This is a genomic window from Myxococcota bacterium (assembly GCA_041389495.1).
Lineage (GTDB): Bacteria > Myxococcota_A > UBA9160 > UBA9160 > UBA4427 > JAWKRT01.
In genome coordinates, this window is record JAWKRT010000005.1 from 235,001 (window position 1) to 292,671 (window position 57,671).

Consider the following 57,671-nt stretch of genomic DNA (forward strand, 5'->3'; position numbering starts at 1 on the left):
GCGAGACGGCCGAGGCGTCGCGCGGACGCGCGGCTCGGAAGCTGACCGCTCGCTACCGAGCCCACTTCGAGAAGGAACTGGGGCGTTCGGCATGACGCAGGCGAGCCCGATGACGGCGGAGCACATCCTCGACCTGATCCGGAAGATCATGGCTCGGGAGTTCGACCTCGACGCGCAGCGGGTGCTGCCCACCTCCACGCTCGAGGACCTCGACCTCGACAGCATCGATGCCGTCGACCTCGCGATCGCGGTGGAGGAGGAGCTCGGCTACCGATTCACCACCGACGACATGGAGCGCTTCGAGACGCTCGCCGACGTCGTCGACGTCATCGCGCGCTCGCGGGCGGGTGGGGCCGCCGGGTAGAGCGATGGGCGACGGCCGTCCGGGCCGCGACTGGACGCGGATTCGCGAACGCGGCTCGATGTGGGGCCTGAGGCTGACGGTGGCGTGCTACCGGGCTCTCGGGCCCGTGCTCACGCTCCCGCTCGTGTATGCCGTCGTCGCGTACTTCTTCGCGACCGATCCCACCGGCCGAGCTGCCTCGCGCCGGTTCCTCGCCCGCATCGCCGCGCGTTCCGATACCGGCGTCGGGGAATCCCCCTCCGAAGCTCGCGAGCCCGGGCTCTGGCAGAGCTTCCTCCACTATCGCGAGTTCGCGCTGTCGATCGCCGACCGGATCGGGCTCTGGGGCGGCCGCGAGGAGGATTTCGAGTTCGCCTTCAGCGGGCGCGAGCACTTCGACCGGCTCCACGCCGAAGGGCGCGGCGCCATCCTCTACGGGGCTCATCTCGGCAGCTTCGACGCGCTTCGCGTGCTCTCGGTCGCGGACGGCGTCCCCGTCAACGTGCTGATGTACACGCGGCACGCCGCGAAGATCAACGCGATCTTCCGTGAGCTCGGGCCCGGCGCCGAGCTTCGCGTGATCGCCGCCGACGACGACGCGGCGACGACGGCGCTGCGCATCAAGGCGTGCCTCGATCGCGCGGAGCACGTCGCAATCCTGGCGGATCGGGTCGAGCCGAACGACCGCCATCGCGCGCGATGGATCGAGTTCCTCGGCGCTCCTGCGCCGTTCCCCATCGCGCCGTTCGAGCTGCCGCTTCTCTTCGGCGCGCCCGCGCTCCTCGTCCTCGCGTTGCGCGACGGTCGGCGGCGCTACGCCGTCCACGTCGAGATGCTCGCGGACCCGTACTCTCCCGTGCCGCGCGCGCGCCGGCCCGAGCTCGTCGAGAAGCTCGCGCGCGGCTACGTGAGCCGGCTCGAGCACTACTGCGTGCGGGCGCCGCGCCAGTGGTTCAACTTCTACGACGTGTGGGAAGCGCGGGCGGAGGCCTCGTGAAGCGCGTCGTCGTCACGGGAACGGGTGCGATCTGCTCGCTCGGGCAGGACTGGTCGGGCGTGCGCGCAGCGTTGCGGTCCGGTCGGTCGGGGGTGTCGGCGAACGCCGCCTACGGCGCGCTCGACGGACTCCAGACGCGGCTCTCCGCACCCGTCGTCGGCTTCGAGCTTCCCGCGAGCTGGTCGCGCAAGAAGACGCGCACCATGGGGCGCGACTCCGCGATGGCGGTCCGCGCGACCGAGTGCGCGCTGCTCGACGCGGGGCTGCTCGGGAGCCCGCTCGTCAGCGATGGCTCGACGGGCATCGCATTCGGTTCCACGGCCGGGAGCCCGGCCGCGCTCGCGGCCTGGGCGGAGCGCTTCCACGCGCGTCACACGCTGAGCGGAATCGGCGCGAACGAATACATCCGCTTCATGAGCCACACGTGCGCGGCGAACATCGCGCAGTTCTTCGAGGTGCGCGGGCGCGTCCTGCCGACGTGCTCGGCCTGCACGTCCGCGAGCCAGGGCATCGGCTACGGCTACGAGGCGATCAAGCACGGCCAGCAGACGGTGATGCTCGCCGGGGGCGCCGAGGAGCTCGGCCTCATCGACGTCGCGATCTTCGACATCCTCTTCGCCGCGTCGACGCGCAACGACGAGCCGGACCGTACGCCTCGGCCGTTCGACGTCGATCGCGACGGCCTCGTGTGCTCCGAGGGCGCCTGCACGTTCGTGCTCGAGGAGCGCGAGCACGCGCTCGCGCGCGGGGCGCGCATCCACGCCGAGATCCTCGGCTTCGCGACGAACTGCGATGGCCGCCACATGACGAACCCCGACGCGGCGGGCATGGAGCGCGTGATGCGGCTCGCGCTCGACGACGCGCGGCTCGCGCCCTCCGACGTCGGGTACGTGAACGCGCACGCGACCGGGACGGACGTCGGCGACATCGCCGAGAGTCGGGCGACGGCTGCCGTCTTCGGCAACACGGTTCCCGTGAGCTCGCTCAAGGGTCACCTCGGCCACGCGCTCGGCGCCTGTGGCTCGATCGAGGCCTGGATCACGATCGAGATGCTCCGCGAGGGCTGGGTCGCGCCGACGCGCGGCCTCGAGCGGGTCGACCCGCGCTGCGGTGACCTCGACTACGTGCGCGGCGCCCCGCGCGACCTGGCCGTCTCGGTCGCCATGACGAACAACTTCGCGTTCGGTGGCGTGAACACCTCGATCCTGCTGGCGTTGCCGGACGCGTCCTGAGCGCGGCGGGCGACCCCGCCCCGGCCGGCCGAGGTGCGGCGAGGCATCGGCCGCTCCGCTCGGTGCGAGCGGCCCGAGGCCTCGAGGGGGCTCGCGGCACGCGGAGCTCCGTCCCCGAGGCGCCTGTCCGGGCCGCCGATCCAATTGCGCGTGATTCCAGTCACTTGACCACCTGCCTGCGCCTCAAGCCGGCGAGGAGAGGGGCCGATCCGGCCCGCAGATCCGATCGGTCGCGCGGCGGTCGTGCCGCGCGAGGAGGACTCGCCATCTCCCGCTCCACCACGCCTCTCGCGGTCTCGGCGCGCACGTTCTTCGCGCTCGCCTCGCTCGCGCTCCTCGCCGGCGGCTGCGCGGCCGGCCGCGCCTGGAAGGCTGCGCTCGCCGAAGATTCGGCGGCTGGCTACCACCGCTTCCTGCGCGAGTACCCGGATTCCGACTACACCGACGCCGCCCGTGAGCACCTCGACTTCCTCGCACTGCGGCGCGCTCCCACGCTCGCGACCTTCCGGGAGTTCCAGACCCGGTACCCGCAGAGCGGACTCGCAAGCGCGCTGCAGGAGCAGCTCGAACAGGTGACGTTCGAGGCGGCGCGCGCGACCGGAAGTGCGCAGGCGTATCAGGAGTTCGCTTCGGAGTTCCCGTCGAGCGCCCTCGCCCCGCGCGCGGAGGGCAATGCCATCTACCTCGGCCGGATCGCTTCCGCGCCGAGCGCATCGGCGCTGAGCGAGTTTGCCGATCGACATCCCGAGAGCGACTTCGCGGCCGAGGCGCGCCGGACCGTGGCCGCGGTGGAGGCTCGCGCGCGCGTCGCGCCGATCCGACGGGTCGGCCTCCTCGTCGAGCTCCCGGCGGACGCGCCCGAGGCGGCGCGGGTCGTCGAAGCCTTCCGCGACGCGGCCAAGGAGGCGTACTCCGTCGCACCGGCGCAGCTCGTCCTGCTCGCTTCTGCCGCGCAGGCGAAGTCCGCGGGTGTCGATGCGCTGCTGACCGTTCGCCACCGCGAGCAGAACGTCGCGACGACGGTCACGGGCTCCGTCATCGAGAAGCCCGGTGTGCAGGTCACGACGACCGTCTCGTTGGGCGTCGGAGACGAGGTCGCCTGGACGCGCGACTTCGCGATGCGCGTCGAGTCTCGCGAGCACCTGGCGGGAACGTCGGTGCTGTTCGGGAGTGCGGGGCCGCGCTTCTGGGACGAGTTCTTCCTGCCTCTCGCGACCTGGTCGTCGCGCGCCGCGGTGCGCGCGCCGATCGACATGGGTGCGCGCGCGGCGGCCGTCGACGCCCGCGGCGATCGCGCGGTCGCACTCTTCGAGGACGGCTCGTTCGAGGTGGTGCTGCTCGCGGATCCCGCCGAGCCCGTGTCGCTCGCGCGCTATGACCGCAAGGCGAGCTTCGAGCACTTCGAAGGTGTCGCGCTGCTCGGAGATCGCGTCGCCATCTTCGGCGAGGACGGGCTCGAGGTGGTCGCGCTCGCCGGCGCGGAGCCCCGGGCGACGACGCGCTGGTCGCGCGGCGACATCGGGTCGCTGACGTCGCTCGAGCCGATGGGCGAGCAGGTCTGGCTCGGCGGGGCGAAGGGACTGCTCGTCGCGCCCGCGAGCTTCGCGTCTCCGCCGCGACGCGTGCTCCGTCAGGCGATCCTCGCGATCGCACACACGGGTGATCTCCTGCTCGCCGCCGACGAGGACATGCTGCTCGTGTCGACGCCCGAGCTGCTCGCGCAGGGTCGGGTGCTGAGTCAGCTCCGCCTCGGACGCGACTTCGCGACCGAGCGCATCCGCGCCTTCGGGCACACGGTCTTCGTCGCCGGCAAGGGAGGCGTACTGGTGCTCGATGCGAGCGACGCGCGCGCTCCTCGCGCGATCGCGCGTCTGCTGCCCAAGCGCGTGGGCAGCGTGACCGACGTCGCGCGCGTCGGATCGCGCGTCTTCCTCGCGGGTGATCGCGGGGTCCAGGTGCTGGCTCCGACGCTCGATCGCGTGGTCGACGTGCTCGACACGCAGGCGGTCGAACGCGTCGCGATGCTCGGCCGCCACGTCGTCGGCGTCGGAGGTTCGCGCCTCCAGGTGGTCGACGGGCTGCCCTTCGCGGTGGCGCCGTCCGCGGCCGCGCGCGCGGCCGACTGAGCGCGGACGCCGAAGGCTCAGTCGCCCGATCGCGGGGCGAGCGAGGCGGGCGAGAGGTCGGAGCGGATCACGAGCACCTCCGGTCCCTCGGTGTACAGCGGGATGCGGTGCGCGAGGTAGTTGCCGTCCGCGTCGAGCCAGAAGTGCAGCTCGGGCAGCACGGCGTCGGGAAGCCAGCGGAGCAGCGGGCCGAGATCGGGACGGTATTCGATGTCGACCACGCGGTGGTCGCCACCGGCGTCGACACGCGGCGCCATCGACGCCGCGAAGTCGATGATGCGCGGCCCGCCGCGGCACAGGAAGAGCTGGAACTCGAGCCGCTCGAGGCCGTCGCGCGCGATCGGCGCGAACAGCAGATTGAGCACGGCGTTCGCGACGCGATCGCTCTCGGGGAGGGCGATGGTCGCGCTGTCCCCCGTGCGATTCCGCTCGCAGCGCCCCGTTCCGCGCTCGTGATCGATGACGATCGCACCGCGCGATGCGCCCTCCTCGTCGAACGACTCGATGTGCTGCGCGATCAGCCGCAACGTCCGCCCGTCGCCCCCGACGGTGAACTCCGCGTTCGCCTCGTTGCGCGCACCTCCGTCGATCGCGGTGCGCGACTTCATGCGGACGCGGCCATCCGGGTCCTTCGAGATCGACAGATGGGCGTGGCCGATCGGTCGGCCGTCCTCTGCGTACGTGATCGCGTCGAACTCCCCGAACCGCAGCGGCGCCGAGACCGCGAGCCGTGAGCGCGCGGCCGCGGGAGCGGTCGCGAACAGCGCGCCGAGCGCGCTCGCGACGAGCAGCGTGCTGAGACCGGCGCGCCCTGCGCGGGCGCGCGTCCTGGACGCGGAGGAGCCGGGCACGCGCGCGATTGTACCCATCGGGGGGAGGGAGCGAGCCGCGTACCCGTCCCGCGCTCGCGGCCGTCGCATCGTGCCGCGGCGGTCGCATCGTGCCGCGGCCCCCGCTGCCCGGACGCCGGCGGCCTCGCTATCGTGCCGCCATGGCGGTCCGGACTCCTCGAGCCGGAACCACGTTCGGCCTCGAGCGGGCACCGGTTCCTTCGCTCCCGTCGCTCCATCGCATCGTCCTGCCGACTCCCTGGGAGGTCGGCCCCGTCCAGATCTACGTCGTCGACGGCGACCCTCTCACGCTCATCGATACGGGTGTGCGCAGCGCGCCCTCGCGCGCGGCCCTGGAGAGTGCGTTCGACGCGCTCGGGCGCGGCCTCGACGAGGTGCGGCGCGTCGTCCTCACGCACTACCACGCCGACCACCTGGGCCAGGCGCAGCTCCTGCGCGAGCTCGGAGGCGACGTCGAGGTCGGCGCGCACGAGGACGAGGTCGCGATGATCGAGGGCTTCAGCGAGGAGCGCGACGAGCGTATCCACGAGAACGAGGAGCTCTTCCGCGTCTACGGCGTCGACGACGACACGCGACGGCTCCAGGAGAGCTGGGTGCGGAGCGTGATCGCCGAGTCGCCCGCGCTGTGCGCGCCGACGCGCGTCGACCGCGTGCTGCGCGACGGCGACGCGGTCGCGTTCAAGGGGTTCGAGCTGCGCGTGCACCACGCGCCCGGCCACACCATCGGGCACGTCGTGCTCGAGGAGCCGGAGTCCGGCACTCTGCTCACCGGCGATACCGTGATGGGCAACGCCGTCCCGTCGACGACGACGTACTTCACGAGCGCGCACCCCGATGCGAGCGATCCGCTGCGCCGACGCCAGCGCTTCCGCGGCCTGCCGGCCTATCTCTCGTCGCTGCGGCGCCTCCGCGCGCTCGACCCGCGCACGATCCTCCCCGCGCACGGCGGTACGCTGCGACGCCCATCGCGCGCGATCGACGACGCGCTGCTGTTCTACGACGTGCGCATCCAGCGCATCGAGCGCGGCCTGCGCAATCTCGATGCGCTCGGGCAGGACGCGACGGCCTGGGAGATCTGGCGCGCGCTGTTCCCGAAGGCCGATCCGGTGCGCGAGATGCGCAACCGCATGCTGATGGTGATCGGCGCGCTCGACGTGCTCGAGGCGAAGGGGCTCTGCGTGACCTCGTGGCGCGACGACGGCGTGCTCGTGCACCGGCACGCACACGCGTGAGCGCGCGAGGCGTCACCGTCTCCGGCACGACCTAACGAGCATCCCCCGGGCGGCCCGGCTCCGCGGTCTCCCGCGAGAGCAGGTACACGGCGAGCGCGCGTCGCTCGCTCGCATCGAGGTCGAAGACGGGCATCGGCGGCGTGGGGCTCTCGAACGAGGCCGCGAGCGCGTCGATGTCGTAGCGCGTCGAGAGGTCGTGCAGCGGCACGGACACGACGCCCGGAGCGGCGCGTTCCGCCTCGTGACAGCTCGCGCACGCGTGGCGCTCGTAGAGCGCGGCGCCGCGCGCCGAGAGCTCGGCCCGTTCCGCGGTGCCGAGCGCCGCGAGCGCGCGGGTCGCCGTCCCGGCCGCCGACGCGTCGAGCGCCCGAGGCGCGTCGCCCGCCGGCGCGGCGCGCGCGGCGCGGTCGTCGGGCGCGACGCGCCAGACGGCGCCGGCGTAGTCGTCACTCACGTAGACGGCGCCGTCGGGGCCCGGCTCGGCATCGACGGGCCGGCCGATCACTTCGCCGCCCGCCTCGAAGCCGTCGAGGAACGGGCGCTCCTCGATCGTCCCGTCGTCGCGCCAGTGGAGCGAGACGACGCGGTACCCGTCCTTGCGCGTGCGATTCCAGGAGCCGTGGAGCGCGACGAACGCCGCGCCCGCGTAGCCCGGCGGCGTCGACGCGCCGTGGGCGAAGCCGATCCCGAGCGGGGCGTTGTGCGCGCGGAACGCGTGGGCCGGCGGAATGGCGCGGGCCGCGAGGTCGGGGCGGGCGCCGCCGAAGTCGGGGTCCGCGACGCCGTCGCCGTTGACGTAGGGCCAGCCGTAGAAGCCGCCGCGCACGATGCGGTCGAGCTCGCAGGGTGGGAAGTCGTCGCCGAGGAGGTCGCGGCCGTTGTCGGTGGCGTAGAGCGCGCCCGTCGCCGGATGCCAGCCGAAGTCGACGGCGTTGCGCAGGCCCGTCGCGTAGAGCTCGTACCCGCTGCCGTCGAGCTCGTAGCGGAGCATCGCGGCGCGGCGCTCGTCCTCTTCTTCGCACACGTTGCAGCTCGAGCCGACGGTGACGTACAGGCCGCGGTCGGGCCCGATGCCGAGCGTGCGCGTCCAGTGATTGCCGCCGTCGGGCAGCCCGTCGACGAGGGTCGTCATCGCGCCCGTCGCGACGCCGCGGTCGACGTCGAAGTCGACGTGCCGAATGCGCGTGCCCTCGGCGACGTAGAGCGCGCCCTCGAAGACAGCGAGACCGTGCGGCCGGTCGAGCTCGAGGTCGAGTGCGCGCACGGCGTCGGGCCGTCCGTCGCCGTCGCGGTCGCGCTCGAGCAGCCAGACCTGGTTCGTGCGCGGCGCCGAGACGAGCAGGTCGCCCGCCGGCGTGAAGTGGAGCAGGCGCGCGCGCGGGACCGCCGCGTACAGCGAGACCTGGAAGCCGGCCGGCGCGCGGAACCGCTCGTCGACCACCGCGGCGGGGGGTACGCCGCCGCCGATCCCGAAGAGCGTGTTGAGCATCGGCGCGTTGACCGCGAAGCGCTCGGGCAGGACCCACTGGCACGCCGCGAAGGACGCGACACCGAGACACACCGCGCCGAGCGCGACGCGAGCGGCAACCCTCATTCCCACCTCCGGCGGCCTTCCGTCCGGCTGCCTTCCCCGAGGCTTCCGCTCCGCGGGCGCGGGGTGCGCCGTGCGAGCACGCGTGCCGGTGGCCCGCGCGGCGGGCGAGGGTATCGAAGCTCGCGGCGGCTTCGGGAGCGCCGCGAGCGTGCCGGCCGCGCGCGCGGAAGTCGGCGGCAGCGCGCGAAAAAAGCGCCCCGATCCCCCCGGGAGGTATTGAATTGGCCGCCGCGCTCTTGCATACATTGCGCCTCCTCGGAGGCAGATGGAATGCAGCGCATCAGGAAGGGCGACCTGGTCCAGGTCATCACGGGCGGCGACTGGGAGAAGGGCGACCCGCCGCGGCGGAAGCAGGGTCGCGTTCTCGCCGTCGACGCCCTCCGCGGGCGGGTTCGCGTCGAGGGGGTGCGCATGCAGAAGCGCCACCTCAAGCCCGGGCGCAAGGGCGCGCGACAGGGCGGCGTGCTCGAGCAGGAAGGCTTCGTCGACATCTCGAACGTGATGCTCGTCGATCCGAAGGACGGCAAGCCGTCGCGCGTGCGCATCGAGGAGCGCGACGGCGCCCGCGTGCGGGTGTTCGTTCGAAGCGGCAACGTCGTCCCCACGCCCAGCCACGGGTAACACGCGCGGCCGCGGCGCGAGCGACGGGCGAGACGCCCTCCGCCGCCTCGGTCGGTCGCGCGCAGCGAAGAAGAGAGAGAGCCGGTCATGGCGAAGAAGGGCAAGCGCGAGAAGATCAAGCTCGAGTCGAGCGAGGGCACCGGCCACTTCTACACGACGAGCAAGAACAAGACGAACACGCCTCACAAGCTCGAGTTCAAGAAGTACGATCCGGTCGCGCGCAAGCACGTGGTCTACAAGGAAGCCAAGCTCAAGTAGCCGCGCCGATCGGGCGAAGGCGCGCCGCCGCCGCCGCCGCGGGGCCGGGCCGCACGGCCTCGCACGACTCCACACCAACCGCTTCTCGCGCAGTGCGTCCCGGGAGCGCGCTGCGAACCACCTGCAGGGTTACTAGGAGGCTTCGATGACCTGGGTGATCACCCGCCTGTGCCGCGACTGCATCGACATGGCATGCGTCGAGGTCTGCCCCGTCGACTGCATCGTCCAGCACAAGAACAAGGGCGACGCCGACGGCTTCGAGAACCAGCTCTACATCGATCCCGAGGAGTGCATCAACTGCGGCGTGTGCGAGCCGGAGTGCCCCTGGGAGGCGATCTTCGAGGACGAGCAGGTGCCGGACGTCTTTGCCGAGGACGTCGCGGAGAACGCGCGCATCGTCGAGTTCCGCAACGACTTCGTGGTCCCCGAGCGCGAGGACGCCGACCCGCCGTCTCCCGAGCAGATCTCCGCGAACAAGGAGAAGTGGGGCTACGAGGCCTAGCCTCGCCTCCGATCGCTCACCCGGTCCCGGCCCGGTCGAACGCCTCGGCCATCGCGTCGAGCGGCGCATCGCGGCCCGTCCACAGGCGGATCTGCTCGGCCGCCTGCAGCACGAGCATCCACTTGCCCCCGACGGCGATCGCGCCGGCCGCCTCCGCGTCGGCGAGGAGCCGCGTGCGCGCGGGCTGGTAGACGGCGTCCATCACGACGGAGCCACGCCGGTGCGCCCCGGCCGGAACGGGCGATGCGTCGCTCCCGAGACCCACGCTCGTCGTGTTCACGAGCACGCCGAACTCGCGTCCCGCGAGCGAGGCGAGCGGGCCGGCGTCGTGCGCGCCGAGATCGCGTGCGAGCGCCTCCGCCTTCGCGGGCGTCCGGTTCAGCACCGTGACGCGCGCTCCGCGCTCGAGCAGGCCGAACGTCGCGGCGCGCGCGGTGCCGCCCGCGCCGAGCACCACGGCCTCGGCCCCGGCGAGTGAGGTCGCGCGTTCGAGCGCGCGCACGGCGCCGAGCCAGTCGGTGTTCGACCCGACGAGGCGCCCGTCGACGCGCGTCACCGTGTTGACCGCGCCGATCGCGCGCGCGGTCTCGTCGACGTCGTCGAGCAGCGGCAGCACCGCTTCCTTGTGGGGCAGCGAGACGGCGAGCTGGCGGATCCCGAGCGCGCGCGCGCCCGCGATCGCGCCGTCGAGCGCCGCCGGCGGCACGTCGAAGGCGACGTAGACGGCGTCGATCCCCATCGCCGCGAAGGCGGTGTTGTGCATCGCCGGCGAGCGCGTGTGTCCGGCCGGGTGGAGCACGATCGCGCACACGGAGGTGGCTGCGGAGATGGCCATGGGCGGCGCAGTCTAGCCGCTCGCGCGAGGCTTCCGCGGCCGCCTCGATCGCGCTATCCCCCGACGCTCCGCGCCCGACACACGCGCGGGGGTGCGCTCGCCGGCGTCGGCGAGCGGGACGCCCGCGAATCGACGGGAGGCATTCGGTGACGGCATCCGACGACGCGCGCGCGCGCGTGGCGATCCTGATGGGCAGCGCCAACGACTGGGACAAGATGAAGCCGGCGGCCGACGCGCTGGCGACGCTCGGCGTCGCGTGCGACGTGCGCGTGATCTCGGCGCATCGCACGCCGCAGCGTCACCACGATTTCGTGACGACGGCGGAGGAGCGCGGGATCGAGGTCTTCATCTGCGGGGCGGGCATGGCCGCGCACCTCGCGGGCGTGACTGCCGCGCTGACCCATCTCCCCGTGCTCGGGGTGCCGCTCGACGGCTCTGCCCTGAACGGGATGGATGCGCTCCTCTCCACGGTCCAGATGCCGGGCGGCATCCCGGTGGCCACGTTCGCAGTCGGGAAGGCGGGCGCGAAGAACGCGGGAATCTTCGCCGGGCAGATCCTCGCGGGCCGGGATGCCGACGTGCGGCGCAAGCTCGATGCGTTCCGCGCGAAGCAGACCGCCGAGGTGCCCGAGCGGCCCTGAGCGACTAACGACCCTGCGCGCGGTCGAGCGCCGCGCGCAGGTCGTTCCAGACGTGGCGCCGGTTCTCCGGCGTGTACTGCCGCAGGACGAAGGCCGGGTGGAACGTCGGCATCACGGGAATGCCGCGGTACTCCTGCCACGTCCCCCGCACGCGCGTGATCGAGACGTCGCGCCCGAGCAGCAGGCTCGTCGCCGGCTTGCCGAGCGCGACGATCACGCGCGGGGCGACGGCGTCGATCTGTCCGTCGAGGAACGGCTTGCACGCTGCGACCTCGTTCGGCAGCGGCGTGCGATTGTTCGGCGGCCGACACTTCACGATGTTGCAGATGTAGACCGAGGTGCGCGGCACGCCGAGCCCCTTCTCGATCATCTGGGTCAGCAGCTCGCCCGCGCGGCCGACGAACGGGAGGCCGCGCTCGTCCTCCGTCTGTCCGGGCCCCTCGCCCACGAACAGGATCGACGCGTCGGGCGCGCCGTCGCCGAAGACGATGTGCGTGCGGCCCTCGCAGAGCGCGCAGCGCCTGCAGTCGCCGAGCGCGGCGCGAACGGCCTCGAGGCTCGATGCGTCGACCGCGCGCGCGGGGCTCGCGGCCGTCGCACTCGGCCGCGCTCGCGTCGGATCGGCGGGCGGCGGAGGCGCGGCCGCGCGGCGCGCGGGGGGCGTCGTCGCGGGTCCGAGGCTCGCGGCGCGCCCGCTCGCGGCCGACGGGGCTGCACCGGAAGCGGCGAGCGCCGCGCGCGCCGCCTCGACGAGTGTGGCGTCGAGCTCCTCGACGCCCTCCTCCTGCCACTCCTCGGCCCAGGCGCGACCCGCGGCCACCAGCGCGAGCGCCTCTGCGCGCAGGTCGGGCTCCACGCGCGGCCCCGCTAGCGCAGCGCGGCGAGCGCGCGCGCCGCGCCGCCCTGCAGGTGTCCGTCGAGCGCCGACGTCGAGAGCGGCTTGCCCGTGCCCGCCTCGATCGTCCCGTGGCGCTGGCGCTCGATGTGCTCCTCGACGCTGAACTCGAACTTCGGATCGTTCGCGGCGTCGTGACAGCTGCCGCAGATCTGGAGGATCACGCAGGAGTCGCACTTGTCGCCGAGGCTGACGATCGTTCCGCGCTTCGGCGCCTCTGGCGCGACGTGGTTGCCGCCGCCTCCGTGGCAGGACTCGCAGCCGACGCGCGCGAGGTCCGGATGGCCGGACGGCGCCTCGCCGAGCGGGAAGCCGCCGTCGCGACCGGCGCCCGTGACGTGGCACTTCTGGCAGGCGGAATCCTCGCCGCGGCCCTGCGCGGCGAGCGAGTCGATCGCGCGCGCGTGCGGGCTCGCCGACCAGGTCGCGAACTCCGCTTCGTGACATCCCTTGCACGCGTCGGAGCCGACGATCGCCGCCGCCTTCGGGAGCACGTCGCGCGGCCCGCCGGTGTCGCGCGCGAGGCGCGCACGCTCCTCCGGCGCGAGCGCGGCGATGGCCGTGTGCGAGATCCTCGGTCGGAACGTCGCGAAGTCGAAGCCGAGCGAGTGGGTCGGGTTGTGGCAGGTCGTGCAGACGGCCTCGTAGCCGCCGCTCGCGACGTGATCGGGCGAGAGGTGGGGGCCGCCGCGCCCGTGGCACGTCTCGCAGCCGACGTCTTCGAGATGCGCGACCGGCGCCTGCATGTCGAAGCCGCCCGGAGCGCCGAAGCCGACGACGTGGCAGCTCACGCACTCGGCGTCGTGGTCGGCGCCGTGCGTGACGAGCGTGTCGAACGCGCGGGCGTGCTTCGTCAGCTCCCACGTGCGCGCCTCGAGCTCGTGGCACACGCCGCACACGTCGTTGCCCGTGTACCCGGTGCGCGAGAGCAGCATGGGCACCTTCGTGCCGGCGATCTTCGCGAGCTGCATGCGCATCATCGGCTCGTCGCGATCCGTCCAGCCCTGCGTGCGGTGTGCGATGCGGCCGTCGCGGTCGATCAGCACGATGTCGGGAACGCCGGAGAACGTTCCGTAGGCGGTGCGGACGGCGTCGTCCGGGTCGCGCAGCACCGGGAAGAAGTCGAGCTTCGCCTCGCGGAGTGCGGCGCGCACGGGGCCGGGCGCATCCACCACGGACACTCCGTAGAGCACGGGGCGCTTCGACTCCTCGATCTTCGGGAGCTCGGCCTTCAGGAACTCGAGAGCGTGGTGGCAGTGCGGGCACGTGTGCAGGAAGAACACGAGCACGATCGGCGTGCCGCGGTGCTCGGCGAGGCGGAACTCGCCCCCGTCGAGGAGCGGCGCGGTGAACACGGGCGCCTCGGGGCGCGCGAGCAGGTTCGCTGCGGCCGGCTCGCGCGCTTCGGGTAGGCGCAGTCGCTCGCGCAGCATCTTCTCGATGTGGTGGGGCGCGTCGGGCGCATCGGTCGGGAACGACGTCATGCCGAAGCCCATGTAGCCGTCGGCATCCACCGAGAGCACGAGCACCGGCGAGCGGAGCCCGAGGCGCTGCGTGATGTCGGCGTTCGAGTCGTCGAGGATCGGGAATCGCAGGCCGATCTCGTCGGCGAACGCGCGCGCCTTCTCGCGCGAGCTGCCCACGGCGACCCCGACCAGCTCGAAGTTGTGGCGCGTCTGGTCCCCCGCGATCGCGGCGATCGCGCTCGCGACCGGGCGGACGGCCTCGACCTCCGGATTGAAGAAGAACAGCACGATCCGGCCGCGGCCGAGGAGCGATCGCACCGTGAGCGGCCGGCCGTCGAGCGTCGTGCCGCCGAAGTCGGGCAGGGGGCGCTCGGCGCGCTCCGCCGCCGCGGGTGTCGCGGCGGGGCTCGCGGGCGCGGCCGTCGCGCTCGCCGCGGGCGCGTCGTCGCCGGAGCCGGCAGACGCCGCGCTCGGCGGAGACGGCTCGCAGGCCGCGATCGCGCACGCGGCGAGCGAGGCGAGGAGGAGGGGGAGGGCGGTGCGTGTCGAGGGCGAGCGGCGTCGATGCGGCACGGGCGGCAGCATACCCGCCTGCGCTCGCTTCGCCGAGCGACGCGTGCGCGGGCGAGGCCGCGCACGGTGCGTCACGCCCGGGCGCGGATCTCCTCGAGCTGCGCCTTGAAGCCCGCGTTCTGCGGCTCGAAGGTCAGCGCCATCTGGAGATTGCGCACGGCCGACTTGGCGTCGCCGCGCGCGAGGTCCTGCTGCGCCTTCTGGAAGTACTGGCGGCCCTGCGGCGTCCGGCCCTTGCGCTCCTCGGTGTGTGCGCGCTTGTGCTCGGCCTCCGCGTGCGCGAGCTGCATGCGCATCGACTCCGCGTCGCGGTCGTCGTAGGCCTTGCGTCGTCGCGGGTCGCGCAGCACGCAGTAGGCCTCGGTCACGCGCTTGCTGATGCGCTCGCACTCCTGGCGGAGGTCGTCGTCGAGCGTGCGGTTGCTGTCGGGATGGAAGACGCGCGAGCTGCGGTAGTAGGCCTTCTTGATGTCGCCCGACGACGCGCCGCGCTCGAGCTCGAGGATCTGGTAGTAGTCGAGCTCGTCGAGGATCTTCGCGAGCGCGCGGATCTCGAGGGGCGCGAGGGCCACGGCCTAGCGCTCCCCGTCGTCGCCTGCGGACAGGTCGACGTTGCCCGTGTCGAAGAGGTCTTCCTTCGACACCGGTGCGGTGTCGATCTCGATCGCGGCGTCGCCGCCGAGCGCGATCTCGGTCGCGGGCTCTTCCGGGAGACGCGGCTGCGTCGGCGCCTCGTCGACCACGACGTCGGCGAGCTCGAGGAGCTCCTCCTCGTCGATGTCGAGGTCGGCGTCGTCGCCGGCGTCGAGCCCGAGCTCGTCGTCGGCGGGCGGCGTGGCGAGATCGGCGACCGGGGCGGCGGGAGCGGTCGCGGCGGGAGGGGCCGCGGCCCTCGCGAGCGGCTCGTCGTCGACCTCGAGCTCGACCGGTCCGTCGTCGACCTCGAGGTCGCCCTCCGCACCGAAGTCGATCTGGTTGTCGCGCGAGACGACGTCCTCGAGTGCGGCCTCGGCGGTCGTCGGGCCGCGGAGCGCCGCGGCCGGCGGAACGACGACCTCGGGCTCGCCCGCGACAGCGGACTCGCGCGCGAGTGCCGGCGGCGGCTCGACGGGCGGCGCCGGCTCGAGCGCGGGTGCGCGCGACGCGTCTTCGATCTCGAGGATGTCGCTCGCGGCGTCGAGCGTCGCGAGGTCCGCATCCTCGGCCGCGGGCAGGGCGGCGGCGGCCGCGCCCGGAGCCGCGGCCGTCTGCACGCGCGCGGTCTTGTCGTTCTCGATGATCGCGTCGAGCTCGGCGTCCGAGAGGCCCGACGAAAGCGTGATGCGGGTCGACGCGCGCTGCTCGGTGTCGGGGTCGAACGCGGTGACGTTCACGATGCCGTCCGCGTTGATCTCGAAGGTGACGTCGATCGCGACGTCGCCGCGGCGCGCCTTCTTGAAGCCCGAGAACTCGAACTGGCCGAGCATCTCGTTCGCGTCGGCCTGGCGCTCGCCGCCCTGGTAGACCTTGATCTGCACCGACTCCTGGAAGTCGCGCGTCGTCGTGAAGCGCCGCGTCTGCTCGATGGGGACCGGCGTGTTGCGCTCGATCACGGGCTCGGCGAGCCCGCCCGCGACGCCGATGCGCAGGTCGAGCGGCGTGACGTCGAGCAGGAACGCGTCGTCGTTCGTCGCGGTCGCGGTGGTGCCGGTCAACGACGCCGCGTGGATGGCGGCGCCGCAGGCGACGACCTCGTCCGGGTCCACGTCGTCCTTCGGCACCTGCTGGAAGTAGTCCGCGACCGCCTGGCGGATGATCGGGAGCCGCGTCGGGCCGCCGACCAGGATCACGCCGTCGAGGTCGCGCGTCGTCAGGTCGGCCTGCTGCATGGCCTCGTCGCAGACCTTGAAGGTCCGCATCACGAGGTCCTGCACGAGCGCGGCGTACTCGGCCTGCGTCATCGTGCGCTCGAGCGAGCGCGGGACGCCGTCCTCGCCCACGGCGATGTCGGGGATGCGGATCTCGACGTGATCGTCGCGCGAGAAGGCCTTCTTCGCGTTCTCGGCCGCGACCTTGATCTTCTCGAACGCGAACGGGTCCTGGCGGAGGTTGATGCCCTCCTTGGCGACGAACTCGTCGGCGAGCAGGTCGATCAGCCGGTCGTCGAAGTCGTCGCCGCCGAGGAAGGTGTCGCCGCAGGTCGACAGGACCTCGAAGATGTCCTTGCCGATCTCGAGCACCGACACGTCGAAGGTGCCGCCGCCGAGGTCGTAGACCGCGACGCGCTGGTTGAGCCCCTTGCCGAAGCCGTAGGCGAGCGCGGCCGCGGTGGGCTCGTTCAGGATGCGGAGCACCTCGAGCCCGGCGATCTTGCCGGCGTCCTTCGTCGCCTGGCGCTGGTTGTCGTTGAAGTAGGCCGGCACCGTGATGACGGCCTTCGTGACCTCGTGACCGAGCCGCTGCTCGGCGATCTGCTTCATCTCGCGCAGCACCATCGCCGAGACTTCGGGGAGCGAGAACTCCTCCTCGCGCGCCATCACGCGCACGGTGTGCGACGGGCCCTCGACGATCTCGTACGAGCAGACCGCCTGCGCCTTCTTCACTTCCTCGGAGAAGAAGTACCGCCCGATCAGGCGCTTCGCGGAGTAGATCGTGTTCTCGGGGTCGTGGATGATGTTGGCCTTGGCGCGGTTGCCGACCTCGATCATGCCGTCGTCGTGGAAGGCGACGACGCTCGCGGTCGTGCGCTCGCCGTAGGCGTTGGCGAGCACCTCGACCTCGCCGCCGCGCGCGACCGCGACGCACGAATTGCTCGTGCCGAGGTCGATTCCGACAGCCAGCTCCGACATCACTCCTCCCCCGTGTCGCGCGCGCGTCGCGTGGCGAGGTCGGGCGCGCCGTCGATGCCGAGCGCAGGCGCGACCCTCCGGGGTGCGACCCCGGCGCCGACGGGGCTATCGGCACTTCGTGCGCAGGCCTGAACGCCGCGGCCCGCTTGCGGCGCATTCGGCGACGCGTCAGGTTCCCGCCCCGCTCGCGCCGGGCCGCACCGCGTCCGGTGCTCCCGACGGCGCGGCGCGTGCGAGGGGCGTGCGATGTCCGGGCATTCCAAGTGGTCGACGATCAAGCGCAAGAAGGGCGCAGCGGATGCGAAGCGCGGGAAGATCTTCACCAAGCTGATCCGCGAGATCGCGACCGCGGCCCGCATCGGGGGCGGCGAGATCGATTCCAACCCCCGGCTGCGCCTCATCGTCGACAAGGCGAAGGCCGCCAACATGCCCAAGGACAACATCGCGCGCGCGATCGCGAAGGGCGTCGGCGGCGGCGACGACGGCGAGACCTACGAGGAGTGCGTCTACGAGGGCTACGGGCCCGGCGGAGTCGCCATCCTGATCGAGGCGCTCACCGACAACCGCAACCGCACGGCCGGCGAGATCCGCCACGCGCTCTCGAAGCACGGGGGCAACCTCGGGAGCTCGGGATGCGTGGCCTACCTGTTCGAGCGCCGGGGGCTCATCAGCGTCGCCCGCGAGGGGGCGGACGGCGACCGGCTGATGGAGGTCGCCCTCGAAGCGGGCGCCGACGACGTCGAGGAAGGCGACGACGCGATCGACGTCAGCACGAGCCCGACCGGGTTCGGCGCCGTGCGCGACGCCATCGCCGAGGCGGGGTTCGAGGTCGTCGCCGCCGAGCTCGCGCTCGAGCCGAGCACCACCGTCTCGGTGACGGGCAAGGACGCCGAGCAGATGCTGAAGCTCTCGGACGCGCTCGAGGATCTCGACGACGTCCAGCAGGTCTACGCGAATGCGGACATCGCCGACGAGGAGCTCGGCGAGCTCGCGAGCTGAGGCGCGCGGCCGAGGCCGGCCACCCCGAGCGGACGGACGCGAGCGAACGGAAGGCGAAGACGCTGCTACAGTGCGGCGCGCCGCTCCTCCCCGCGGCGTTCGAGCCCGACCCCCGCAACGCTTCCTCCGCGGGAGACGCATGCGCATCCTGGGAATCGACCCCGGCTCGGTGGCGACGGGATACGGCCTCGTCGATCGCGACGGGTCGCGCCTCGTACACGTCGCGCACGGGACGCTGCGCCCGCCGCGCGCGGCGGCCCTCGCGCATCGCCTCGGCGTCCTCCACGACGAGGTGCGCCGGGTCATCGATGCCCACGCACCGGACGCGGCGGTCGTCGAGCGCGTCTTCGTGGCGGCGAGCGCGGGCTCCGCGCTCGTGCTCGGCCAGGCGCGCGGCGCCGTCCTCGCCGCGCTCGGCGCCGCTGGCATCCCCGTGCACGAGCTCGCGCCGCGCGAGATCAAGAAATCGGTCGTCGGCACCGGTGCGGCGTCGAAGGTGCAGGTCCAGGCGATGGTCGGGCGGCTGCTCGCGCTCGACGCGCGCCCTCAGTCCGACGCCGCCGACGCGCTCGCGGCGGCCATCGCGCACGCGCAGGCGGGCGATCTCGCGCGCCTCGGTGTCGTCGGCGGGCGGCGGCGCCGCGCGTCGCGCGCGACGAGCGAGTCGCAGTGGCGCGCGAGGCGCGCGCCGTGATCGCGCGCGTCGAGGGAGTCCTGCGCGACAAGGAGCCGACGCGCATCGTCGTCGACGTCGCCGGCGTCGGCTACGAGCTCCACGTGTCGCTGCACTCGTACGCCGCGCTGCCCGACGAGGGCAAGACGGTCGCCATGCACGTGCACACGCACGTGCGCGAGGAGGCGATCCAGCTCTTCGGCTTCGCGTCGCGCGCGGAGCGCGACGTCTTCGAGCTGCTGCTGCGCGCGAGCCGCGTCGGGCCGCGGCTCGCGCAGACGGTGCTCTCCGGCATGCCGCCCGAACGCCTCCTCGCGAGCCTTCGCGCGAGCGACGTGACGGCCCTCTGCCGCATCCCCGGCGTCGGACGCAAGCTCGCCGAGCGCATGGTCGTCGAGCTGCGCGATCGCGCGGCCGAGCTCGCGCTCGGCGGTGCGGAGGCCGCCGCGTCCGCTGGCGCCGCCGCCGCTCCCGCCGCGAGCGCGGAGGACGAGGCGTTGTCGGCGCTCACGAATCTCGGTTACCCGCGCGCGCAGGCGGAGAAGGTCGTCGCGGCCGCGCGCGCCGAGGCGGGAGACGGGGCGTCGACGGAGGCGCTGATCCGCGCCGCGTTGCGCGGGCTCGCGGGCTAGGTGCCACTCGGCCCGCGCACGCGGGCCGAGCGCGCGGCGGGAGGCGCCGAGGGAGACGCGAGGGAGACGGGATGGGCGAACGAAGCGAGGGACTGCGCGGCGACGCGAGCGTCGATCCGCGCGCCGACGAGCGTCACTTCGAGGAGTCGCTGCGCCCGCGCGCGCTCGCCGACATGGTCGGCCAGCGGCGGCTGCGCGAGAACCTCGCCGTCTTCGTGAAGGCGGCGCGCGCGCGCGGCGAAGCCCTCGACCACGTGCTCTTCCACGGACCGCCCGGGCTCGGCAAGACGTCGCTCGCCCGCATCGTCGCGAACGAGCTCGGTGCGCAGTTCCGCGCGACGAGCGGCCCGGTCGTCGAGCGACCGGGCGACCTCGCCGCGCTGCTCTCGAACCTCGAGCCCGGCGACGTGCTGTTCATCGACGAGATCCACCGCCTCTCGGCCGCGGTCGAGGAGATCCTCTACCCCGCGATGGAGGACTTCCAGCTCGACCTCATGATCGGCGAGGGGCCCGCTGCGCGATCCTTCCGCCTCGATCTCCCCCGCTTCACGCTCGTCGGTGCGACGACGCGCGCCGGTCTGCTCACGTCGCCGCTGCGCGACCGCTTCGGATGGAGCGCGCGGCTCGAGTACTACCCGGTCGACGATCTCGCCGAGATCGTGCGCCGCTCGGGTCGCATCCTCGGCGTCGACGTCGACGCCGACGCCGCGGGTGAGATCGCGTCGCGCTGCCGCGGCACGCCGCGGATCGCGAACCGCCTGCTGCGCCGCGTGCGCGACTTCGCGTCCGTCGACGGCGCGGCCGACGGCCGCGTCTCGCTCGCGACCGCGCGCCACGCGCTCGAGCGTCTCGACGTGGACGAGGCGGGGCTCGACGCCCTCGACCGCAGCTTCATGCTGACGCTGCTCGAGAAGTTCGACGGCGGGCCGGTCGGGCTCGACACGCTCGCCGCCGCCGTCGGCGAGGACCGCGGAACGATCGAGGACGTCGTCGAGCCCTACCTCATCCACCAGGGCTTCCTCGATCGCACGCCCCGCGGCCGCGTCGCGACGCGCCGCGCGCGTGAGCACTTCGGCGTCGCGGCGCCCGAGACGCCGGGCGCGCAGCGGCGCCTCCTCTGAGACCGCGTGCGCGTCGACGGCGCGCCCTCGACTAACGAGGCTCGTCGGGCTCGGCCGCGCGCAGGACGGGCGCGGTCGGCGTTCCGGGAAGGACTCCGCGGTTGCGGAGCACGAAGACGCGCCCGTCGGGGCTGCGCGGATCGAACGCGACGAGGTCGTCGAGCGCGTCGCCGTCGAGGTCCGCGGCCTCGATCGACGCGGCATCGAGGGGGAACGGCTGGACGGCCGCCGTGCCGCCGAACGCGGCCCCGTGCTCGCCGTCCTCGCCGAGCCGGATCGCGATGCGGCGTGCGCCGTCGGGCAGCACGAGGTCGGCGCGCCCGTCGCCGTTCCAGTCGCCGCGCAGGTCGGGGAAGACACCCGCGATGCGCCCCGTCGTCCAATCGAGCTCGAGCGAGACACTGTCCCGCCACGTCTCGCGCAAGCCGTCGTCCGCGCCGGCGTCGAGTGCGAGCACCGAGAAGTCCACGCGCGCGCGGCCCGTCGCCACGAAGCGCAGCAGCTGGCGCGCGTTGAAGGCGAGCAGCGTGCGGAAGATCTCGCTGCGAGCGTCCCCGTCGAGGTCGAGCACGTCGACGCCGGCGATCGCGCCCTGGGTCTCGAGGCGCGCGACGTGCGCGTCGCCCGTCTCGGCGCCGGCGCCGCCGTTGCGGTGCACCTCGGTCGACGCCCAGCTCTTCAGCATCCCGCCCATCGTGCGGTCGACGACGAGATCGGCGCGCCCGTCGCGGTCGAGGTCGCGCGCGAAGATCTGCACGTCGGAGGCCGCGTGCCGGATCTCCTCTTCGTCGCTGAAGGGCTTGAACTCGGCGCGGCGCGTCGGCCCGAGGACGCCGCCCGGCGCGGGCGCGAACCCGGTCGGGCCGTCGCCGGTCGTGCGGAAGACCCACGCGCCGAACCGCCACAGCGCGAACAGGTCGTCGCGTCCGTCGCCGTCGTCGTCCGCCATCGCGAGCGCGGGCCACGCGAGCGTCGCCGTCGTGAGCTCGGGGGCGTCGGCGGGCGGCTCCGCGGTCGCGTTGCGGTAGTCGCTCTCGATCGGGAGGGCGAGCTCGACCCGCGCGCCGTCCCGCAGGCGCAGCCAGCGCACGCCGCCCGCGGTCGGGAGCAGGACGGAGAGCTCGTCGCGCCCGTTCCAGCGGCCGGCGACCGGCATGCGAGACACCGCGCGCGTGCGCGCGGGGAGCGGCAGCGGGCCGCTCCCCGCGATGCGCTGCACGGCCCCCGAGCCGTCGGTGGCGAGCACGCGGAGGCCGTCGCCCGCGACGAGGAGCAGCTCGTCGCCGGGCCAGTCCGGTCGGGCGTCGGCGCTGTCGACGCCGACGATGTCGCGCGGGATGGGCAGCGTGAAGGAGGGCACGATCGGCGCCCGTTCCGCCGTCTCGGCGCCGCCCTCCGACGCGGGCGAGCCGCCGTTCGCCGCCGGCAGGCAGGCGAAGCCGTTCGCGCGGCGGCGCTCGCGCGGCGGGACGCCGTCCACGGACAGGACGAGCAGCGTGCGCGCGAGCGGCGACGGGCACGAGACGGACGGTGCCAGGCTCCACGCCTGGACGGCGCGGCCGGGCACGCGGAGCTCGAGGAGGTCGAAGGGAGCGGAATCCGGCACGTCGGGCGCCGCATCGGCCTCGTGCGCGAGTGCGGCGGCGGCCGTCGCGAGCGCGAGGGCCGCGCGAGCGGCCGCACCCGCGGCACCCCGCATCGCGGGGCTCCGGCGCCGGACGCCGCGGGCGCCGCGCGCGAGGGGCCACTCCAGCTGCACGGCGGCCGATTCTACGCGAGAGCCGCGTTCGACCGACGGCGACCGACGCGGCTCGCGCGACTCAACGCGGCCGGCGGGCCGACCGATGGAGGCCGGGAACCCGGGCGCGAGGTGGAACGAATCCGTGGGGTTGGTGGCTCGCATTGCCGCGTTCGCGCTCGCGGTCTCCCTCGGCGTCACGGCTGCGGCGGGCCTCGCCGTCCTCCACGCGCCGGACGCGGGAGCGACGCGCTCCGTTCGCGACGCGATCGCGAAGGTGAGCGGCGATCGCGCGCTCGCGTCCCGCACCCTCGACACGCTCGGCTCCGCCCCCGTCGCGTACGGCGCCGGCGGACTCGCGCTCGCGCTGTTCGCGGTCGCCCTGCGCCGGCGCAGGGAGCGCGGCGACCCCGACGCGTCGGAGCAGGGCTCGACGGGCGGGGCGTCGAAGCTCGACCGCCGGCTCGTCAAGAAGTCGCTGAAGCAGGCACACGCGCTCGCGCGCAAGGGCCAGTACCACGACGCCGCCGAGATCCTCTTCTCGTGCGACGACTTCGACAAGGCGGCCGAGCTCTTCCTGAAGGCGGGCGAGCCGACGCGCGCCGCCGAGATCCGCCACGACCAGAACCGCTTCCTCGAGGCGGCCGAGCTCTACGTCGAGGCCGAGGATTTCGCCTCGGCCGCGACGATCTTCGCGCAGCAGGGCGAGTTCGCGCGCGCCGCCGACTGCTATCTCGAGGTGGACGGCAAGAGCACGGCCGCCGAGATGTTCGAGAAGGCGGGCGACTTCCGGCGGGCCGCGGAGCTCTACCGCGAGGTCGAGTTCCTCCGGCACGCCGCGCAATGTTATGTGAAGTGCCAGCTCTGGCTCGAGGCCGCGGAGTGCCTCGACCAGGTCTTCACCGACGAGACGCTCAAGGGAGGCGCGCAGGATCCGGCGAAGCAGGCCGAGCTGCTCAAGCTCGTCCGTCAGGCCGGCAAGCTCTTCCTGCGCGCGCAGGCGCCCGAGCGCGCGCTCGCGGTGCTCGAACGAGGCCGCTGCGAGGCCGAGGCCGCCGCGATCGCCATGCAGCTCGGCGAGTACGGACGCGCCTCCGAGCTCTTCAAGGACGCGGGCGACCTCGAGAAGGCCGCCGGTGCGCTGCAGGCACTCGGCGAGACCGCGGAGGCCGAGCGGCTGCTCGGCGAGCACTTCCGGAGCCAGGGCGATCTGCGCACCGCCGCCGAACACCTCGCCTCCGCGCACGACCACATGGCGGCCGGCGACCTCTACCGACAGCTCGAGGCGTTCGCCGAGGCGGGCGAGTGCTATGCGCGGCAGCAGGAGCACGCCCAGGCCGCCGAGATGTTCCACCTCGCCGGCGACCGCGTGCGCGCCGCGGACGAGTACGAGCGCGCGGGAAGCTATGCGCAGGCCGCGGAGTGCTGTGCGCTCTCGGGACAGGGCGAGCGCGAGGCCGCGCTGCTCGAGAAGGCCGGGCGCCTGCTCGAGGCGGGCCAGGCCTACCACCGCGAGGGCATGGACGACGAGGCCATCACCGTCCTCCAGCAGGTGACCGGCGAGGGCTTCGCGACCGCGTCCGCGCTCCTCGCCGACATCTTCCGCGCGCGCGGGCAGCTCTCGCTCGCGATCAAGCAGCTCCGTCAGGCGATCGGCGACGCCGAGCTCGATCGCGACACGCTCCCGATGTTCTACACGCTCGCGACGCTCTTCGAGGCGAACCACGCACCGGTCGAGGCGCTCGAGATCTACGAGAAGATCATGGGCATCGACTACCACCATCGCGACGTCGAGCAGCGCGTGGTGCGGCTGCGCCCGGCCGTGCAGGACCACGAGCCCGCGCTCACGTCGCAGGGCACGACCAGCGCGCCGACCGTCGCCGTGAGCTCGCAGTCCGGCCGCTACGAGATCGTCGGCGAGCTCGGCCGCGGCGGGATGGGCATCGTCTACAAGGCGCGCGACACGGCGCTCGATCGCCTCGTCGCGTTCAAGGTGCTCCCCGACTCGCTGCGCGAGAACCCGCAGGCGCTCCGGAACTTCTTCCGCGAGGCGAAGGCCGCCGCGAAGCTCAACCACCCGAACATCGTGACCATCTACGACACGGGCGAGCAGGACGGCCGCTACTACATCGCGATGGAGTACGTGGACGGCACGACGCTCAAGGAGATCCTGCGGCGACGCGGGGCGATCTCGCCCGCCGGCGTCCTCCACGTCCTGGTCCAGATCTGCGAGGCGCTCGCATACGCGCACGAGAAGAAGGTCGTGCACCGCGACATCAAGACGGCGAACGCGATGTGGACGCGCGACAAGAAGGCCAAGATCATGGACTTCGGCCTCGCGAAGGTCGTCGAGGAGGTGCGCAACCACACGACCGTCGTCTCGGGAACGCCGTACTACATGAGTCCCGAGCAGACGCTCGGGAAGAACGTCGACCACCGCACCGACATCTACTCGCTCGGTGTCACGGCGTTCGAGCTCGTCACGGGGAGCGTGCCGTTCAAGGAGGGCAACATCCCCTACCACCACGTCCACACGCCCGCGCCCGACGTCCGGTCGATCCGGCCCGAGGTGCCGGAGGCGCTCGCGCGGATCATCGATCGCTGCCTCGCCAAGGACGCCGATGCGCGCTTCCAGAGCGCGACCGAGATCCTCGACGCCGTGAAGGCGTCGCTCGCGTCCTGAATCCCCGCCTCGGACTCCCCGCGGAGTAGGATCCCGCGCGCGAGCGCGCTCGTCGCGCGCTCCGCAGCGGGGGCCGCCATGCAGCGACAGCACACGCTCGCCGGAGAGGCGCGCTTCGTCGGCGTCGGTCTCCACGGCGGCCGCGTCGTCGCGATGCGCGTGGCCCCGGCGCCCGCGGACGCGGGCGTCGTGTTCGTCCGGACCGACCTCGACTCGGCCGAGATCCCCGCGCGCTCGAGCGCGCTCGGCTCGGTGCGCCGCGCGACGACGCTGCGCTGCGGCGAGGCGAGTGTCGCCACGGTCGAGCACCTGCTCGCCGCGCTCTTCGCGCTCGGCATCGACAACGCGCGCGTCGAGCTCGACGGGCCCGAGGTGCCGGCCGCCGACGGGAGCGCAGCGCCCTTCGTCGCGCTCCTCGAACGCGCCGGTCGCGTCGCGCAGGACGCGGAGCGCGTGCGGCTGCGTCTCGCGCGGCCGATCGAGATCGAGGACGGCACGCGCCGCATTCGCGCGCTCCCCGCCGACGGACTCCACGTGCGCTACGCGATCGACTTCCCGCATCCCGCGATCGGACGCCAGGAGCTCGCGCTCGGGCCGATCGACGCCGAGCTCTTCGCGCGGGCGCTCGCGCCCGCGCGCACGTTCGGATTCGTCGAGGAGGTCGAGGCCCTGCGCAGCGCGGGTCTCGCGCTCGGTGGCGATCTCGCGAACGCGGTCGTCTTCGACGCGAAGGGCGTGATCACGCCGGGCGGGCTGCGCGTCCCCGACGAGCCCGTGCGCCACAAGGCCCTCGACCTCGTCGGCGATCTCGCCCTGCTCGGGCGGCCGCTCGACGCCGCGATCGAGGTCGAGCGCGGCGGTCACGCGCTCCACCAGCGCCTCGTCGCGGCGATCGGCGCGCAGACGGACGCGAGTGGCTGAGGAACGCGCGCGGGGGCGGAGCTCGCGGTCGACTAGAGGTCGAGGTCCTCGAGCTCGCGCGCGAGCGCGCTGCAGCCGACGCTGTCCGTGAACTGGACGCCCATGCCGGGTGCGTGCGGGCGGCCGCCTTCGTCGGTGCGCCGCACCCACACGACGCGCCCCTCGATCTCGTGCAGCTCGTGCTGGTCCGACAGGCGGAAGCGGAGCTTGAGCAGCGAGTCCGCGCGCACCGGCTCCTCGGTCTCGATGAACAGTCCGCCCGCGCCGAGCGTGGTCGCGTACTCGCAGCGCACGCCGTCGGGCGCCATGTAGTCGACGAGCAGTCGCACCGTGCGGCGTCGGAAGCGCCGGCTCGAGTCGATCGAATTGCGTGCCATCGGCCCTCTCCTCAGATCTCCCGGGTCATTCGTTCGCACCAGGCACCGGTCACGCGCGCGAGCAGCCGCGATGCGGCGGCGTCCGCGTCGACGAGGTGGGTCAGGTCGTCGCCGTCCGCGGGCCGTGCCTCGGGACGCGTGCGCTGCACGAGCGCGACGAGCGCCGCGCGGAGATCGCCGCCGTTGCGGTCGACCGCGATCGCGCCGGCGAGCGCGACGAGATCGGCGCGGAACGCGGCCGCGTCGATGGCGGCGATCGCCTCGAGCGATGCGCCCTCGAGCTGCTTGCGCACGCGCCGCAGGGCGCGGCGTCCGAGCTCGGCGTCGAGCGCCGTCGCCATGTCGCCGTCGGCGTGCGGGCTCGCGGGGTCGAGAGCGAGTGCGGCGAGTGCCGTCAGCGCGGCCGCGAGGGCGGCGTCGTCGAGCCGGTCGACGGCGGGGGAGGCGATCTCGCCGAGCGCGGTCGCGATCGCGCGCGCGAGCGGGCTCGTCCCGTCGGTCTCCGGGGCCGCGGCGCGCGCGTCCGCGCGCCGCGCGGCGACCGCCGCCAGCGCATCGCTCGCCTCGTGGACGGCCCGGCGCAGCGACTCGCGCAGCGGGTCGTCGAGTCGCGCGTCGCGCGCGAGCGCGGTGCGCAGCCCGACCGAGGCGCGCTCGCGCTCCTCGGGCGTCGCGATGCCGAGCGCGCGCGCGATCGCGAGCCCGGAGAGCGCGCACGCCTCCGCGTTCGCATGCTCGGCCATGCGGCGCAGCGAGCGGAGCGAGCCGGCGTGTGTCGGCGCGCGCCGCAGGATCTCGCGGTGCGCGGCGACCGCGTCGCGCCGCCGCGACGGGATCAGCGCGAGCAGCGACGCGAGCTTGGCGCGCGCCTCGCTGCGCTCCGGGTCGAGTGCGAGTGCGGCCTCGTAGGCGGAGATCGCCTCGTCGACGTCCTCGAGCGGCCCCGCGAGCAGGCGCGCCCGCTCCTCGTGGACCCGCGCGAGCTCGAGATCGTCGGGATGGGGATGCGCGACCGCGAAGCGCGCGAGCGCGTCGGCGGCGTCGCGCCAGCGGCCGGCCGCGCGCTCGAGCCGGGCGTGCGCGAGTGCGGCCGCGACGTCCCGCGGCTCGAGCCGCGCGCGCTCGGCCCAGGCCTCCGCCGCATCGCCGCGTCGACCGCGCGCTTCGAGCAGCTCCGCGCGGAGCCGCGCGATGCGCGCGAGCATCGGCACGTCGCCGTCCGCCGCCGCGCGCGCCTCGTCGGCGAGCGCGAGCGCGGCGTCCGTGTCGCCGGCCTCCGCGCGCAGCTCGGCGAGCGCGGCGCGGGCCTCGGCCGCGCCGGGGTCGAGCTCGCACGCGAGCTCGAGGTGCGCGCGCGCCGCGTCGCGGTCGCCCGTCGCGTCGAGGAGCACAGAGGCGGCGCGCGCGTGTGCGCGCGCGGCCTCCGCGGGCTCGCGCGCCGCATCCGCGAGCGCCTCGATCTCGGCGACGCAGGCCGACGCGTCGCCGGCGCGCAGCAGGGCGCGGATGCGCCCCTCGCGCGCGGTGGCGAGCGCCGGGTCGATCGCGAGCGCCTCGCGGTAGCGCTCGACGGCGTCGCCGTCGCGCCCCGCGAGCTCGAGCGCTTCGCCGACGATCGCGAGATGGAGCGCGCGCTGCGGGTCGGGCGCGTCGAGCGCGAGTCGCCGCTCGAGCAGCTCGCGCGCTCCGGGCACGTCGCCCGTCGACCAGAGGACGGAGGCGGCGCCGTCGAGCGCGTCCGCCGAGTCCGGGTCGATCTCGAGTGCCGCTCCGAAGAAGACCGCGGCCGATTCCCAGCTCTCGCGCGCCGCCGCGGCGCGGCCGCCGACGAGCGCGGCTTCGAGCCGGAGCGCGTCGTCGAGGTGTCCCGCGTCGTCGTCGCCGCGCGCGCCCGCGCCCTCGAGCGCGCGTCCCGCTGCGGCAAGGGCTTCGTCGAGGTCGCCGACGCTCTCGGCGGTGCGCGCGAGATGCGCGTGGGCCCACGGCGCGCCCGGGTCGGCCGCGACGGCCGAACGCAGCAGCGCGCGCGCGCGCGCCGCGTCCTCCGGCTCGATCTCGAGCGCGGCGGCCACCCAGCGCGAGCAGGCCTCGCTGCCCTGCGAGAGCGCGGCCGCGCGCTCGAGCGCTTCGGTCGCCGCTGCGCGCCGCTGCGCGCCGTCCTCGCGCCGGGCGAGCGCATCCCATGCGTCGCGCGAGCCGGGCTCGCACGCGGTCGCGCGCCGCGTGCGCTCGAGCGCGTCGTCGGTGCGCGAGAGCTCGGTGAGCTGGTCGGCGAGGCGCAGGTGGTCGACGGCGCGTGCGCCGCCGTCCGGACGGTCGCACCACGAAGCGAACGTCTCGCAGTAGCGCGCGAGGTCGCCCGAGACGCGGACGAGCGCGGCCCACGCGAGGTGGTCGCCGGGCGCGAGCGCAGAGATCGAGGCAGCGGCGTCGTAGGCGGCGAGGGCGCGCGCAGGGTCGTTGGCGAAGTCGCGCGCGATCGCTCCCGCGCGCAGCCACGCCTCGCAGCGGCGTGCGGGCTCGCGCTCGCCGAGCGCGGCGCACTCGCGCTCGTAGAGGTCGAGCGCCTCGTCGAACTCCTCGCGCGCCTCGCAGATCCGCTCGAGCGCGCGCAGCGACGCGAGGTCGGCCGCGTCGAGCGCGATGGCGGCGCGGTACGCCTTGGCGGCGCGCTCGGCGTCGCCGAGCCGCTCCGCACACACGTCGCCGAGCCGTCGGAACAGGCCGCCGCGCTCCGCGGGCGGTGCGTCGGGGCGCAGTGCGAGCTCGCGGTCGAGCGTCGCGGCGACCTCGTCGGCGCGGCCGAGCCGCTCGGCGCAGTCGCGGAGCCCGCGCAGGGCCTCGAGCGACTCGGGATCGGCGGCGAGCGCGCGCCGGTGCGCCTCGGCCGCCGCGCCGGGGGCGTGGAAGACCTCGCTGCGGATGCGCGCCAGCGCGAGCGCGCGCGCCGCGTCGTCCTCGTGGCGGTCGAGCCAGCGCGCGAGGCGTCGCTCGAGACCGACCGGGTCGTGGAGCCGCTCGGCGAGGCGCAGGCCGGCCTCCTCGGCCTCGTCGAGTGCGTCCGCATGCGCTTCCGCGGCGGCGCCGGACGCGCCGGCGAGCCGCTCGATCACGGCGTCCCAGTGCGCGAGTGCGCGCTCGCTCGCACCGAGCTCGTGCTCGTAGGCGCGCGCGAGCTGCTGGTGCACGGCGAGGCTGCGCGCGGCGTCGTCGGCGACGAGCTCGAGCTCGCGCTCGCTCGCGCGAGCCCATGCGCCGACGCGCCCTTCGCTGCGCCGCGCGTCGGCGAGCGCGCGCAGCAGTGCGGCGCGCCGATCCGCGGGCGCGTCGCCTTCGAGCTGCGCGAGCGCGCGCTCGAGGTGGAGCGCGGCGCGCGCCGGGTCGGCGAGCTCTCCGGCGCACAGCGCGGCCGCTTCGTCGTGGAGGGCCGCCCGCTCGCTCGCGGGTGCGACCTCGCAGAGGGCCTCGAGTGCCTCGACCTGCGCGCGCGGGCGTCCGAGTGCACCGCGGAGCCGAGCGAGCTCGCGCAGCACGGCGGCGTCGCTCGGGTCGGACGCGTGCGCGGCCTCGAGCGCGCCGAGTGCGCGGCCGGGTGCGCCGAGGTCGCGCTCGAGCACGCGCGCGCGCTCGGCGTGCAGCCGCGCGCGCGCCGGGGCCGACGCGGCGATCGCGATCTGCTGCTCGACGACGCGCAGCAGCGCCTCCGGGCGTCCCGCGTGCCGGTGCACGTCTGCGATGCGTTCGAGCGTGTGGGCATCGCGGGGGTCGTCGGCGCGCAGTCGTTCGAGCCACGGCAGCGTGGCGTCGATCGACACGCGTTCGCGCGCGAGCTCCGCTCCCTGCTCGAGCAGCCCGCGCCGCTCGTCGGCCGGCGCGATGCGCGCCTCGACGAACAGCGAGTCGAGCGCCGCGCGCCAGCGGCCGGCCGCGACGTGCAGGTCGCGCAGCGCGCGCCGCGCGCGGAGGTGGTGCGGCGCCTCGGCCAGCGCGTCGCGCAGCGCGGCGGCCGCGTCGTCGGGGCGCGCGAGCGCGTCGCGAAGGAGCTCGGCGCGCTGGACGAGCACGTCCGCGCGCTCGTCGGGCGAGGCGCACTGGCCGAGTGCGATCTCGAGCAGCGCGTCGACGTCCTCGCTGCGACCGAGTGCGGCGGCCGTCGCGACCGCCTGGCGGCTCGCCGCGCGGTCGGTCGGATCCAGGGAGAGGAGCGCGCGCAGGTGTGCGAGCGCATCGGAAGGGCGCGCGAGCGCATCGGCATGGAGCGCGGCGAGCTCGCGATGCAGTGCGATCTGCTCGTCGCGGCCGGCGCGTCCCTCGGCGAGCCGCGTCTCGAGCAGCGCGGCGAGCGGCGCCGGTCGGCCGGTATCGCGGTAGAGCGGGCAGAGTGCGGCGCGCGCGGCGCGCGCCTCGGCGCTCGCCCCGTCGACGCCCTCGTACGCGCCGATCGCTCCGTCCGCGTCGCCCTGGGCGCGCAGCGTGTCGCCGAGGCGGAGCTGCCACGCGGCGCGCTCGGTCCCCGCGACGCCACCGTCGACGACCGCGCGGCACAGCGCGGCGAGCGCCGCGCCGTCGTCCGCGCGCTGGAGCACGTCGGCGAGGGGCGACGCCACGATCGGGTCGGGGCCGAGCTCGTCGACGGCGGCGCGCAGCACGTCGATCGCCGCGGGAAGATCGCCGAGTGCGTCGGCATGCAATGCGGCGAGTCGCAGGCGCAGCGACGTGCGCTGCGAGCGCGCGGCTTCGCCCCGCGCGTGCGCGGAGTCGAGCGTCCGCGCGATGCGCGCCTCGAGCAGCGCGACGAGGCGGTCGTGATCGCCGCGGTCCGCATAGCATTCGATCAGGAACTCGCTGGCCTCGGCGTGTCCGGGCTCGACGGCGAGCAGTCGCTCGTAGTGCGCGCGCGCGGCCTCGGCGTCGCCCGCTTCGCGCGCGAGCGCGCCGGCGCGTCCGGCGAGTGCGGCGATGCGATCCGGGGCGAGGTCGCACGCGAGCTCGCATTCGATCGCGCGCCGCAGGTCTTCCGCGTGCTCGCGGTCGTCGTAGAGCAGGCCGAGCGTGCGCCAGATGGAGGCGCGCGCGGGCTCGATCGCGCCCGCCGCCTCGAGGTGCGCGATCGCGCCCGGGACGTCGGAGAGACGATCGCGGCACACGGCGGCGAGGCGCTCGTGCAGGACGCGCCGCGCCGCGTCGTCGTCGGCGCGCTCGAGCGCGCGCTCGAGCAGCGCGCGCAGCGCGCCGTAGTCGCCGGCGCGCTCGAGCAGCGCTTCGAGGCGCGCGCGGGCGTCCGTGGCGATCGCCGCGTCGTCGTCCTGGTCCGCGAGCTGCGCGTAGGCCTCGCGCGCCCGCTCGCTCGCGTCGTCGGCGTCCTCGAACAATGCGGCCCGCTCGAACTCGAGGCGCACGGCGCGCGCGGTGTCGCCCGCTGCGCGCGCGCGCGCGGCGCGCTCGAGCAGCAGCGCACCGAGCCCGGCGACGTCGCGATCGGCGCGCAGGGCGGCCTCGAGGCCCTGTGCGGCGGCCTCGCTGTCGGGATCGCTCTCGAGCACGCTGCGGAACGCGCTCGCCGCCTCCTCGTGGCGGCCGAGCGACTGCGTGAGCAGGCGCGCGCGCTCGAGCTCGAGGTCGAGCGCGGCCGCGAGCGCCTGCGGCTCTCCGCTCGCGAGCAGCGCGCGGCGGCGCTCGAAGAGCAGCTGCGCGAGCTCCTCGTGGCGCCCCGCGCGCTCGAGCAGGCTCGCGAGCCGCTCGCGCGTCGCGTCGTCGGCATCGCTCGCGCCCGCGACCTGCCAGAGGATCACGGCCGCGCCGTCGACGTCGTCGAGCTGCGTCTCGAGCAGGTCGGCGAGGTCGAGCAGGCACGCGCGCTGCGCGTCGCCCGGGCCGAGCAGGTCGGCGAGCCGGCGCTGGAGGCGTGCGCGCCGGTCGTGCCGGCCGCGCGCGCGGTAGTGCTCGACCAGCCGTTGCGTCGGCTCGAGCTGGCGCGGGTCGGTCTCGAGGCTGCGCTCGAGCCACTGCGCGGCGTCGTCGTCGCGGCCGAGCGCGGCGAGCCGCTCCGCGAGCCGGTTGCACGCGCTCGCGCGCGCGTCGCCCGACGACACGGCGATCAGCGCCTCGAGCGCCTCGACCTCGGCCGCCGTCGGCGCGCCGTCGGCCTGCACCGCGTGCAGGCGCACGATCGCCTCGAGGCACGCGCGATCGTCGGGGCACGCCTCGCGCAGCCGCGCGAGCCACGCGAGCGCATCGCCCGGCCGGTCGTGGGCCTCGTGGATGCGCGCGATCTCCCAGACGAGCGTCGCGAGGCGGCGCCGATCGGTCGTGACGTCCGCTTCGCGCGCGTACGCGCGCAGGATGGACTCGTCGTCGCCGCTCGTCTCCGCGATGGTCGCGAGGCCTTCGAGCGCGCGCGGCGAGATCGGGTCGTCGGCGAGCGCGAGCTCGAACGCGCGCGCGGCGCCCTCCGCGTCGTCGAAGCGCACGAGCGCGAGCTCGCCGAGCGCGTTCAGGTGGTCGACGCGCGCGCGTCCGTCGGTCGCCTCGCAGGCGCGTTCGAGCGCGTCGCGCACGTCGTCCCAGCGCTCGGCCTTCCGCAGGCGCGCCATCCACTGCGCGGCGGCCTCGCCGTGCGAGGGGTCGGCGTCGAACGCGCGGCCCCAGACGGCGGTCGCGGCGTCGGCGTCCTCGAGCACGTCCTCGGAGAGCTGCGCCGCCTCGGCCAGCAGCTCGGCGCGCTCGCGCGGCGTCGCGGCGAGCGACGCGCGCTGCTCGAGGACGTCGACGCGGTCGGCGTCGCGGCACAGGCGCGCGAGACAGCGGTCGAGCTCGCGCGCGACGTCGGGGTCGCTGGCGTCGCGCGCGGAGGCCGCGCGCAGGTACTCGATCGCGCGTTCGTCGTCGTCGTTCGCGGCGTGCAGACGCGCGGCCTCGACGAGCGCGTCGAGCGGCGGCCCGGCTTCGTCGTCCGCGCTCGCGGCGATCGCGGCCTCGAGCGCGCGCAGCAGCGCGGTGGCGTTTCCGGCGCGCCGCTCGACCGCGGCCGCCGTGAGGTGGACGCGCGCGTCGTCGGGCGAGAGCTCGCGCGCGCGCGCGAGCCCCAGCCGCGCGTGCGCGGGGTTGTCGAGGCGCTCGAGCTGGATGCGCGCCGCCGACAGCGCGATGTCGGTGCGGCGGCGCGCGCCGGCGGTGAGGTCGAAGCGACGCTCGAGCAGGTCGACGAGCAGCGGCCACTGCTCGCTGCGCTCCGCGTGCTCGACGAGGGCCTCGACCGCTTCGCGCGAGCGGGGGTCGTCGGTGAGCGCGCGGCGGTAGCACTCGCTCGCGCGGTCCGCGTCGCCGAGGGCGCCGCCGAGCAGACGACCGAGGCGCACGAGCGCGACGGCGCGGTCGGGCCCGCGCTGGTGGTCGACCACGCGCTGCCAGGCGCGCGCCGCCTCGGCGTTGCGGCCCTGGTCCTCGCGCGCGCGCGCGAGCCCCGTGAGCGCGTCGATCTGCGAAGCGTCGATCGCGATCGCGCGCTCGAAGCAGGCCGCGGCGTTCTCCGCGTCGGCGAGCGCGACGCGCCACATCTCGCCGACCTCGGCGAGCGCAGCGGCGCGATCGTAGGCGGGAATCTCGGCCGCCTCCTCGATCTGCGCGATCTCGAGCGCGGTCTTCCAGTCTTCGGAGCGAGCGTGGATGCGGCGCAGCTGGCGCAGGGCGCGGTGGTGCGCGGGCTCGATCTGCAGCACGGCCCAGTACGTCTCGATCGCGGACGGGATGTCGTGGAGCCGCTCTTCGAGCAGCTGGGCGAGCCGGAAGTGGAGGGCGGAAGCGGCCTGCGCGTCCTTGCGGGTGGACGGCGCGCGCAGGCGTGCGCGATACAGGCCCGCGAGGGCGGCCCAGTCGGCGTCGTGGAAGTACTGCTCTTCGAGCGCGGCGAAGGCGCGGTCGTCGTCGGGGTTCGCGGTGAACGCCTCGAGCCATCGCTGCTTCCCGTCGGCCACGCATGTCTCCCGGATCGCAGTCGGGCGTCGGCCGCCGCCGCCCCGGCTCCGGGCGCGGGGCCGGGGAGCGAAGGCGGGCGAGGAGGACGCGCGCGAGGTCCGGGTGCGCATCGGCGGGAGAGCCGCTCGCCTTGACGCAACCGAGCGGCAGGCGCGCGGCCGTCGGGCGCGCGATTGCGAGCGGTTGGCGAAGGCCGCCGGACGCGTGCGCCCGGGCGGGCGCGGGCGCGGCGAGCGCGCGTCGCAGGAGGGCGGAGCGGATGGGAGAGCAGCGGAATCCGGCGCTTCCGGCGCGCGCGACGGCGACGGACGCGCGCGCGCTCGCGGCGCTCGCGGCGCGCGCGCAGCCCGGCGGCTGGCCGGGCTGGAGCGAGCCGTCGTTCCGGGAGGAGCTCGCGGACGGCGGGGCGCTCGCGTGGATCGCGCGCGAGTCCGACCCGGCCGCCGCCGCGCGCGCGGGCCTCGTCGCGCGCGTGCTGGCCGCGGCCGCCGCGGGCGCGACGGCGGCCGGCCGCGCGGGCGAGATCGAGCTGCGCTGGCTGGCGGTGCGCCCGGACGCGCGCCGCCGCGGCCTCGCCGCGGCGCTCGTCGACGCGCTCCTCGCCGAGGCCGCGCGCCGGCGCTCGCACGTGCTGCTCGAGGTGCGCGCGTCGAACGCGCCGGCGACGGCGCTCTACGCGTCGCGCGGCTTCGTGGTCGCGGGTCGGCGGGCACGCTATTACCGCGACGGCGAGGATGCGCTCGTGCTCCGCCGGGATGCAGAGTCGCCCTGACCGCCGCACGCGCGGAGCCCGAGTTGTCGCATCCCCCGTCCTCGCCGTTCCCGAGTCGCACCGACGCCGCGGCGCTGCCGCTGCGCGCGCTCGCGCGCGTGCTCGCGAACGAGCGCGAAGGCGCGGGAGCGGGGGCGGCGAGCCATCGGCTGCGCGTGCAGTGGCCGGGCTTCGCGGGCTTCGCCCCGGGTCAGTTCGCGATGGTCTCGCCGGGGGCGATCGGGAGCGCCGAGCGCTGCGACCCGCTGCTGCCGCGCCCCATGGCGATCTACCGCGCGGAGCCCGGGGCCGGCGGCGGCGAGGTCGAGATCCTCTACAAGGTCCACGGGCGTGGGACGGCGCTGCTCGCCGACGCGCGTCCGGGCGAGCGCGTGCGGGTCGTCGGGCCGCTCGGGCGGCCGTTCCCGCTTCCGGAGGCCGGGCAGGCCGCGCTGCTCGTCGGCGGCGGAACGGGCATCGCGTCGCTGTACGAGCTCGCGTCGCGCGCGCGCGCCGCGAGCGGCGCGCGCGTCGCCGTGCTGCTCGGCGCGCGCAGCGCGGGCGACCTGATGGCCGTCGCCGACTTCGAGGCGCTCGGCGTCGACGTGCGCATAGCGACCGAGGACGGGAGCGCGGGCGCGCGCGGCCTCGTCACGGCGCTTCTCGACGCGGCGCTCGCCGAGGACACTGCGCGCGGCGCGCTCGTCTACGCGTGCGGCCCGACCCCGATGATGCGCGCCGCCGCGGACGTCGCGGCCGCGCACGGATGCGGCTGCATCGTGTCGCTCGAGAACCGCATGGCGTGCGGCGTCGGCGTGTGCCTCGGCTGCGCGGCGCCGGTGCGCGCGGGCGGCTACGCGCTCGTGTGCCGGCGCGGGCCCGTATTCGATGCGGACGACGTCGCCTGGGACGGCCTGCCGTGAGCGCGCGCGGGAGCGCGTCGGAGCGCGTCGACCTGACCGCGCGGCTCGGCCGCGTGGTGCTGCGCAACCCGGTGCTCACGGCCTCCGGCACGTTCGGCTACGGCAGCGAGCTCGCGCCCTTCCTCGACCCGCGCCGCCTCGGCGCCGTCGTCGCGAAGAGCCTGACGATCGCGCCGCGCGTCGGGAACCCGCCGCCGCGGATCGCGGAGGCCCGGGCCGGCATGCTGAACGCGATCAGCCTCGAGAACGTGGGCGTCGACGCGTTCCTCGCCGAGAAGCTGCCCGCGCTGCCGGACGGCACGGCCGTCGTGGCGAGCGCGTTCGGCACCGCGATCGACGACTACGCCGAGGTGTGCCGGCGGCTGCGCGGGGCGGACAAGGTGGTCGCGGTCGAGATCAACGCCTCCTGTCCGCACGTGAAGGAGGGCGGGATCGAGTTCGGGCAGAGCCCGCGGGTGCTCGGCGAGCTCGTGCGCGCCGCGCGGGCGGCCACGGACGCGCCGTTGTGGGTCAAGCTCTCGCCGAACGTCACGAGCATCGCCGAGATGGCGCGCGTCGCCGAGGGCGAGGGCGCCGACGCGGTGTCGCTCATCAACTCCGTCCAGGCGCTCGACGTCGACGTCGAGACGCGGCGCCCCGTGCTCGCGAACGGGCTCGGCGGGCTCTCGGGCCCCGCCATCCTCCCGATCGCGCTGCGAATGACGTGGCAGGCGGCGCAGGCGGTCTCGATCCCGGTCTGCGGGATCGGCGGCATCCGCAGCGCCGAGGACGCGATCAAGTTCCTGATGTGCGGAGCGAGCGCCGTCCAGGTCGGCACCGCGACCTACCTGGACCCGGGCGTCGCGGGCGAGATCGTCGACGGCGTCGAGGCCTGGTGCGCGGAGCGCGGGGTCGCGCGCTCGGCCGACCTGGTGGGCACGCTCGAGCTGCGCCGGCGCTGAGCGGGCGGGCTCGCCGACCCGGGCCGGGCCGACGCCGCCCGCGGCTCGCGCACCGCGTTTGCCACGCGAGCTCCTTTTCTATAAGTTGCGCGCCCTTAGCGGGTGGATGGCGCATCCGCGCACGCGCGGCTCCGGCCGGCGGGCGAGGGGGCGTCTCCCGGCTCCGGCCGCGCGGAACGGCATCGCGCGCACCGGAGTCCGAGCCGGTTCGGAAAGTGGGCGCCCTCGTCCGCTTTTTTTGTTTTCGGGGGACGCTCCCGAGCAGAGACGGAAGACGGGTCGCCGGCGCGCGCGCGCCGCGCGACAGGGTGCAGCGGTCGGGAGCGCGCACGCGCGCGGAGCGCACGGAGCGCACGGAGCGCACGGAGAAGAGGAGGTGTACCGCGACATCCCCGCCGAGCTGAAGGCGTTGATCGAGCCCGTGGTCGTCGATCACCGCTGCGAGCTCGTCGACGTCGACGTGCAGCGCGGCCACCCGGGCCTGCTGCGCATCGTCGTCGACAGCGAGAGCGGCGACGGGCGGGTTCCGATCGGTGCACTCGCCGAGCTCTCGCGCGAGATCGGCACGGTGCTCGACGCGGCGGACTGGATGAGCGGCTCGTACCGGCTCGAGCTCACGTCGCCCGGGCTCGATCGGGTGCTCGGTCGCGAGAAGGATTTCGAGGCGGCGGCCGCGGCGCGCAGCGTCGTCAAGCTGCAGACGCGACGCCCGCTCGACGGGCGCCGCCGGTATCGAGGGGTGCTGATCGGGTTCGCGGACGCGACGGCGCAGGTCGAGGTGGACGGCACGGTGTTCGCCGTCCCGTTCGACGAGATCGAGAAGGCGAACACCGTCTACGAGTTCACGAGCGCGGATTTCAAGGACCGCGCGAAAACCGAGTGAGAAGTCCCGAGTCGTCGCCCGGCGACCGACTCCGAGGGGAAGTGAGATGCAGGTCTCCACGCTGCGCCGCGAGATCGACCAGATCGCGAAGGACAAGGGCATCGAGGCCGAGGAGATCGTCTCGGCGCTCGAAGAAGCGATGAAGCAGGCGGCCCGCCGGCGCTACGGCCAGGACAAGGAGATCGACGCGCGCTTCAACGAGGAGACCGCGGAGATCGAGCTCTACGAGTTCCGCACCGTCGTCGAGGACGTGACCGACCCCGAGACCCAGATCTCGCTGCGCGCCGCGCACGAGCTCGACCCCGAGGCCGAGGAGGGCGACGAGATCGGCGTGCGCATGGATACGTCGGACTTCGGTCGCATCCTCGCGCAGACCGCGAAGCAGGTGATCATCCAGCGCATCCGCGACGCGGAGCGCGAGAACGTCTACGGCGAGTACATCGATCGCAAGGGCGAGGTCGTGAACGGCATCGTCCGCCGCTTCGAGAAGGGCTCGCTGATCGTCGACCTCGGCCGGGCCGAGGCGATCCTGCCGCCGAAGGAGCAGGTGCCGCGCGAGACGTACCGGCCGGGCGACCGCATCCGCGCCTACGTCGTCGACGTCAACAAGGCGACGAAGGGCCCGCAGATCGTGCTGTCGCGCGCCTGCATCGAGATGCTGACGAAGCTGTTCGAGCAGGAAGTGCCCGAGATGTACGAGAAGATCGTGACGATCGAGTCGGCCGCGCGCGAGCCCGGCGGTCGCTCGAAGATCGCGGTCGCGTCGCGCGACCACGACGTCGACCCGGTCGGCGCGTGCGTCGGCATGAAGGGCAGCCGCGTGCAGGCCGTCGTGCAGGAGCTGCGCGGCGAGCGCATCGACATCGTGCCGTGGAGCCCCGACCCGGCTCGTTATGTCTGCAGCGCGCTCTCGCCCGCGCAGGTGTCGAAGGTCATCATCGACGAGGCGAACGGCTCGATGGACGTGATCGTGCCGGACGACCAGCTCTCGCTGGCGATCGGCCGCCGCGGCCAGAACGTGCGGCTCGCCGTGCAGCTCACCGGCTGGCGCATCGACATCAAGAGCGAGTCGAAGATGCGCGAGATCGCGGGCTGGCTCGCCGAGGCCGTGTCGGTCGTCGACGGCTGGGGCGAGCCCGAGGCCGAGCTGCTGCTGCAGCAGGGCGTGACGTCGCTCGAGGACCTCGCGGAGTGCCCGTCGGAGCTCCTGCTCTCGCTGCCCGGCATCGACCCGGCCGGTGTCGCGCGCGTGAAGGCGCGCGCCGCCGAGCTCGCGGTGCAGAAGCGCGAGGAAGAGGAGCGCGCGCGGCTCGAGGCGGAGGCGGCGGAGAAGGCCGCGTTCGCCGCCGCGGCGGCCGCAGTCGCGAGCGAGGTCGCGAACGAGGCTGCGGCCGCGCCGGCCGCCGAGGGGGCGGGCGGCGAGAGCGGAGACGGGGCGACCGAGTCGCGCTGAGTCCGGGAACCGAACCGAGGGCGCCGCGAGCGCCGGGCGGACACGCAAGAAGGCGTATGGCGAAGATCAGAGCCTACAAGCTCGCGGAAGAGCTCGGAATCGACCGCAACGACATCGTCGAGAAGGCGGCCGCGGTCGGCGTCGAGCTCAAGAACGCGATGGCCGCGCTCGAGCCGGACCAGGAAGCCGAGCTGCGCGAGAAGCTCGGCGGCGCCTCGAAGTCCGACTTCAAGGAGACGCGCGTCGTCGCCGGGTCGGGTGGCGCGATCATCCGGCGCCGCAAGAAGGTGGTCGAGGAGGAGGCGCCGGCGCCCGAGCCGGAGCCCGTCGCCGAGGTCGCGCCGGCCGCGACCGCGGAGCCGCTCGTCGCCGAGCCCGAACCGGAGCCGGAGCTCGAGGAGGCGGCCGCGGCCGCCGAGCCCGAGGTGCAGCCCGCTGCCGCCGAGCCGGAGTCCGCGCCCGATGCGCCCCGCGTGGCGCCGCGCGACGACGACGGCCCCGTCGGTCCGCGCCCCGCGCCCGCCACGTCCGCGCCGGACGACGCGAAGCGCGGCAAGCAGCGCAAGCGCGTGCGCGAGGTCGTGAACCTGCGCGAGCAGGAGCAGATCGCGCGGCAGGTGACGAGCCGCGGCACCGTGCGGCGCCCGCCGCCGCCGGTCGACACCCGCACGCTGCAGAGCCCGCGGCGCAAGCGCCGCGACGCGCCCGCCGCGCGCGCGGCCGCGAAGCCCGCCGCCGAGCAGAAGCGCATCGTGCGCGTGCCCGGCGAGATCTCGGTCGCCGAGCTCGCCAAGCAGCTGGGCGCGAAGGCCGCGCAGCTCCAGGGCAAGCTGATGGCCGCGGGCAAGATGGTGTCGGTCAACCAGACGATCGACGTCGGCACCGTCGAGCTGCTCGCGGTCGACCTCGACTTCGAGGTCCAGGACACGGGCTTCAAGGAAGAGGAGTTCATCGACGTCGCACCGGTCGCGAGCGACGAGGACGCGGGCGAGCGCGTGCCGCGTCCGCCGGTGATCACGGTGATGGGCCACGTCGACCACGGCAAGACGTCGCTGCTCGACGCGATCCGCAAGACGTCCGTCGTCTCCGGCGAGGCCGGTGGGATCACGCAGCACATCGGCGCCTACCAGGCGCAGGCGGGCGACAAGGTCCTCACGTTCATCGACACGCCCGGCCACGCGGCGTTCACCGAGATGCGCGCGCGCGGCGCGCAGGTCACGGACATCGTGATCCTCGTCGTCGCCGCGAGCGAGGGCGTGATGCCGCAGACGGTCGAGGCCATCCAGCACGCGAAGGCCGCCGGCTGCCCGATCGTCGTGGCGGTGAACAAGTGCGACCTCCCGGGTGCCGACCCGCAGCTCACGCGCCGCAAGCTGATGGAGCACGACCTCATCCCCGAGGAGTTCGGCGGCGACGTCATCTGCGTGAACGTCTCGGCGCTGAAGGGCGAGGGGCTCGACCAGCTGCTCGAGATGATCGCGATCCAGTCCGAGGTGCTCGAGCTCACGTCCGACCCGACGCGGCGCGCGCGCGGCGTCGTGCTCGAGGCCGAGCTCGACAAGGGGCGCGGTCCGGTGGCGACCGTGCTCGTGCAGGACGGCACGCTCTCGCGTGGCGACATCGTCGTCGTCGGCACGGAGTGGGGCCGCGTCCGCATGATGGAGAACGATCGCGGCGACCGCGTGAACGAGGCCGGCCCGTCGGTGCCGGTGCAGCTCCAGGGCCTCTCGGGTGTGCCCGAGGCCGGCGCGCGGCTCGACGTCGTCGAGAACGAGCGCGCCGCGAAGCAGGTGATCGAGCACCGCCTCGACCAGGCGCGCGGCGCCGCGGCCGGCACGCAGACGCGCCCCATCGTGAGCCTCGAGGACTTCTTCGCGCAGCAGGGCGACGACGAGACGAAGGAGCTCGCCGTCGTGCTGAAGGCCGACGTCCACGGCACCTGCGAGGCCGTGCGCGACGCGCTCGAGAAGCTCTCGACGGAGCGCGTGAAGCTCAAGGTGATCGCGTCCGGCGTCGGTGCGCCGGGCGAGAGCGACGTGAACCTCGCGAAGGCGAGCGGCGCGATCATCGTCGGCTTCAACGTGCGGCCCGACACCGCCGCGCGCCGCGCGGCCGAGTCGCAGGGCGTCGACGTGCGCGTCTACCAGATCATCTACGAGCTCCTCGACGAGGTGCGGGCCGCGATGGCCGGCCTGCTCCCGCCGACGATCAAGGAGGTGATGCTCGGTCGCGCCGAGGTCCGGCAGCCGTTCACCATTCCGAAGATCGGCACGATCGCCGGCTCGTACGTCACCGAGGGCCTCATGCGCCGCAACGCGAAGGCGCGGCTCGTGCGCGACGGCGTGCAGATCTACGACGGGAAGATCGGCTCGCTGCGCCGCTTCAAGGACGACGCGCGCGAGGTGCAGACGGGCTTCGAGTGCGGCATCGGCATCGAGGGCTACAACGACATCAAGGTCGGCGACGTGATCGAGGCCTACGAGCTCGAGGAGCACGCCCCCGAGCTGTGAGCGCGCGATGATCCTCGGCGCCGCGCTCGTCGAGCTGCACGTCCACGACTCGCAGTCGCTCAAGAGCAAGCGCGGCGTCGTGCAGTCCGTGAAGCGCCGCGTGCGCAACCGGTTCAACGCATCGGTCGCGGAGGTCGGGGGCCAGGACACCTGGCAGCGCGCGGTGATCGCGCTCGCGATCGCCGGCTCGGCCGAGCGCATCGTGCGCAGCGAGCTCGAGAAGGCGGTCTCGTTCATCGAGGATCTCCACCTCGCCGAGGTCGTCGCGGCGGAGGTGCAGATCGTCGAGCTGCCCGAGGAGCCGTCGGGCGGCGGCCGCGGCGGGCACGACGACTGGGACGAGGACGACGACGCGGCCGTCCGCGCGATGTTCGGCGTCGCCGTCGGCGGCGGCCGCGACGACGAAGACGACGACGGCGACGGCGGCGGAGCAGGAGGACGCGAGTGACGCGGCGCACCGAGCGCATCGGCGAGCAGCTGCGCGCCGTGCTCGCGCAGCTGCTGCGCGAGGAGCTCGCCGACCCGCGGCTCGCGCCGCTCACCATCACGCTCACGCGCGTCGACGTCGCGCCCGACCTCTCGCAGGCGCTCGTGTACTGGAGCGCGTTCGATCGCAAGGCGGAGGGGCCCGACGACGCCGCCTCGGCCGAGCGCATCGACGGCGCGGGCGAGGCGCTGGCGCACGCCGCCGCCTTCCTGCGCCGCCGGCTCTCGCAGGAGGTCGACCTGCGACGCGTGCCGGCGCTCGAGTTCCGGCGCGACGCGTCGCTCGAGCTCGGCGCGCGCACGCTCGACCTGATCCGCAGGGTGAACGATGGCGAATAGGCGACGACGCAACGAGCGACCGGGGCCCGCGGGCTTCCTCGTGGTCGACAAGCCGGCGGGCGTGACGTCGCACGACGTCGTCGACCAGGCGCGCCGCTGGCTCGGCACGCGGCGCGTCGGGCATCTCGGCACGCTCGACCCGCAGGCGACCGGCGTGCTCCCGCTCGCGGTGCGCGCCGCGACGAAGCTCGTGCCGTACGTCGCGGACACGGACAAGGGCTACGTCGGCGTCGTCGCGCTCGGCGTCGAGACGGACACGCTCGACGCCGACGGCGAGGTGGTGCGCCGCCACGACGGTCCGTTCCCGGACGAGGCCGCGGTGCGCGCGGCGCTCGCGCGCTTCGTCGGGCCGATCGACCAGATTCCGCCGATGTTCAGCGCGGTGAAGAAGGGCGGCGTGCCGCTGCACAAGCTCGCGCGCAAGGGCGAGGAGGTCGAGCGCGAGCCGAAGCGCGTGACCATCCACCGGCTCGAGCTCGTGCGCTTCGACGGCGATGCGCACGAGTTCGAGCTGCTCGTCGAGTGCTCGGCCGGCACGTACGTGCGCACGCTCGCGGCCGACGTCGGGCGCGTGCTCGGGTGCGGCGCGCACCTGCGGAGCCTGCGCCGCACGCGGAGCGGCCCCTTCACGGTGGCCGACGCCGTCACGACGGAGCAGCTCGCGGCCGCGGCCGACGCGGGCGAGCTGGACACCCTCCTGGTGTCGCCCGAGAAGGCGCTGTCGCTGCCGACCCTGCGCGTCTCGGCCGAGGGCGAGCGGCGCCTCCTCCACGGGGCGGACATCGCGCCCGGGACCGTGCTCCGCATCGCGCCCGGCGACCGCGTCGTGGCCTTCGACACGCGGGGCGAGCTGCTGGCCATCCTCGAGCTGCGACCCGACCGGCGGCTGTGGCCGCTGCGAGTCCTGGCGGGCGAGGGCTGAGGGCGGGCCGGGCGGAGCGCGCCCGGCCGTTGCGGCGCCCGGGGCGCTCTGCAAGAATCCGCCGCTCTTCGGGGGCCGGATCGTCGCGGCGCATCGGCGCGCGGCCGTCCCGCCCCTCCAATCCATCCTCCGATTCCGATCCCGATCCTTCGGGCATGGCGATCCGGGCAGGGGCGAGCGTTGATCAGCGGCGAAGCGAAGGCCACGACGATCGAGAAGCACCGCAAGCACGAGACGGACACGGGCTCGCCCGAGGTCCAGGTCGCGCTCCTCACGCAGCGGATCACCGAGCTCCAGGAGCACTTCCGGACGCACGCGAAGGATCACCACTCGCGCCGCGGGCTGCTCAAGCTCGTGAGCCGCCGCCGCCGCCTGCTCGACTACCTCGCGGGCAAGGACGCCGGCCGCTACCGCCAGCTGATCGACGAGCTCGGCCTCCGTCGCTAGGCGCCGCGCCTCCCGCGGCCCCCCGGATCTCCCGCCCTTCGCCGCGCACGCTGCGCGCGCGCGCGGGCTCGGGTACAGTCCGGCCGCCAGAAACGAAAACAGGAACCCGAAGCCAGAAGCTTGCACGCAGGTGCGTGCGACCGATCCGCTCGGCGAAGCGGCGCCGGGGCTCGCCCCGGCGACGGAGAGCGGTCGGGGATTCGCGACGATCGAACGGGCCCGCAGGAGGTGTGGGCCCGCGCCGGAGAGTCCGGCGCACCCTTCCTCCTCCGCCGCGCGCTCGCGCCGGCGGTGGACTTCGCCGCTGGAATGCGGGAGTGGTCATGCGCCGAGCGCGCGACCCTCCGACGACGCTCCGCTCATGAGCAGTCCCGCATTCCTCCCATCCCCCACGCAGCTCCGGGTGTCCCAACGAGCTCCCTCCGTCGCGACGCGAACGGGGAGGAGAGGAATCACGTACATGCCTTATTGGTTCGAACCCACGTCGGTGTCGCTGGAAGTCGGCGGCACCACCATGACGATCTCCACCGGGAAGATCGCCAAGCAGGCCCAGGGAAGCGCGCTCGTCACGTACGGCGACACGGTCGTGCTCGTCACGGCGACGCACGCCGCGCCGCGCCCGGGCATCGACTTCTTCCCGCTGACGGTCGACTTCATCGAGAAGTACGCCGCGTCGGGCAAGATCCCCGGCTCGTTCTTCCGCCGCGAGGCGCGGCTCTCGGATCGCGAGGTGCTCGTCTCGCGCTTCATCGACCGCTCCATCCGCCCGCTCTTCCCGAGCGGCTATCGCAACGACACGCAGATCACGTGCACCGTGCTGTCGGCGAGCGAGGACGCGAGCCCGGACGTCGCGGCCTTCGTCGGCGCGTCGGCGGCGCTGCACATCTCGGAGATCCCGTTCGAGGGGCCGATCGCCGCGCTGCGCGTCGGTCGCGTCGGCGGCGAGTTCGTCGCGAACCCGACGCCCGAGCAGCTCGAGGAGAGCGACCTCGAGATCATCGTCGCGGGCAACCGCGGCGCGCTCGTGATGGTCGAGGGCGAGGCGCAGATCGTGCCGGAGGCCGAGATGCTCGCGGCGCTCGAGTGGGGCCACCGCGGCATCCAGCCCATCATCGAGGCGATCGACGAGCTCCGTAGCAAGGCCGGCAAGCCGAAGCTCCCGCTCGCGGCGGTGCGCGACACGAGCGCGCTCGCGGCGGACGTCCGCCGCCAGGCGGCCGAGCGCCTCGACGAGGCGGTCCGCATCAAGGACAAGCACGAACGCTATTCGGCCATCTCGGCGATCGAGAAGGAGGTCGTCGCCGGCTTCGTCTCGAGCTACCGCCAGGAGAAGGTGGCGCTCGACAGCCTCGAGGCGGTCGAGGCGCGCCGCCAGGGCCTCGCGCAGCTCGAAGGGGACGTGAAGGAGATCCTGCACGACCTGCGCAGCGAGCTGATGCGCGAGCGCGTGCTCGGCGACGGCGTCCGCATCGACGGTCGCAAGAGCGACGAGATCCGGCCGATCGCGTGCGAGGTGCGCGTCGTCCCGCGGCCGCACGGCGTCGCGCTGTTCACGCGCGGCGAGACGCAGGCGATGGTCTCGACGACGCTCGGCAGCGGCGGCGACGAGCAGACGATCGACGCCATGCTGCGCCGCTACAAGAAGAACTTCTTCCTGCACTACAACTTCCCGGGCTTCTCGGTGGGCGAGGCGCGCCCGAACCGCGGCCCGGGACGGCGCGAGGTCGGCCACGGCAACCTGGCCGAGCGCGCGCTGTCGGCCGTGATGCCGCCGCACGAGGACTTCCCGTACACGATCCGGATCGTGTCGGAGACGCTCGAGTCGAACGGCTCGTCGTCGATGGCGACGATCTGCGGTGGGTGCCTGTCGCTGCTCGACGCGGGCGTGCCGATCACGGCGCCCGTGGCGGGCATCGCGATGGGGCTCATCCAGGACGGGAGCCGCGTCGCGATCCTCTCGGACATCCTCGGCGACGAGGACCACCTCGGCGACATGGACTTCAAGGTCGCCGGGACGCCCGAGGGCATCACCGCGCTGCAGATGGACATCAAGATCCCGGAGGTCGACTGGGACGTGATGCGGCGCGCGCTCGCGCAGGCGCGCGAGGGCCGCATGCACATCCTCGACTGCATGCGGAAGGACACGGCCGGCGAGCTCGGCGACCTCGCGCCGCGCACCGCGCTGCACGAGTTCGCGCCGCGCATGGAGGTGATCTGGATCAAGCCCGATCGCATCCGCGACGTCATCGGGCCAGGCGGCAAGGTGATCCGCGCGATCCAGGAGACGACGGGCGCCAAGATCGACATCGAGGACTCGGGCCGCTGCCAGATCTTCGGGCCGGATGCCGAGAGCGTCTCGCGCGCGCAGGCGATGGTCGAGGAGCTGACGCAGGAGGCCGAGATCGGGCGCCTCTACATGGCCAAGGTCAAGCGCATCACGGACTTCGGCGCCTTCGCCGAGATCTTCCCGGGCACGGACGGGCTGATCCACATCAGCCACCTCGCCGTGGGCCGCGTCGAGCGCGTGACGGACGTGGTGGAGGAGGGCGACGAGGTGCTCGTGAAGTGCATCGACATCGACCCCTCCGGCCGCATCCGGCTGTCGCGCAAGGAGGCGCTCGCCGACGCCGAGAACGGCGCCGGCGAGGCCTGAGCGGCGAGTCGCGCGGGACGGGGCCGCTCGATGGCTGCGGCGGTCGGCGTGCGCATCCGGCGCCTCCCGCACGGCGCGGGCCTGCCCCTTCCCGCTCCCGCGACCGCGGGCGCGGCGGGCTGCGACCTGTGTGCGGCGATCCCGGCCGGGAGCGAGTGGAAGCTCGCTCCCGGCGATCGCGTGCTCGTGCCGACGGGCTTCGCGATCGCGCTGCCCGAGGGCTTCGAGGCGCAGGTGCGCCCGCGCAGCGGCCTCGCCCTTCGCCACGGCATCGCGCTCCCGAACACACCCGGCACGATCGACGCGGACTATCGCGGCGAGCTCCAGGTGATCCTGTGGAACGCGGGGCGCGACGTGTTCGCGCTCGCGCGCGGCGACCGGATCGCGCAGCTCGTCGTGGCGCCGGTCGTGCGCGTCGCCTTCGAGGAGGTCGAGGAGCTCGACGCGACGCCGCGCGGCGAGGGCGGCTTCGGCCACACGGGCCGCGGCAGCTGAGCGGCGCGCGCTGCTACGTTCGCGCGGCGGTGGAACCGTCGCGGGTGGGGGGCCGGTGAGCGAGTCCGACGAAGCCGTCGCGGGCGGGCGCGAGGAGCGGCCCTCTCCCGAGCTGCCGCTCGAGGGCGGGCGGGGCACCGCGCGGCGCCCGGCGGCGCGCGAGCCCTATCACCCGAAGCCGGCGACGCCCCTCCCGGCCGAGCCGGCGAAGCGCGGCATGAGCGAGCTCGCGCGGCGGCTGCTCACCGCCGCCGTGCTCATCCCGCTCGTGCTCTACATCGTCGTGCTCGGCGGGCTCGCCTATCTCGCGACGGTGATGCTGTTCGTCGCCATCGGGCAGCGCGAGTTCTACCGGCTGATCGAGGACAAGGGCGCGCTGCCGCTCGACGTGCTCGGCGTCGCGTTCGGAGCCGCGCTGTGCGTCGTCGCCTACGTCGGCAACGAGTACCACGCGACCATCCTGCTGACGGCGTCGCTGCTCGGGCTGATGGTGGCGCAGCTGCGCAAGGCGCAGATCCAGGAGTCGCTCGCGTCCATCTCGGGCACGTTCTTCGGCGTCTTCTACGTGGCGTGGCTGCTCGCGCACGCGATCGTGCTGCGCAACTTCTTCGACGTCGCGAACGCGAAGTACGGCTTCGACGAGCTGCTGCTGCTCGGCCTCCACCCGGACTCGGGCATCTTCTTCATGATGTTCGTGCTGTCGGTCGTCGTCGGGTGCGACGCCGGGGCCTACTTCGCGGGGCGCGCCTACGGTCGGCGCAAGCTCGCTCCCAAGATCAGCCCCGGGAAGACGGTCGAGGGCGCGCTCGGCGGCGTGATCGCGGGCTGCGTGATCGGGACGGCGGCGAAGGCGCTCTTCGACTGGCAGTGGCCCGCGCTCTCCGCCGCCTTCGAGTGGCGGCTCGTGCTGCCCTTCGCGTTCGCGCTCTCGGTCGCGGGCATCGTCGGCGACCTGCTCGAGTCGATGCTCAAGCGCGACGCGGCGCGCAAGGACGCGGGCGGGCTGCTGCCCGGCATGGGCGGCGTGCTCGACCGCATCGACTCGCCCCTGCTCGCGATCCCCATCATGTACTATATGCTGCTCGGCTATCTGTACCTGACCCTGCGAGTCGGCCTCTAGCCCGCGTCCGGCACGGGCCGCTCCCCCTACCGCCCACGCGCGCGCAGGCCGCAAGCATGATCGATCGTTATTCGCTGCCCGAGATGGCGGCGATCTGGTCCGAAGAAGGCAAGTACCGCCGCTGGCTCGACGTCGAGCTCGCGGTGGTCGACGTGCTCGCCGAGCGCGGCGTCGTTCCCGCCGAGAGCGCGCGAACCATCCGCGAGCGCGCCGGCTTCGACGTCGCGCGCATCCAGGAGATCGAGGCCGAGGTCCGCCACGACGTGATCGCGTTCACGACGAACGTCGCGGAGCACGTCGGCCCCGAGTCCCGCTGGGTGCACTACGGGATGACGTCGAGCGACGTGCTGGACACGGCGCTCGCGCTGCAGATCCGCGACGCGGGTGCACTGCTGCTCGCCGAGTGCGACGCGCTCTCCGACGCGCTGCGGGCGCGCGCGCTCGAGTTCAAGCACGAGCCGTGCGTCGGCCGCACGCACGGCGTGCACGCCGAGCCGACGACGTTCGGCCTCAAGTTCCTGATCTTCTGGAAGGCCGTGCGCCGGGCCCGCGCGCGCATCGCGCGCGCGCTCGACGAGGCCGCGGTCGGAAAGATCTCGGGCGCGGTCGGCACCTTCGCGCACCTCGACCCGACGGTGGAGGAAGCCGTGTGCGCCCGCCTGCGCATCGGCTTCGAGCCCGCTGCGAGCCAGGTCGTGCAGCGCGACCGGCACGCGGCCTTCGTGGCCGCGCTCTCGATCGCCGCCTCGACGCTCGAGCAGATGGCCGTCGAGTTCCGCCACCTCGCGCGCACCGAGGTGCGCGAGGTCGAGGAGGAGTTCGGGAAGGCGCAGAAGGGCTCGTCCGCGATGCCGCACAAGCGAAACCCGTGGCGCTTCGAGACGGTGACGGGCCTCGCTCGCGTGGTGCGCAGCCATTCGCAGGCGGCGATGGAGAACCTGGCGCTCTGGCACGAGCGCGACATCAGCAACTCGTCGGTCGAGCGCATCGTGCTGCCCGACGCGACGATCGCGCTCCACTTCATGCTCCGCCGCATGACGGGCCTCGTCGCGAGCCTTCGCGTCTTCCGCGACCGCGTGCGCGCGAACCTCGAGCTCACGCAGGGGCTCGTGTTCAGTGGGACGCTGCTGCTCGCGCTGGCCGAGAAGGGGCTCACGCGCGAGGTCGCGTACCGGCTCGTGCAGGGGCACGCGATGGAGACGTGGGAGAAGGGCGGCGACTTCCGCGAGCGCGTGCTCGCGGACGCCGCGATCACCGAGCACCTGTCGAAGGAGGAGATCGACCGCGCGTTCAGCCTCGACCACGCGCTGCGCCACGTCGACGCCATCTTCGAACGGACGCTCGCGGAGGAAGGCTCGTGAAGGCACGAGTGCTCGTGACGCTGAAGCCCGACGTGCTCGATCCGCAGGGCCAGGCGATCCAGAAGGCGATCCGCTCGCTCGGTCACGCGGGCGTGCGCGACGTGCGGCAGGGCAAGGTGTTCGAGGTGGAGCTCGACGCGCAGGACGCCGCGTCGGCGCGCGAGCTGCTCGCGAAGCTCGCCGACCAGCTGCTCGCGAACACGGTGATCGAGGACTACAGGGTCGAGATCGCCGGCGAATGACGCCGCCGCAGCTCGAGCTGGCGTTCGCGCTCGCGAACGCGAGCGTGATGCCGTGGTGGGCGGTGTTCGTCGTCGCGCCGCGCTCGCGCGCGGCGGCGCGGCTGGCCTCGCACGGCGCCGTGTTCGCGGCGCTCGGCGCGCTCTATGCGGGTCTCGTGGTCGCGGCGTTCGGCGCAGGCCCTGCGGGCCCGTCGACGGCGAGCCCGCTCGCGGCGGCGTCGTGGCGCGCCGTCCTCGGCACCGACTCGGGCTTCCTCGCGGGCTGGGTCCACTACCTCTGCTTCGACCTGTTCGTCGGCGCCTGGATCGTGCGCGAGGCGAGGCGCATCGACGTGGCCCCGCGCGTCGAGCTGCTCTTCGCGTGGCTGCTCGGCCCGCTCGGCCTGCTGCTCTTCCTCGCGCGACGCGCGCGTCGCCTCCGCTCGTTCGGTGGCCTCGGCGAGATCGACGCCGCCTGACGGCGAGCACCCGAAACGAGAACGGCGCCCCGGGCCGTGGCCCGGGACGCCGTCTCCTTCGCTCGGTCGGTGTCGTTCTTCCGCGCTAGAAGGCGTAGAAGAGCTGTGCGCCGACGATGAGCTGATCGTCCTCGAAGTCGTCGAAGATCCGCTTCAGGCCAGTGGTCGTGAGGACCTTCTGCCACTGGATCTCCGCCCGCGCCGTCAGGCCGTCGACCACGAGGAAGTCGATCGTGCCCGTCGTCGAGAGGAGCTCCGTGTTCGGGCCGCCCGTGGCACCCGAGAGCGGGTGGACGCCACCGAGGTCGTCCTCGATGCTCGCCCACTCGAAGCGACCGCCGAGGCCGAGGCGATCCGTGACGCCCGCACGGGCACCGACGGCGATGCCGAGCGCCTTCACGTCCTTCGCGGCGGCGTTGTTCGGGTTGAAGTCGACGCGGTTGTAGGTGATGTCCGCGTAGGCGAGGAGCGCGTCGCTCGGCGTGATCTCGACCACGCCGTTCAGGATGTACGCGTTGTCCTTGTTGCCGCCGCCGAACGTCTCCGCGTCGCCGCCGTACTCACCGCTGAACAGGACCGTCACCATGTCCGTGCCGTAGCCCAGCTGCCAGATGAAGTCCTTGATGCCGTCGACGTCCGCCTGGTTGGGCGCGATGCCGTTCACCGCGCCGACCATCCAGCTCAGGCCACCCGCCTCGCCCGAGAGCTTCACGCCGATCTGGTCGAACGGCTGCATGCCGTTGAACGTGAAGCCGCGGGTGATGTTGATGTTCTTCGTCGTGTCGACCACTTCGTAGCCGATGTGCGTGAAGAACTTGCCGGCGGTCAGCTTGATGCCGCTGTTCTCGTACTCGAGGTAGGCCTGGCCGACGTACAGCGCGTTGCCGTTGCCGACGAAGCCCGTGCCGAGCACCTCGGCCGTGGCGCCGTAGACGAGGTCGATCCCGAAGCCGACCGGGCTCTCGTCCGAGGTCGACCGCGACATCGACAGCCAGACCTGGTCCAGCTGGATCGAGTTGTGGTCGGGGTGGAACGGGTTCATGCCCGCGACCGAGTTGGCGCCGTTCGAGCCGACCGGTCCGCCGGGACCACTTCCGGGCGTGTCCGTGTTGTAGAAGTACGACGTGGCGATCGATCCCGAGAAGTCCGTCTTCTCGAGGAACGATGCGAGCGCCGAGAGCGAGCTGCGCTCTTCGAGGCCGGCACCCCGGATCACGCTGTTCTGCTCCTCGATCCGCGACTGCTGCTGGTCGACCTGATCCTGCAGCTTCATGACGATCTCTCGCATCTGGCGGAGCTCGGATTCCACCGAGTCATCCGCTGCGGTCGCAGGGCCGACCGCGAGCGCGGCGACCGCCGCGCCCATTCCGAGGACTCGCGCACGAGTCCATGCACTGGAGCGCATCAAGACCACCTCCTGGTTGTGGTGACAGCGACTTGCTCCCCCCCATAGGAGCAATCGCCGTGCCCGGATGTAGCAGCTCGGCACGTCTTCGCCTAGAGCTGCATCTTTCGGCCCAACCGTGTGGATTCCCGACACTTCTCGTGCCCGTCAAGGAGTCGTCGAACGCCTGTGAAACGGGCACGGACCGGCCCGCCGCGGCGGGATCCTTGCGGGATCGGCGGGAGTGTGCTCGCTCGCGGTGCCGGCGGCGCGGTGTGGCCTACGCGGCGCCGAGGTTGCGCGCGAGGCGCGGCAGCGGGTCCTCGACGTTCGGCTCGAACGGCCGGCCCGTGACGGTCTCGAACGTCTCGATGTAGCGGCGCGCCGCCTCGCAGCGGACGTCGTCCGGGATCGACGGCGGCGGGCCGTCCCCCTTGTAGCCGCGCTCGCCGAGCCACAGGCGCAGGTACTCCTTGTCGAGCGCGGGCGGGCTCTCGCCCCGCGACATCGCGCGGTCGTACCCGTCGCGATACCAGTACCGCGACGAGTCGGGCGTGTGGATCTCGTCGATCACCACGATGCGCCCGTTCTCGTCGAGCCCCATCTCGTACTTCGTGTCGACGAGGACGAGCCCGCGGCTCTCGGCGAACTCCTGCCCCATGCGGAAGAGCGCGTGGCCGATGCGCGCCGCCTCGTCGTACAGCTCCGCCGTGATCGCACCGCTCGCGATCAGCTCCTCGCGCGACGCGAGCTCGTCGTGCTCGCCCTGCTCGGCCTTCGTCGTCGGCGTGAGCAGCGGCTCGGGCAGCCGTTCGTGCCGCTTCATGCCGTCGCGCAGCGCGTGGCCGCAGTACGTGCGCTCGCCGCGCTCGTACGCCGTCCAGATCGACGTGCTCGACGACCCCGTCAGGTAGCCGCGGAACACGAACTCGACCGGCAGGATGCGGCACTCCTTCACGATCGAGACGCAGGGGTCGGGCACCTCGATCAGGTGGTGCGGCGCGATCCCCGACACCTTGTCGAACCAGAAGGCGGCCGTCTGGTTCAGCACCTGGCCCTTGAGCGGGATCGTGCCGAGCACGACGTCGAACGCGCTCACGCGGTCGGTGACGACGATGGTGCGGCGCCCGTCCGCGACGTAGCTGTCGCGCACCTTGCCTTCGATGCGCCGTCCGAGGTTCGTGAAGTCCGTGCGCTCCAGCGTCTTGTCGCAGAGTGCTCGCAGATCGCCGAGGTCGATGCCCACGCGCGTCTCCTGCCGCCGTCGATCGCGCGGAGGCGCGGGTGGGGGGCGGCGTTCGAGGGAAGGGGAGGTCGCCGCGCATTGAAACCCGCGTGCGCGGCCGGGGCAAGCGCGCGGCGGGTAGACTCGCGCGCGACATGGGTGGCGAAGAGCGCGGGGAGCGGAGGACGGGCCGTGCGGGCGCACCGGGCGGGGGGCGGTGGCGCGGCCGCGCGGGCCGCCTCGCGGACGCCGCTTCGCCCGCCCTCGCCGGTCTCCTCGTCGACGCGACCGACCTCGCGACGTTCGGTCCGCTCGGGCTCGCGATCGGTGGCCTGGCGGGCGCGCTCGTCGGCTGGCAGGTCGCGCCGCGCCTCGGCCTCGCGGAGCGTCGCTGGCTGCCGAGCCTGCTCGCGGGCGTGTACTGCATGGCGCCCGGCACGTCCTTCGTGCCGCTCGCGACGCTGCTCGCCGTCGCCGGCAGCCTGCTCGGCGCGATCCCGAAGGACGCGGCGCCCGCTCGCGGCGACGCCATCGAGGCGGAGTTCCGCGTGCGCGAGGAGCCGGGCGAGCGCGCGCCGGATTGAGGCCCGCCGCGCGGCCGCGACCGCGCCGGGCGTTTGACCGCGCCCGCTGTCCTCGGGTATGCTGCGCGCCGCTCCCAGGCCGCACAACTCCGCGAAATCAAAGGCGTAACGCGGTGAGCAGCGCTCGCCGCGCACGCCCGACGGCCCGTCCTCCGCAGGCGGGCGTGGCTCCGGCGCTCCCCGCATCCAACGTGGGCGGCGGCGGGGCGCGAGAGGTCCCCCAGCCTTGTTCGCCGTGATCCAGTTTCCCGGCTCGAACGACGACCGCGACATGGTGTTCGCGCTGAAGAGCGTGCTCGGCGCCGACGCGCGCCTCGTCTGGCACCGCGATGCCACGCTCCCGCCCGGCACGCAGGGCGTGCTGCTGCCCGGCGGGTTCTCGTACGGCGACTACCTGCGCTGCGGGGCGATGGCGCGCTTCTCGCCGATCGTCGCCGACGTGATGCGCTTCGCGGCCCATGGCGGCCCCGTGCTCGGCACGTGCAACGGCTTCCAGATCCTGTGCGAGGCGGGACTGCTGCCGGGCGTGCTCGTGCGCAACCACCATCTCCACTTCGTCTGCGAGCCCGTGCACGTGCGCGTCGAGAACGCGCGGGCGCCCTTCGCCTCGCGCACGCGCGCGGGCGAGGTGCTGCGCATCCCGATCAAGCACGGCGAGGGCGCGTACACCGCGACGCCCGAGCAGGTCGCGGCGCTCGAGGCGGGCGGCCAGGTCGTGCTCCGCTACTGCGAGCCGGACGGTCGCGTGACCCCGGCCGCCAACCCGAACGGCTCGGTCGGCAACATCGCCGGCATCACGAACGCCGCGGGCAACGTCTTCGGCCTGATGCCGCACCCCGAGCACGCGGTCGAGGCCGCGATCGGCGGCACCGACGGTGCGAAGCTGCTCGGCTCGCTCGTCGACTTCGCGCGGAGGGCGTCGGCGTGAGCGGCGGCGACGCGAAGCGGAGCGCGCCCGCGGAGCCGGTGGTCGACCTCGCGCTCGCGCGCGAGCACGGCCTCACCGACGACGAGTACGCGAAGGTGCTCGAGATCCTCGGGCGCACGCCGACGTTCCCGGAGCTCGGGATCTTCTCGGTGATGTGGTCCGAGCACTGCTCGTACAAGTCGAGCAAGAAGTACCTGCGCGGGCTGCCCACGCGCGGCGAGCACGTGCTGCAGGGGCCCGGCGAGAACGCGGGCGCGGTGGCGATCGGCGAGGGGCTCGCCGCGATCTTCAAGATCGAGAGCCACAACCACCCGTCGTTCATCGAGCCCAAGCAGGGCGCCGCGACGGGCGTCGGCGGCATCCTGCGCGACATCTTCACGATGGGCGCGCGGCCGGTCGCCTCGATGGACTCGATCCGCTTCGGCCCGCTCGAGGATCCGCTGCACCAGCGGCTGCTCGAGGGCGTCGTCGACGGCATCGGCGGCTACGGCAACCCGGTGGGCGTCGCGACGGTCGGCGGCGAGACCACCTTCCACCGATGCTATGCGGGCAACATCCTCGTCAACGCCTTCAACCTCGGCGTGGTCGAGGCGAGCCGCATCTTCCTCGGGACGGCGTCGGGCGTCGGCAACCCGGTGATCTACGCCGGCAGCAGGACCGGCCGCGACGGCATCCACGGCGCGAGCCTGCTCGCCTCGGCCGAGTTCGACGAGGAGACGGCCGAGAAGCGCCCGACCGTGCAGGTCGGCGACCCGTTCACGGAGAAGTGCCTGATCGAGGCGTGCCTCGAGCTCATGCGCGGCGACGCGGTCGTCGGCATCCAGGACATGGGCGCCGCCGGTCTCACGTGCTCGTCGTTCGAGATGGCGGACCGCGCGGGCACGGGCATCGAGATGGACCTCGACCGCGTTCCGCAGCGCGCGCGCGACATGACGCCGTACGAGATGCTGCTCTCCGAGAGCCAGGAGCGCATGCTGCTCGTCGCCGAGCGCGGCCGCGAACGCGAGGTGTGCGAGGCGTTCGAGCGCTGGGGCCTCGACGCGGTCGTCGTCGGCCGCGTCACCGACGACGGACGCATGCGCGTGCGCTGGCACGGCGAGACGGTGGTCGACATCCCGGTGGCACCGGTGTCGGGGAGCGCGCCCGTGCTCGACCGCCCGACGCGCGAGCCGGCGACCCTGCGCGAGCGCCAGAAGCTCGACCTCGCGAGCGTCGCGCCCGAGGAGGACCCGGCCGGCGCGCTCGAGGCGCTGCTCGACTCGCCGAACCTCGGCTCGAAGGAGTGGGTCTACCGCCAGTACGACCAGCTCGTGCAGGGCAACACGGTGGTCGCGCCCGGCGGCGACGCCGCCGTCGTGCGCGTGAAGCGCGACGACGGGACGGCGACGCGCATCGGGCTCGCGATGGCCGTCGACTGCAACCCGCGCTTCTGCTGGCTCGACCCGTACGAGGGCACGCGCGCCGCGGTGGCGGAGGCGGCGCGCAACGTCGCGTGCACGGGCGCGCGCCCGCTCGCGGCGACGAACTGCCTGAACTTCGGCAACCCCGAGAAGCCCGAGATCATGTGGGAGTTCGCCGAGGCCGTGCGCGGGCTCGGCGACGCGTGCGAGGCGCTCGGCGTTCCCGTCATCTCCGGCAACGTGTCCTTCTACAACGAGACGCTCGGCACCGCGATCTTCCCGACGCCGACCGTCGCGATCGTCGGGCGGCTCGACGACTGGGAGCGGCACGCCGTCTCGCACTTCCCGCGCGAAGGGCTCGACGTCGTGCTGCTCGGCGAGACGCGCGAGGAGCTCGGCGGGAGCGAGTGGCTCGCGCTGCGCCGCGGGCTCGAGGCGGGCGCGCCGCCGCACGTCGACCTCGACCACGAGCGGCGGCTCGGGCGCGTGCTCGCGGAGGGCGTGCGCGACGGCGTGATCGCGTCGGCACACGACGTGTCGAACGGCGGCCTCGCCGTGGCGCTCGCCGAGTGCTGCTTCACTGCGCGCGACGTGCGCACGGGCGTCGAGGTCGAGCTCGGCGAGCCGTTCCGCCCCGACGCCGTGCTGTTCGGCGAGAGCACGGGGCGCGTGGTCGCGAGCTGCGAGGATGCGAGCGCGCTCGTCGCGCTCGCGGCGCGGCACGGCGTGCCGGCCGCGCGCATCGGACGCACGGGCGGTGCGCGGCTCGTCGTGCGCTCGGCGCGTTCAGGCGAGACGTGGATCGACCGAGAGGTCGAAGCACTGCGGTCGATCTGGGCGCGCGCGATCCCGCGGCGCCTCGCGCGAGGCGGAGACGGTCGATGAGGCACGACGTGGTGCGCGAACGCTGTGCCCGTCTCGCCGATGCGCACCGCGCCGATCGCTTCCACGACGAGTGCGGCGTCTTCGGCATCTGGGGCCACGAGGAAGCCGCCCACATCACGTATCTCGGTCTCTATGCGCTGCAGCACCGCGGCCAGGAGGCGTGCGGGATCGTCGCGTCGAACGGGCACGAGCACATCGCGCACCGCGCGCAGGGCCTCGTCGCGGACACGTTCGGCGAAGGCACGCTGCAGCGCCTCGCCGGCCGTCACGCGATCGGCCACGTGCGCTACTCGACCGCCGGCGGGAGCAGCATCCGCAACGCGCAGCCCATCTGCGCGACGACCGACGGCGGGCCGGTCGCGATCGCGCACAACGGCAACCTCGTGAACGCGCTCGCGATCCGAAAGGAGCTCGAGGGGCGCGGCGCGATCTTCAGCTCGAACGCCGACAGCGAGGTCATCCTCCACCTGCTCGCGCGCTCGCGCGAGCCGTCGCTCGAGGAGCGGCTGATCGACGCGCTCTCGCGCGTGAAGGGCGCATTCAGCCTCGTGATGCTCACGGACGAGGCGCTCATCGCGGCGCGCGACCCGGACGGCTTCCGGCCGCTCTCGCTCGGTCGGCTCGGCACCTCGTACGTCGTCGCGAGCGAGACCTGCGCGCTCGACCTGATCGGCGCGACCTACGAGCGCGACATCGAGCCCGGCGAGGTGGTGGTCGTGAGGCGCGGCCGGCTGCGCAGCCTGCGCCCCTTCGGGCGCGACCAGCGCGAGCACTTCTGCATCTTCGAGCACATCTACTTCGCGCGGCCCGACTCGAACCTGCTGCGCACCAACGTGTACTCGTTCCGCAAGGAGCTCGGGCGCGCGCTCGCGCGCGAGCACCCCGCGAAGGTGGACATGGTGGTTCCCGTCCTCGACTCGGGCGCCGCCGCCGCGCTCGGCTACGCCGAGGCCTCGGGCGTCCCCTACGAGACCGCGCTCATCCGCAACCACTTCGTGCAGCGCACCTTCATCGAGCCGACGCAGTCGATCCGCGACTTCCGCGTGCGCGTGAAGCACAACGCCGTGAGCGGCTTCGTCGAGGGCAAGCGCGTCCTGCTGGTCGACGACTCGATCGTGCGCGGGACCACGCTGCGCAAGATCGTGCAGCTCGTGCGCGAGGGCGGGGCG

Annotated in this window: 48 protein-coding genes (2 of these 48 running past the window's edge); 36 read left to right on the top strand and 12 right to left on the bottom strand. The window is 73.8% G+C overall.

The features are described 5' to 3' along the window. The 5 genes from R3E88_20865 to R3E88_20885 form a co-directional block, all read left to right on the top strand. Positions 1-95, top strand: partial view of a lysophospholipid acyltransferase family protein gene (locus R3E88_20865; protein ID MEZ4218930.1) — the 3' portion only. The gene continues 670 nt to the left of window position 1, outside the view; 95 of the gene's 765 nt are visible here — the last part of the coding sequence; its start codon lies off the left edge, out of view; it ends in the stop codon at positions 93-95. Continuing rightward, positions 92-364 (top strand): phosphopantetheine-binding protein, encoded by a 273-nt coding sequence (locus tag R3E88_20870; protein ID MEZ4218931.1) that lies wholly within the window; start codon positions 92-94, stop codon positions 362-364. The genes R3E88_20865 and R3E88_20870 overlap by 4 nt, the downstream gene beginning before the upstream one ends. Positions 365-443: 79 nt before the next feature. After that, positions 444-1,340, top strand: a complete 897-nt coding sequence (locus R3E88_20875) for a hypothetical protein (protein MEZ4218932.1) — start codon at positions 444-446, stop codon at positions 1,338-1,340. Further along, on the top strand, positions 1,337-2,572 hold the full coding sequence (locus tag R3E88_20880) for a beta-ketoacyl-ACP synthase (protein ID MEZ4218933.1): 1,236 nt from the start codon (positions 1,337-1,339) through the stop codon (positions 2,570-2,572). The genes R3E88_20875 and R3E88_20880 overlap by 4 nt, the downstream gene beginning before the upstream one ends. A gap of 164 nt (positions 2,573-2,736) precedes the next feature. Continuing rightward, a complete protein-coding gene (locus R3E88_20885; protein ID MEZ4218934.1) occupies positions 2,737-4,698 on the top strand; it encodes a hypothetical protein in 1,962 nt (653 codons plus the stop codon). A 17-nt stretch (positions 4,699-4,715) separates the two neighbouring features. Here the strand turns inward: R3E88_20885 and R3E88_20890 are convergent, their stop codons facing one another. Then, positions 4,716-5,549, bottom strand: a complete 834-nt coding sequence (locus tag R3E88_20890; GenBank protein MEZ4218935.1) for a hypothetical protein — start codon at positions 5,547-5,549, stop codon at positions 4,716-4,718. Between the two features lie 140 nt (positions 5,550-5,689). Here R3E88_20890 and R3E88_20895 point away from each other — a divergent pair, with 140 nt between their 5' ends. Further along, complete coding sequence (locus tag R3E88_20895) at positions 5,690-6,781, top strand: MBL fold metallo-hydrolase (protein ID MEZ4218936.1); 1,092 nt, start codon at positions 5,690-5,692, stop codon at positions 6,779-6,781. 31 nt (positions 6,782-6,812) lie between these two features. Here R3E88_20895 and R3E88_20900 read toward each other — a convergent pair whose 3' ends face one another. After that, entirely contained in the window at positions 6,813-8,375 is a 1,563-nt protein-coding gene (locus tag R3E88_20900) for a PQQ-dependent sugar dehydrogenase (GenBank protein MEZ4218937.1), read from the bottom strand. A 270-nt stretch (positions 8,376-8,645) separates the two neighbouring features. On the opposite strand from R3E88_20900, the gene rplX reads away from it, so the two are divergent. From rplX to R3E88_20915, 3 genes are all read left to right on the top strand, one after another. Then, positions 8,646-8,996: a 50S ribosomal protein L24 gene (gene rplX / locus R3E88_20905; GenBank protein ID MEZ4218938.1), complete on the top strand. Its 351-nt coding sequence runs from the start codon at positions 8,646-8,648 to the stop codon at positions 8,994-8,996. A gap of 87 nt (positions 8,997-9,083) precedes the next feature. Further along, positions 9,084-9,254: a 50S ribosomal protein L33 gene (gene rpmG / locus R3E88_20910; GenBank protein MEZ4218939.1), complete on the top strand. Its 171-nt coding sequence runs from the start codon at positions 9,084-9,086 to the stop codon at positions 9,252-9,254. 145 nt (positions 9,255-9,399) lie between these two features. Continuing rightward, positions 9,400-9,756: a 4Fe-4S dicluster domain-containing protein gene (locus R3E88_20915; protein MEZ4218940.1), complete on the top strand. Its 357-nt coding sequence runs from the start codon at positions 9,400-9,402 to the stop codon at positions 9,754-9,756. Between the two features lie 16 nt (positions 9,757-9,772). On the opposite strand, the gene R3E88_20920 is transcribed toward R3E88_20915, so the two are convergent. Beyond that, positions 9,773-10,591: a shikimate dehydrogenase gene (locus R3E88_20920; GenBank protein MEZ4218941.1), complete on the bottom strand. Its 819-nt coding sequence runs from the start codon at positions 10,589-10,591 to the stop codon at positions 9,773-9,775. Positions 10,592-10,767: 176 nt separating this feature from the next. Here R3E88_20920 and purE point away from each other — a divergent pair, with 176 nt between their 5' ends. Continuing rightward, on the top strand, positions 10,768-11,232 hold the full coding sequence (purE, locus tag R3E88_20925) for a 5-(carboxyamino)imidazole ribonucleotide mutase (protein ID MEZ4218942.1): 465 nt from the start codon (positions 10,768-10,770) through the stop codon (positions 11,230-11,232). Between the two features lie 4 nt (positions 11,233-11,236). Here purE and R3E88_20930 read toward each other — a convergent pair whose 3' ends face one another. The 4 genes from R3E88_20930 to R3E88_20945 form a co-directional block, all read right to left on the bottom strand. Further along, entirely contained in the window at positions 11,237-12,088 is an 852-nt protein-coding gene (locus tag R3E88_20930; GenBank protein MEZ4218943.1) for a uracil-DNA glycosylase, read from the bottom strand. Positions 12,089-12,099: 11 nt separating this feature from the next. Next, positions 12,100-14,166, bottom strand: coding sequence for a multiheme c-type cytochrome (locus R3E88_20935; GenBank protein MEZ4218944.1), 2,067 nt, complete (start codon positions 14,164-14,166; stop codon positions 12,100-12,102). Positions 14,167-14,237: 71 nt separating this feature from the next. Next, positions 14,238-14,738, bottom strand: coding sequence for a DnaJ domain-containing protein (locus tag R3E88_20940; GenBank protein MEZ4218945.1), 501 nt, complete (start codon positions 14,736-14,738; stop codon positions 14,238-14,240). A 3-nt stretch (positions 14,739-14,741) separates the two neighbouring features. After that, positions 14,742-16,997: an Hsp70 family protein gene (locus R3E88_20945; GenBank protein ID MEZ4218946.1), complete on the bottom strand. Its 2,256-nt coding sequence runs from the start codon at positions 16,995-16,997 to the stop codon at positions 14,742-14,744. A gap of 243 nt (positions 16,998-17,240) precedes the next feature. On the opposite strand from R3E88_20945, the gene R3E88_20950 reads away from it, so the two are divergent. The 4 genes from R3E88_20950 (at position 17,241) to ruvB (ending at position 20,419) form a co-directional block, all read left to right on the top strand. Next, a complete protein-coding gene (locus R3E88_20950) occupies positions 17,241-17,993 on the top strand; it encodes a YebC/PmpR family DNA-binding transcriptional regulator (protein MEZ4218947.1) in 753 nt (250 codons plus the stop codon). A gap of 139 nt (positions 17,994-18,132) precedes the next feature. Then, positions 18,133-18,687: a crossover junction endodeoxyribonuclease RuvC gene (gene ruvC / locus R3E88_20955; protein MEZ4218948.1), complete on the top strand. Its 555-nt coding sequence runs from the start codon at positions 18,133-18,135 to the stop codon at positions 18,685-18,687. Continuing rightward, a complete protein-coding gene (ruvA, locus tag R3E88_20960; GenBank protein ID MEZ4218949.1) occupies positions 18,684-19,298 on the top strand; it encodes a Holliday junction branch migration protein RuvA in 615 nt (204 codons plus the stop codon). The genes ruvC and ruvA overlap by 4 nt, the downstream gene beginning before the upstream one ends. Before the next feature lie 71 nt (positions 19,299-19,369). Next, on the top strand, positions 19,370-20,419 hold the full coding sequence (gene ruvB, locus R3E88_20965; GenBank protein ID MEZ4218950.1) for a Holliday junction branch migration DNA helicase RuvB: 1,050 nt from the start codon (positions 19,370-19,372) through the stop codon (positions 20,417-20,419). 31 nt (positions 20,420-20,450) lie between these two features. Here the strand turns inward: ruvB and R3E88_20970 are convergent, their stop codons facing one another. Continuing rightward, on the bottom strand, positions 20,451-22,178 hold the full coding sequence (locus R3E88_20970; GenBank protein MEZ4218951.1) for a hypothetical protein: 1,728 nt from the start codon (positions 22,176-22,178) through the stop codon (positions 20,451-20,453). A gap of 133 nt (positions 22,179-22,311) precedes the next feature. Between R3E88_20970 and R3E88_20975 the strand changes: the two genes are divergently transcribed. After that, entirely contained in the window at positions 22,312-24,840 is a 2,529-nt protein-coding gene (locus tag R3E88_20975) for a protein kinase (GenBank protein MEZ4218952.1), read from the top strand. A 78-nt stretch (positions 24,841-24,918) separates the two neighbouring features. After that, positions 24,919-25,761, top strand: a complete 843-nt coding sequence (gene lpxC, locus R3E88_20980; protein ID MEZ4218953.1) for a UDP-3-O-acyl-N-acetylglucosamine deacetylase — start codon at positions 24,919-24,921, stop codon at positions 25,759-25,761. 32 nt (positions 25,762-25,793) lie between these two features. On the opposite strand, the gene R3E88_20985 is transcribed toward lpxC, so the two are convergent. Next, on the bottom strand, positions 25,794-26,138 hold the full coding sequence (locus tag R3E88_20985) for a PilZ domain-containing protein (protein ID MEZ4218954.1): 345 nt from the start codon (positions 26,136-26,138) through the stop codon (positions 25,794-25,796). Between the two features lie 11 nt (positions 26,139-26,149). After that, positions 26,150-34,111: a hypothetical protein gene (locus R3E88_20990; GenBank protein MEZ4218955.1), complete on the bottom strand. Its 7,962-nt coding sequence runs from the start codon at positions 34,109-34,111 to the stop codon at positions 26,150-26,152. Between the two features lie 260 nt (positions 34,112-34,371). Here R3E88_20990 and R3E88_20995 point away from each other — a divergent pair, with 260 nt between their 5' ends. The 16 genes from R3E88_20995 (at position 34,372) to R3E88_21070 (ending at position 50,096) form a co-directional block, all read left to right on the top strand. Then, the gene (locus R3E88_20995; protein MEZ4218956.1) at positions 34,372-34,884 is read left to right on the top strand and encodes a GNAT family N-acetyltransferase; all 513 of its coding nucleotides are present in this window, start codon (positions 34,372-34,374) and stop codon (positions 34,882-34,884) included. A 23-nt stretch (positions 34,885-34,907) separates the two neighbouring features. Further along, entirely contained in the window at positions 34,908-35,786 is an 879-nt protein-coding gene (locus tag R3E88_21000; GenBank protein ID MEZ4218957.1) for a dihydroorotate dehydrogenase electron transfer subunit, read from the top strand. Further along, complete coding sequence (locus R3E88_21005) at positions 35,783-36,727, top strand: dihydroorotate dehydrogenase (protein MEZ4218958.1); 945 nt, start codon at positions 35,783-35,785, stop codon at positions 36,725-36,727. Before R3E88_21000 ends, R3E88_21005 begins: the two co-directional genes overlap by 4 nt. Positions 36,728-37,103: 376 nt before the next feature. Further along, positions 37,104-37,610: a ribosome maturation factor RimP gene (gene rimP, locus R3E88_21010; protein ID MEZ4218959.1), complete on the top strand. Its 507-nt coding sequence runs from the start codon at positions 37,104-37,106 to the stop codon at positions 37,608-37,610. 46 nt (positions 37,611-37,656) lie between these two features. Next, positions 37,657-39,063, top strand: a complete 1,407-nt coding sequence (gene nusA, locus R3E88_21015; GenBank protein ID MEZ4218960.1) for a transcription termination factor NusA — start codon at positions 37,657-37,659, stop codon at positions 39,061-39,063. 56 nt (positions 39,064-39,119) lie between these two features. Next, a complete protein-coding gene (infB, locus tag R3E88_21020; GenBank protein MEZ4218961.1) occupies positions 39,120-41,573 on the top strand; it encodes a translation initiation factor IF-2 in 2,454 nt (817 codons plus the stop codon). Positions 41,574-41,580: 7 nt separating this feature from the next. After that, on the top strand, positions 41,581-42,021 hold the full coding sequence (locus tag R3E88_21025; protein ID MEZ4218962.1) for a DUF503 domain-containing protein: 441 nt from the start codon (positions 41,581-41,583) through the stop codon (positions 42,019-42,021). After that, positions 42,018-42,398, top strand: a complete 381-nt coding sequence (gene rbfA / locus R3E88_21030) for a 30S ribosome-binding factor RbfA (protein ID MEZ4218963.1) — start codon at positions 42,018-42,020, stop codon at positions 42,396-42,398. The genes R3E88_21025 and rbfA overlap by 4 nt, the downstream gene beginning before the upstream one ends. Next, positions 42,388-43,320: a tRNA pseudouridine(55) synthase TruB gene (gene truB, locus R3E88_21035; GenBank protein MEZ4218964.1), complete on the top strand. Its 933-nt coding sequence runs from the start codon at positions 42,388-42,390 to the stop codon at positions 43,318-43,320. Before rbfA ends, truB begins: the two co-directional genes overlap by 11 nt. A 180-nt stretch (positions 43,321-43,500) precedes the next feature. Further along, on the top strand, positions 43,501-43,767 hold the full coding sequence (gene rpsO / locus R3E88_21040; protein MEZ4218965.1) for a 30S ribosomal protein S15: 267 nt from the start codon (positions 43,501-43,503) through the stop codon (positions 43,765-43,767). A gap of 460 nt (positions 43,768-44,227) precedes the next feature. Continuing rightward, positions 44,228-46,420 carry a polyribonucleotide nucleotidyltransferase gene (gene pnp / locus R3E88_21045; protein MEZ4218966.1) on the top strand — a complete coding sequence of 731 codons (2,193 nt, stop codon included), beginning with the start codon at positions 44,228-44,230 and terminating at the stop codon, positions 46,418-46,420. Positions 46,421-46,450: 30 nt separating this feature from the next. Next, positions 46,451-46,915 (top strand): dUTP diphosphatase, encoded by a 465-nt coding sequence (gene dut / locus R3E88_21050; GenBank protein MEZ4218967.1) that lies wholly within the window; start codon positions 46,451-46,453, stop codon positions 46,913-46,915. Between the two features lie 55 nt (positions 46,916-46,970). Beyond that, positions 46,971-48,035: a phosphatidate cytidylyltransferase gene (locus R3E88_21055; GenBank protein ID MEZ4218968.1), complete on the top strand. Its 1,065-nt coding sequence runs from the start codon at positions 46,971-46,973 to the stop codon at positions 48,033-48,035. A 56-nt stretch (positions 48,036-48,091) separates the two neighbouring features. Then, positions 48,092-49,396, top strand: coding sequence for an adenylosuccinate lyase (purB, locus tag R3E88_21060; protein MEZ4218969.1), 1,305 nt, complete (start codon positions 48,092-48,094; stop codon positions 49,394-49,396). Further along, entirely contained in the window at positions 49,393-49,638 is a 246-nt protein-coding gene (gene purS / locus R3E88_21065; GenBank protein ID MEZ4218970.1) for a phosphoribosylformylglycinamidine synthase subunit PurS, read from the top strand. The genes purB and purS overlap by 4 nt, the downstream gene beginning before the upstream one ends. Continuing rightward, a complete protein-coding gene (locus R3E88_21070; protein ID MEZ4218971.1) occupies positions 49,635-50,096 on the top strand; it encodes an ABA4-like family protein in 462 nt (153 codons plus the stop codon). Before purS ends, R3E88_21070 begins: the two co-directional genes overlap by 4 nt. Before the next feature lie 85 nt (positions 50,097-50,181). Here the strand turns inward: R3E88_21070 and R3E88_21075 are convergent, their stop codons facing one another. Both R3E88_21075 and R3E88_21080 read right to left on the bottom strand, forming a co-directional pair. Continuing rightward, on the bottom strand, positions 50,182-51,405 hold the full coding sequence (locus tag R3E88_21075) for an outer membrane beta-barrel protein (protein ID MEZ4218972.1): 1,224 nt from the start codon (positions 51,403-51,405) through the stop codon (positions 50,182-50,184). Between the two features lie 355 nt (positions 51,406-51,760). After that, positions 51,761-52,726: a phosphoribosylaminoimidazolesuccinocarboxamide synthase gene (locus R3E88_21080; protein ID MEZ4218973.1), complete on the bottom strand. Its 966-nt coding sequence runs from the start codon at positions 52,724-52,726 to the stop codon at positions 51,761-51,763. Positions 52,727-52,860: 134 nt separating this feature from the next. Here R3E88_21080 and R3E88_21085 point away from each other — a divergent pair, with 134 nt between their 5' ends. From R3E88_21085 to purF, 4 genes are all read left to right on the top strand, one after another. Beyond that, positions 52,861-53,289 carry a hypothetical protein gene (locus R3E88_21085; GenBank protein MEZ4218974.1) on the top strand — a complete coding sequence of 143 codons (429 nt, stop codon included), beginning with the start codon at positions 52,861-52,863 and terminating at the stop codon, positions 53,287-53,289. Between the two features lie 226 nt (positions 53,290-53,515). Next, the gene (purQ, locus tag R3E88_21090) at positions 53,516-54,217 is read left to right on the top strand and encodes a phosphoribosylformylglycinamidine synthase subunit PurQ (protein MEZ4218975.1); all 702 of its coding nucleotides are present in this window, start codon (positions 53,516-53,518) and stop codon (positions 54,215-54,217) included. Further along, entirely contained in the window at positions 54,214-56,502 is a 2,289-nt protein-coding gene (purL, locus tag R3E88_21095) for a phosphoribosylformylglycinamidine synthase subunit PurL (protein ID MEZ4218976.1), read from the top strand. Before purQ ends, purL begins: the two co-directional genes overlap by 4 nt. Beyond that, positions 56,499-57,671: the 5' portion of an amidophosphoribosyltransferase gene (gene purF / locus R3E88_21100; GenBank protein MEZ4218977.1), read on the top strand. Its footprint extends 300 nt past the window's final position; 1,173 of the gene's 1,473 nt are visible here — the first part of the coding sequence; it begins with the start codon at positions 56,499-56,501; its stop codon lies beyond the right edge, outside the window. The genes purL and purF overlap by 4 nt, the downstream gene beginning before the upstream one ends.

Coding starts and splice junctions, on each gene's coding strand:
- R3E88_20870 (MEZ4218931.1), top strand. CDS start 92: ATGACGCAGGCGAGCCCGATGACGGCGGAGCACATCCTCGACCTGATC.
- R3E88_20895 (MEZ4218936.1), top strand. CDS start 5,690: ATGGCGGTCCGGACTCCTCGAGCCGGAACCACGTTCGGCCTCGAGCGG.
- R3E88_20900 (MEZ4218937.1), bottom strand. CDS start 8,375: ATGAGGGTTGCCGCTCGCGTCGCGCTCGGCGCGGTGTGTCTCGGTGTC.
- rplX (MEZ4218938.1), top strand. CDS start 8,646: ATGCAGCGCATCAGGAAGGGCGACCTGGTCCAGGTCATCACGGGCGGC.
- rpmG (MEZ4218939.1), top strand. CDS start 9,084: ATGGCGAAGAAGGGCAAGCGCGAGAAGATCAAGCTCGAGTCGAGCGAG.
- R3E88_20915 (MEZ4218940.1), top strand. CDS start 9,400: ATGACCTGGGTGATCACCCGCCTGTGCCGCGACTGCATCGACATGGCA.
- R3E88_20920 (MEZ4218941.1), bottom strand. CDS start 10,591: ATGGCCATCTCCGCAGCCACCTCCGTGTGCGCGATCGTGCTCCACCCG.
- R3E88_20950 (MEZ4218947.1), top strand. CDS start 17,241: ATGTCCGGGCATTCCAAGTGGTCGACGATCAAGCGCAAGAAGGGCGCA.
- ruvC (MEZ4218948.1), top strand. CDS start 18,133: ATGCGCATCCTGGGAATCGACCCCGGCTCGGTGGCGACGGGATACGGC.
- ruvB (MEZ4218950.1), top strand. CDS start 19,370: ATGGGCGAACGAAGCGAGGGACTGCGCGGCGACGCGAGCGTCGATCCG.
- lpxC (MEZ4218953.1), top strand. CDS start 24,919: ATGCAGCGACAGCACACGCTCGCCGGAGAGGCGCGCTTCGTCGGCGTC.
- R3E88_20985 (MEZ4218954.1), bottom strand. CDS start 26,138: ATGGCACGCAATTCGATCGACTCGAGCCGGCGCTTCCGACGCCGCACG.
- R3E88_20995 (MEZ4218956.1), top strand. CDS start 34,372: ATGGGAGAGCAGCGGAATCCGGCGCTTCCGGCGCGCGCGACGGCGACG.
- nusA (MEZ4218960.1), top strand. CDS start 37,657: ATGCAGGTCTCCACGCTGCGCCGCGAGATCGACCAGATCGCGAAGGAC.
- infB (MEZ4218961.1), top strand. CDS start 39,120: ATGGCGAAGATCAGAGCCTACAAGCTCGCGGAAGAGCTCGGAATCGAC.
- R3E88_21025 (MEZ4218962.1), top strand. CDS start 41,581: ATGATCCTCGGCGCCGCGCTCGTCGAGCTGCACGTCCACGACTCGCAG.
- truB (MEZ4218964.1), top strand. CDS start 42,388: ATGGCGAATAGGCGACGACGCAACGAGCGACCGGGGCCCGCGGGCTTC.
- pnp (MEZ4218966.1), top strand. CDS start 44,228: ATGCCTTATTGGTTCGAACCCACGTCGGTGTCGCTGGAAGTCGGCGGC.
- dut (MEZ4218967.1), top strand. CDS start 46,451: ATGGCTGCGGCGGTCGGCGTGCGCATCCGGCGCCTCCCGCACGGCGCG.
- purB (MEZ4218969.1), top strand. CDS start 48,092: ATGATCGATCGTTATTCGCTGCCCGAGATGGCGGCGATCTGGTCCGAA.
- R3E88_21070 (MEZ4218971.1), top strand. CDS start 49,635: ATGACGCCGCCGCAGCTCGAGCTGGCGTTCGCGCTCGCGAACGCGAGC.
- R3E88_21085 (MEZ4218974.1), top strand. CDS start 52,861: ATGGGTGGCGAAGAGCGCGGGGAGCGGAGGACGGGCCGTGCGGGCGCA.